We start from the raw sequence: 57,554 nt of genomic DNA, 5'->3' as shown, positions 1-57,554 counted from the left end.
TTATCCGGTAATTTCTTGATAGCCAACCCCCTCATTGATAGTAAAAGAATATGTGACAAGGATTCAAAATATAAGCCTGTTTATTATATCCCAAACAAGTTAAATAACAACATATAAGCCTTCTCTGTTATGACCCTTGAGATAATTTCTTTGACAGACAGTGCCCCATTTCTTATACTTCAATCATGCTCAGGATTGCAGTTATAGACGGACAGGGAGGCGGTATCGGAAGCCTTGTGGTGAAGCGCCTGAAGGAGGAATTTTCAGACAGGGTCGAGGTGATCGCGCTCGGCACCAACGCCGCTGCGACAACAGCCATGATGAAATCGCGGGCGAACAAGGGTGCGACCGGTGAAAACGCAATCATCTGGAACTCTGACAAGGTGGATATGATCATCGGCCCTCTGAGCATTGCCCTGCCCAATGCCATGCTGGGCGAGGTGACCGACAGGATGGCAACCGCTGTTGTTGCATCTGCTGCCCGGAAACTCCTGCTTCCCCTGAACCAGGAGGGGGTCGAGATAGCAGGCGGTGGCCGGGAACCTCTGCCCCATCTTATTGAACATGTAATCTCACAGATAAAGGAGAGCTGCCATGTGTGAAGCAAATGCCTATATCTATAAAGACGGCAAGGAGGAACTCTATCTTGAGAATGTCGATCTTATGAAACCGGAAGACGGGAAGATCTTTATGAAGAACCTCTTTGGCGAGCAGAAAATCTTTGAAGGCGAGATAAAAGAAGTCTCCCTTCTCCGTCACAAGATTATCCTGGAGAAAAAGTAGCCGCTGCTTCCCGGGCAATCCGAACGCATGTCTCATGAATGGCGGCTGATCAATTCAGGGCCCGGCAGTGCCTCCTATAATATGGCACTGGACGAGGCAATTGCCATGTCGGTCCGAAACCGCGAAGCACTTCCGACGCTCCGGTTCTATAGCTGGGACAACCCCTCCGTAAGCATCGGCTGTTTTCAGAAAACAGCCGACCTTGATCTTGCTTACTGCAGACAGAACAGAATCCCGTTGGTACGAAGACCGACAGGAGGCAGGGCTATTCTTCATGGTGATGAGCTGACGTACAGCTTCTCTGTCCGCACAGACAGGGAACCTTTTTCAGAAGGTCTTATGCAAAGCTATCGCAGAATAAGCTGTGCCTTCAATCTTGCCTTTCAGAAGATCGGCGTTTGTGTCGAATCAAAGATGCAACGGGAACAGGGCAGGGTCCTGACCGGAAGCCCCCTCTGTTTCGAGTCAAGCTCGTATGGAGAAATCCTCCTGAATACGCAGAAGATCGTCGGGGCTGCCCAGAAACGCTGGCAGGACGGGCTCCTCCAGCAGGGGTCAATTCCGTATACCTCTGACAAAAAAGAGATCGCTCACGTTTTTGGAAGAAAGGCCTTACAGGCTGAAAACGCGATGAATGGCCTGAAAGAGACCCTTCCGGACTTTGACGATCAGCAATTCAGAAACGCAATTGCCGATGCCTTTGAAGAGACCTTCGGGGTCAGCCTTCCAGCTTCACATCCTGACCCGGCTGAACATCAGCTTGCGCTGGGGCTTGAGCAGCAGAAGTATCTACAGGCCTCGTGGAACTTTCGGCTGTAGGTGCCAGATCAGCCGCCGAATCAGGTGACAAGTCAGTTGCTGGTTCAGCCGTCTCCGGTTTCTTTATCTCAAGTTCATAGTAATAGGTAAAGACAACCGCAATCACAACAAGACCGAGATAGCCCTGCACCATATAAGAGATAAGCTGAAGCGGGAACGATACAATTGTGCCGATGATAGGGATCAGATGAAAGGGATAGCTGATCAGCATTGCAAAAAAACTTACGATAATATAACCGAGGAACAGCAGCGTATAGAGCCAGAAGGCATTCTGCCGTTTCCAGAGAAATATGCAGGCGTCCTTAAAGGACTTCCATGACCCCTCGCGCTTGAAGAAAAGCACTGCAATGCCATAGACCGTTATTGCGAGAATGGCAAGGAGAAGGCTGATCGCTGCCAGCGCAAGTACAAGCGAGAAAAAGATGCCGAGGAAAAGGGCAAGGGTTGAATCCTGACTTCTTGCCGCAGAGACAACGGCTGCAATGCCGCCGCCGAAGAGGCCAAGCATGAAGGCAATAGCCAGAAAAATCAGGCTTATCAGGCAGGTGTACCACATGAGGGGAAAGAAAAACTGTCTCGCCTCCGAAAAGAATCGTTTCATCGAAAACGGTACTGTCGGTTCGAGGATACTTCTTCCCACAATGGCTGCTGATCCGCTGAATACATAAAGCCCCAGTGTAGTAACAAACACAAAATAGAGGAGGATGCTGGTCACTACCATCAACACCAGCCAGAGATACTTTGCAATAAAATCAGAAGGGCTCGAGAACATATTGAAGATGTCTTTTGCCTGGGTAAGTCCGGTAAGGTCAAGACCGAATATCACAAAGGCAATACCGAGCGGGATGCCAACGACAACAAAAAAGCTGAAGCAGTTTATGATCATCAGCACAGCCTGCACGCCGACGAGCTGCATCCGTCTGTTGATGATATGAAATCCTGTCCTGATCGCTTCGGTAAACGTCATAGTTTTATATTATACATCTTCGACCGCCATCTCCTCAAAGCAATCTGAAGGCAGCTCTTTCAGAAACCGGGACTGCTGGGCGATACCCATGGTCTGCCAGTCATCAGCAACTACCGGATAGCAGAGATACAGGGATTCCTTGGCCCTTGTCACGCCAACGTAAAAGAGCCTGCGTTCTTCTTCCTCGTCTTCGTTTTTGAGCGATTTGGCGGACGGGAACTTCCCATCATTCAGGCCGATCAGGAAGACCGTGTTCCACTCTAACCCCTTTGCCTGATGCACGGACGAAAGGATGACCTTGCCTTCTGATGCTTCTGGTCCTTCGGCCGCGTCGGCAAGCCCCTGGAGCGTCATCTCGCTCAGAAAGGTCTCGAGCAGGTCATACCGCTGTGCAAATTTCATCATCTGCATGACATCGTCAACCCGCATGTCTGCATTGGGATAGGTCGCATGGAGATAGTCCTCATACCCGTGCTGCATCACATAATCGATCGCTGCAGACGGCATGCCCAGATACCGCTCATGCTTCAGCACACTCAGCATCTCAAGGAAATTATTGAAGGCATTGGCCGCTTTTTTCGGCGCCAGCGTATACGCATCGAACACTGCCTCAACGGGCTTCTCCTGCTGCTGAATGAAATTCCAGATCTTTGCGGCGGTGATATTGCCGATGCCGGGAATGAGTTTCAGCACCCGCTTCCAGCTGATCTCATCGTGGGGATTGGCAATGATCTTCAGGAACGAAAGCGTGTCCTTGATATGGGCCTGCTCGAAAAATGTAAGACCTGACCTTACGTCAAATGGGATGCCCTTGCGCTGCAGCTCCATCTGGAGCTCCATGGACTGGTAATGGGAACGATAGAGCACGGCGATCTCACTAAATGACCGTCCGTCAGCATTCAGGTCGATCACGACTGACGCCACAAATTCCGCCTGCTCAAATACATCCTTGAGAGCAACCATGTACGGAAGCTCGCCCGGTGCAGAGACTGCATGGAGGTCCTTGCGGAACTGCCTGCGGTTATGGACAATGCTGCTGTTGGCAAGGTGCAGCACCTGGGGGGTGGAGCGGTAGTTCGTGGTGAGCTTGTACACCGCTGTTGCTGCATGCCGTTCAGGGAACTTCAGGATATTCTCAAAATCCGCGCCCCGGAAAGAATAGATCGACTGGGCGTCATCGCCGACAACCATAAGGTTCTCCGCACGGCCGGTCGTGAGGTCTATGATCTCGGACTGAAGCCGGTTCGTGTCCTGATATTCGTCAACCAGTACATGCCTGAATTTTATCGAATAGTATTCCCGGATCTTCGGATGCTCCAGAAAAAGCCTCTGCCAGCCATGGAGCAGATCGTCAAAATCGAGGAGGTTCAGCTGCACCTTCTTTTTGTCATAGAGCTCCGCGATCCTCATGATCTCTTCCAGCAGATGGGAGAAATGCGAAAAACGCTGAAGCACAACATCCTCGACCGGTATGGCAGTGTTTCTCGAGAGGCTGCATATCTCAGCCAGCACACTTCCCTTGGGGAGGATGGTCTCCTTCTTATACACATCTGCAATGCAGGCGTCAAAGAGCTCCTTTGAATCCTCACGGTCAAGGATCGAGAAGCCCTGCCTGTACCCGATCAGCATGCAGTGCTGCCTGAGAAGCAGGTTTGCGATATGGTGGAACGTGCCGCCGAAAAGGCCTGAGATGTTCATGCCGATCAGGAGTTCAACCCTTCTGAGCATCTCCCGTGCTGCCTTGTTCGTGAAGGTAAGGAGCAGGATATTCTCTGCAGGGGTCCCTGTTTCGATCAGGCGTGCAACCCGGTACGTTACGACCCGCGTCTTGCCGGTGCCTGCCCCTGCGAGCACCAGCGCAGGGCCTTCGCCATGCATCACTGCTGCCGACTGCTCCGGGTTAAGGTCTCTGGCATAGTCAACCGAAAACTGGTGAGGTTCTCTGTGGAGAAGATACTTTTTCATTCTGCCGGAAAAAGAGGTAGGGAGGATTTCGGGATTATGTCCTGCTCAGCCGCCCTTCTGAAAAGCTCTTCCACTGCATACAGACCCTCGTCTTTGATATCGAGGGAATACTCATTCACATAGAGCCTGATATGCTGCTCGATAACAGTATCGTCAAGCTCCTGCGCATGGCGCTTGATATAGGTCTTTGCTTCTTCGCTATGGCTGAAGGCATATTCCAGGCTTTTGCGGATCAACGCTTCGATCTTCTGCACCCGCTCTTTGCCGAGTTCTCGTTTGGCGATAATGCAGCCCAGCGGAATAGGAAGCCCTGTCTCCTGCTCCCACCACGCACCGAGATCCATAAGCTGTTTTAATCCTGCCTGCTGATAGGTAAAGCGGCTCTCGTGGATAATGAGACCTGCGTCTGCCTCCCCGTTTTTGACCGCGTCGATAATCTGATGAAAGGGCATAACCTTGATCTTTTTCTTCAGTTCAGGATCAAAGACCTGCAGGAGCAGAAAGGCAGTGGTCAGTTCTCCGGGGATCGCTATGGTCTTTCCCCTGAGGTCCTGCATGGAACACTCATCCTGCGCCACAACAAGCGGGCCGCACCCCTTGCCAAGTGCACCACCCGATCTGAGCAGGCAGTATCTGTCTCTGAGAAAACCAAAGGCATGAAAGGATACCTTCGTGATGTCGAGCTTATCCTGCTGCGCCATCTGGTTGAGGGTCTCGACATCTTCAAGGACCTCCTTGTACGCAATGCCCTCCGTATCGATCTTCCCATGCACCAGGGCATAGAAGATGAACGTGTCATTGGGGCAGGGCGAATAGCCGAGAGAAAGCGTGCTTTTCATGTCAGAGCGTTTTGATGTATTCGAGCGCTGCCTTCTGGCAGTTCTCTGCAGCAAGCGGCACATGCCATGCTGCCCTGTCCCTAACGCCGGCCATGTTGCTGATGCCGCGCATCTCGATCATCGGAACGTCATAAAGCGTGCAGATATGGGCAATGGCAGCTCCTTCCATATTCTCACAAATAGCGCTGAAACGACGCTCAAGTTCCAGTGCCCTCTTCTTTGTGCCGGTGCAGGTGGAGAGCGTCAAAAAAGTCCCTTTTTTGACCGTAATTCGTGATGAGTGATGAGTGATGAGTTGGGCAGCCTTAACAGCCTTAATTGCGAGTTTTCGATCAATGAGGAACTCGTTGAAATAGTTTTTCCTGCCCTTTTTAACGAGCGGTATGCCGATAAGATCTATGCCGTGAAACCCGTCCTTCAGCAGGACTCCCTCGTCTCCGTAGATCTCTTTTTCTGCGATTGCCACATCCCCGGTTTTCATGCCTGATGAAGGATATGCACCGCCAATACCGATATTCATGACCACTGCAGGTGAAAATTCATGGATAAGACTCGTGGCGGCATGGGCAGCATTCACCTTGCCCATGCCGGAAATCATTAAAACGATACGCTTCCCGGACAGGCTGCCCTTAAAATAATGGCCCGTAACCCCTGTTTTTCCCCTCAGATCCCTGCAAAGCATGCCTGCCTCTGCAGAAACCGAGACAATGATCCCGATATCGGTTCTTTTCTTGTTTATCAATCTCATCCTCAACCTGTTATTCTTCTCATTATCATATCAGACACCTTGATAAAAAAGGGTTCCCTATGGTAGAGTTTCTAACCCGATTGCCTGTTTTACAGGCCGGGAAAATCGCACGCCGGCTACCGTTTCTGCCCCTGGTCCCGAAAGGGTAGGCAGAACAGGCGGAGGAAAAACCCAAGGAGGAGTACCAATGGTAGTTTCAATGAAAGAGTTGCTTGAGGCCGGAGTACATTTTGGTCATCAGGTGAAGCGCTGGAATCCCAAGATGAAGAGATACATCTTCGGAGAAAGAAATGGCATCTATATCATCGACCTGCAGAAAACACTGAAAGGTCTTGAAGATGCGTACCGTTTTGTCAGGGAGACAGCAGCAACGGGTGCAAGTGTGTTGTTCGTCGGCACCAAGAAACAGGCACAGGACGCAGTTATGGAAGAGGCGAAGCGCTGCTCTTCCTATTGCGTCAACCAGAGATGGCTTGGCGGTATGCTGACCAATTTCACCACAATCAAGAAGAGCATCGAGCGGCTTAAGAAACTCGAGACTATGAAAGAGGACGGCACACTCGGCCTTCTTACCAAAAAAGAGGCAGCAGCGCTTGAAAAGGAGCGCATAAAGCTCGACAAGAACCTTTCAGGCATCAAGGACATGAAAGGAACTCCTGGCGTTATCTTTATAATCGATCCCAAAAAAGAGAAGATTGCGATTCAGGAGGGAAAGAAGCTCTCGATCCCGATCGTTGCGGTTGTTGATACGAACTGCGACCCTGATGAAGTTGATCATGTTATCCCCGGCAATGACGACGCTATCCGCGCCATCAAGCTCATGGCCTCCAAGATCGCCGATGCAGTGCTCGAAGGCAGGGCCATCCTGAACAAGGAGACGGCCCAGGAAGAAGAAAAGGCCAAGATCGAGGAAGGCGTTGCAGAGGCAGCCGCTGCAGAGGTAACAGAATGACAGAAATTTCAGCGGCAGCGGTAAAAGACCTCAGGGAAAAGACCGGCGCAGGCATGATGGAGTGCAAAAAGGCACTCACCGATGCCGGCGGTGATTTCGAAAAAGCAATAGACATTCTCAGGCAGAAAGGGCTTGCCTCCGCCGCAAAGAAGGCATCCCGCTCGGCTTCACAGGGCCTGATCAGTTCCTTTATCCAGGCAGACAAGGTCGGGGTCATGGCAGAGATTAACTGCGAGACTGACTTTGTGGCAAGGACCGATGATTTCCAGGAACTGATGAAAAACGTGATGGAACAGGTTGCGGCTGCAAAGCCGACCACCGTGTCTTTAGAAGAGTCTCCGTCGGAAAAACCGGAAAACTGCCTGCTCGAGCAGGTTTTTGTGAATGATCCCGGAAAGACAAAGAAGATCAAAGACCTGGTGACCGAAAAGGTCGCAAAGCTCGGCGAAAATATCGTTATCAGGAGGTTCGTCCGTTATCAGGCAGACAACGGACTGGTCGGCGCTTACATCCATATGGACAAGATCGGTGTTATGGTTGCCGCAGACTCTGCTGCAAATGCTGATGAGCTTCGGCCCCTGATAAAAGATGTCGCAATGCATATTGCAGCCGCCAATCCCTCATTCATATCCAGGGACCAGATCCCGCAGGATGTTATCGAGCGGGAAAAGGCGATATACCGGGCACAGGTGACTGGCAAGCCTGCCGATATCACCGAGAAGATCGTCGTCGGCAAGCTGGAGAAGTATTACGGCGATGTCTGTCTTCTGGAACAGATATTTGTGAAAGATCCGGAAGGCAAAAAGAAGGTCAAGGACGTTATCGGCGCTGGCACGACCATTACGAACTTTACCCGTTTTCAGCTTGGCGAAACACAGCCGGCTGAACCGAAGAGCTGTTAGGGAGATACATTATGCCGCGTATCTCTGTTGTTATCGGCGGCGGCAATATATTCAGGGGCGTTCAGGCAAGCCTCGAAGGCATGGAGCGGGCATCTGCAGATTATATGGGGATGCTCGCAACCGTCATCAACGCCCTTGCACTCCAGAACGCTCTCGAAAAACATAAGGTGCCTACACGTGTCCAGTCGGCAATTGAGATGCAGGAGCTCTGCGAGCCCTACATCAGGCGCAAAGCGATCCGTCATCTTGAAAAGGGTCGGGTAGTCATCTTTGCCGCCGGCACCGGCAATCCCTACTTTACGACTGACACAGCAGCAGCCCTTCGGGCAATGGAGATCAATGCAGATATTATCATGAAAGGCACCAAGGTGGATGGTGTCTATTCTGCAGATCCGGTAAAAAACCCGAAGGCAAAAAAATTCACTGAACTCACCTACCTCGATGTGCTCAAAAAGGGGCTCGGTGTCATGGACTCCACCGCCATCTCTCTCTGTATGGACAATAACCTGCCTATCGTGGTCTTCAGCCTGAGTGGCAAAGGCAATATCAGGAAGATTATTGAGGGAAAACGGATAGGCACGATCGTAAGGGGGAACAATGATCCAGGAATTAAGAAAAAAAACAAATGAACGGATGCAGACCTCTATCGAGGCGCTCAAGAAGAAATTTGCTTCCGTAAGAACCGGAAGGGCATCCCTGTCGCTTCTTGACGGCCTCACCGTAGATTACTATGGCACGCCGACGCCAATTCAGCAGGTCGCCAGCCTCAGTATTCCTGACAGCAGACAGATCTCGATCCAGCCGTGGGAACAGAAGATCATTCCGGAGATAGAAAAGGCTATTATGAAGTCTGACCTTGGTCTTACACCCATGAATGATGGCAAACTGATCAGGATCAATATCCCTGCCCTTACGGAGGAGCGGAGAAAACAGCTCGTAAAGGTTGTCAAAAAAGAAGCTGAAGATGCCAAGGTGGCTGTCCGGAATATCAGAAGAGACATCAATGAGGACCTGAAAAAGCTCGAAAAGGAAAAACATGTCAGTGAAGATGAGATAAAAAAAGAACACGATGAAGTTCAGAAGATCACAGACTCCTATGTCAAGAAGGTTGATGAGCTGCTTGAACATAAAGAAAAAGAGATAATGGAGGTATGACATGAACAGCAATTTTATGGTAAAAGTTGAGGATGCAAAGCTCCCCGATGTCCAGAAGGCTCTGCAGGCAGTAGGGATCAAGGTAAGAAGCATCATCGAGATATATAAAGAAGAAATAAAGAAAGAAGAGCCTGCCTGATGGCTGCTGCAAAAAAGAAGGCTCCAGCCAGGAAACAGGCAGCATCAGCAGCAAAAAAAACCGTGAAGGCCAAGGCAGATGTCAGTGCCAAGGCAAAGCCTCAAACACTCAAGGCTTCAGGGAAAAAGGTATCTGTCTCTGCACCTGCTAAGTCCCTGAAAAAGAAGAACGTGGCCCCTAAGAAGGCCGCTGTGGCAAAGTCTTCTTCTCTCAAGGCAAAAAAAAATGTCGCTATACCGTTAAGGGGGAAAACTGTGCCACAGAAAAAGGCTGCTGCCCAAAAGCCTGAAAATAAAGATTCGACATTGACAAAATCGACTGTTCCCAAAAAGGGTGCAGCCGTTGTTGCTCCTTCCAGTGAGCGTTTTCGGGGATTAAAGAGCATGTTGATCGCCAAGCGCGACGCATTACTTAAAGAGGCAAAGCAGGAGATCCAAAAATATGTAAGCGGTGAAAACCGTCAGCTTGTTGATACGGCTATTGACGAGGCAGATTGGGCTGCGGTGGAGATCTCGGAGGATATCAACCTCAAGAGGTTGAGTGCCCAAAGACAGCTCTTAAACGATGTTGAAGAATGCCTGAGAAAGGTCAATGAAGGCACGTATGGCATCTGCGAGGATTGCGGAGAAGAGATCAGCGAGAAGAGGCTGCGTGTTATTCCGACAGCAACGCTCTGCATTGACTGCAAGGAACAAAGAGAGAAGATGGCCATGCTGGATCAGGAATCAGAAATCTGATTACTACGGCAGCATCGGGTTATCCGATGCTGCCTTTTGTTTCCCCGTTTTTCAATCCCCGGTAAAGCTCCATCACCTCATCTCTGGTCACGACCGTATCGACCTTATAGCCGAGGTCTTCGATATTTTCCTTGCCGCCCTCCTGCCTGTCTACAAGCGCAATGACCTTCACGACATCGAGGCCGCCGTCTTTTGCCTTGGTGATTGCCTCGATCGTAGATTTGCCTGTCGTGATTACATCGTCAACGATAATAACCTTATCTCCTGCTGCAATATTTCCTTCAATCCACTGCATTGTGCCGTGGGCTTTGGCAGATTTGCGGCATACAAACGCCTCGATGGGACTTTTCTTCAGATAAGACGTATATGCTACCGCATTGGCAATGGGGTCTGCGCCGAGGGTAAGACCGCCAATGCCTTTAATGCCGGATTCCTTGATCATATCGAAGATGATCTGGCCGATGAGATACATGCCTTCGGGATGGAGCGCCACGGTTTTACAGTTGAAGTAGTAGTTGCTCATGCTGCCCGAAACAAGCTTGAAGGTCGGCTCCTCGCTGTATCTGAAAGCCTTTTCGTAAACAAGCTGAATAAGTCTCTTCTTCATTAGGTTACCCTGCCTCATGTTATTAAATTGAGCGCTATTATACCTGAGTTTGCCCGGTTCTTTCTGCCACCCAGGAACCTAATTGACTTGTAGCAGGAGCAGGCGATATTGTAAAAGATGAAATTCATACTGTTTGATATAGACGGAACGCTTATCGATTCAGGCGGGGCGGGTGTCAAGGCGCTGAACCGGGCGTTTGAAGAGATCTTCTCCGTAGGCGATGCCTTCAGGAGCATAAGCATGGCCGGGAAGACAGACCTTCAGATACTGACAGAGGGATTAAAACTGCACAATGTCGCGAGTTCCAATGGAGCTGTTCCCGCATTTTTCGAAAGCTATATAACCCATCTCAGGAATACTATTGATGCATCAGAAGGCCACGTAAAGGCCGGCATAAGGCAAGCACTTGCCGGGATCGAACAGAGTGGAGATTTCGTGCTCGGCCTCCTTACCGGTAATATCGAAGAAGGCGCCATGATAAAGCTGGAGGCTTTCGATCTGGCCAGATACTTTCAGATAGGCGCGTACGGAGACGATGATGCTGACAGGAACAGACTTCTGCCGATTGCAGTAGAAAAACTGAGGAGGAAAAGATCACTTGATATTGATTACCGAAAATGCGTTGTCATTGGAGATACCCCAAGGGATGTGGACTGCTCCAAGCCATATGGAGCCTGTTCGATTGCCGTTGCAACCGGTCCCTATTCATACGGATCGCTATCCGAAACAGCGGCAGACATGGTTTTTCAGGATCTTTCTGACACCGATACGTTACTTCGCCTGCTGAAGAGCTGGTGATGACCCCATTCAGGATTTCGACACCGTTTGAGCCCGGGGGGGACCAGCCACAGGCGATCAGAAGGCTCACTGAGGGAGTGAACAAGGGCAGGAAGCATCAGGTGCTGCTTGGTGTTACCGGCTCGGGAAAGACCTTTACAATCGCGCAGGTGATCGCAAAATTGGGGCGGCCTGCGCTTATCATGGCCCATAACAAGACGCTTGCTGCCCAGCTGTACGGCGAATTCAAGGAACTTTTTCCGGAGAATGCGGTCGAGTTTTTTGTGAGCTATTATGACTACTACCAGCCCGAGGCATACCTTCCAACTACTGATACCTATATAGAAAAAGACGCGCTCATCAACGACGACATAGACAGGCTGAGACACTCTGCAACGCGCGCTGTGCTCGAAAGAAGGGATGTGATCGTAGTGGCGTCGGTCTCCTGCATCTACGGCATAGGCTCTCCTCAGGATTACATGGATATGCACCTCTATCTTGAGGAGAATATGCAGTCTGAAAGGGACGCAGTCCTTGACAGGCTGGTCGAGATCCAGTACAAGCGGACAGATATCGAGTTCAAGCGGGGCAGTTTCAGAGTGCGGGGTGATGTGGTCGAGATTTACCCTTCTTTTGCACAGGACCGTGCAATTAGACTCGAATTCTTCGGCGATACGCTCGATGCCATCAGCGAGATAGACCCGCTGAGCGGCAACCGGATACGGAAGATGGACAAGATCGCCCTGTTCCCCAACAGCCATTGGCTTACGCCGAGGGACCGGCTCGAAACTGCGCTGAAGAATATCGAACAGGAGATGAAGGAGCAGGTCGAAAGGTTCCTGCAGCAGGGCAAGATCATCGAGGCGCGGAGGATCGAGGAACGGACGCGTTTTGACATGGAGATGCTGAAAGAGTTCAATTACTGCCACGGCATAGAGAACTACTCGCGTCATTTAAGCGGCAGAGCGGCCGGTGCGCCGCCCTATACGCTGATGCATTATTTCCCTGAGGACTTTTTGATGGTGATCGATGAATCACATGCGACCGTGCCCCAGATCCGGGGCATGTACGAAGGGGACCGGTCGAGAAAGCAGACGCTCATCGATTTCGGATTCAGGCTGCCATCGGCGCTTGACAACAGACCTCTGAAGTTCGATGAGTTTGCAGAGAAGGTCGGCCAGACCATTTATGTATCTGCAACACCCGCGCCGTATGAGGTGGAACATTCGGGCAGCAGGATCATTGAACAGATCATCCGGCCGACAGGCCTCCTTGACCCAAGGCCTTCTGTTCGTCCGGTTTCGGGTCAGGTCCAGGACCTGTTGGGCGAGATTCGCAAAAGAGCGGAAAAAGATGAACGGGTACTGGTGACGACGCTCACCAAAAAAATGGCAGAGGATCTGACCGATTATTATCTGGAACTCGGGATCAGGACCAGGTATCTGCACTCAGATATTGATACCCTCGAACGGGTGGAGATCATCAGAGACCTGCGACTGGGTAAATTCGATGTCCTCGTGGGTGTGAACCTGCTGAGGGAAGGGCTTGATCTGCCTGAGGTTTCGCTGGTGGCCATCCTCGATGCGGATAAGGAGGGCTTTCTCAGATCAGAGCGCTCGCTCATACAGACGACAGGGAGGGCAGCCCGAAATGTGAACGGGGAGGTAATATTTTATGCCGATAAGGTTACCGGCTCAATGAAAAAGGCTCTTGATGAAACGAACCGGAGGCGTACGCTGCAGGAGGCGCATAACCGGGAAATGGGTATCACGCCTGAAACGATAAAGAGCAGTATCAAGGACATTGCGGGTTCTATCTATGAGGCAGACTATTGGAATATACCAATTGCTGCAGAGGAAGAGGCTGAATATGGTGTTGACGAGGGAACGCTTAAGCGTCTGGATGCGGAGATGAAGGAAGCGGCCAAAAAACTCGATTTCGAACGCGCAGCAGTTATCCGGGATAAAATAAAAGAAATAAAAAAGAAGATGTTGGAGATAGGGGTGAAGAGTTCATAGCCCATGGTCGAAAACCATGAGCTATGAATGTGACAGAAGCTATTTTTTCCCTTCCAGTTTTGCCTTGAGGAGGTCGCCGAATGTTCCAAAGCTGGACGAAGAACCGGTCGTCTGGCCAGACTCGGTAAGATACTCCTGATATTCCTGTTTCACCACCATATCCATGGCAGCCTTTCTGCTGAGCTTGACCTTGTTGCTGTCCGTATCAACTTCGATGACCGTCACCTTCATCTCAGAGCCTTCAGGAAACATCTTCTTATGGTCAGCACCCTGGGAGGTCGCCATCTCATTGTTTGGAACGAGCCCTGTCAGGCCGCTCTTGAGCTTTACGAAAATGCCAAAGGGCATGATCTTTTCAACCCTGCCCTCAAGGGTTTCGCCAACCTCGGGAAGTGCGATCTTCTGGGGTTCTACTTTGGGATTTATCGAAAGGCTGATCTTTCTGCTTTCTTTATCTACTGCGAGGACATAGACCTCGACAGTCTGGCCGGTCTCGACCACTTCCCGGGGATGGTTGATCCTTCTTCCTGCTCCGAGGTTTGAAATATGAATAAGTCCGTCAATGCCAGGCTCAAGGTTTACGAAAGCGCCAAACGGAGCAAGGCGGACGATCTTCCCGCTGATTCGGCTTCCTTCCTTATAGGTATCTGCAATCTGTGTCCAGGGATCTGCTTCCATTGCCTTGAGGCTCAGGCTCAACTTATTCTTTTCCCAGTCAATAGAGAGAACCTTTGCGGTAACCTGTTGGCCAAGGGATAGAATATCCGAAGGCTTTTCGTTCCTTGCCCAGGACAGCTCACTTGCAGGGATAAGGCCGTCAATGCCGCCGAGGTCAACGAAGGCCCCGAAATTCATGACTGAACGGACCGTGCCGGTCACCTCTGCGCCGACCTGGAGGGTTTCCCTGAGTTTTTCAATTTTCTCAGTTTTTTCTTTTTCGAGAATTGCACGGCGCGAAAGGATGATGTTCCTGCCATTTTCTTCGAACTCAAGGACTTTGAACGGAAATGTGCGGCCAAGATAAACACCGCCTTCTCTGCCACCCTTGAGGTCAATCTGCGAAAAGGGGCAGAAGCATCTCACATCGCCGACAAGAACTTCAAAGCCGCCTTTTACTTCGCGCTTAATCTCACCTTGTACAGGTATTTCAGCTTCAAAGGCGTCGCGGATACTCTTGAGGCTTACCGCTGAGTACCCGTGCACCAGGGTCGTGAACTTCCGCAGGCCGCTCTCAACGGATATGAAAAAAGCGTCAATCACATCTCCTGCCTTTGCCTGTATATTGCCATCCTTGTCTTTGAACTCAATAAGATCGATGGCCCCTTCGCTTTTATCGGCGAGGTCAATAAAGGCCAGGTCGCCGGATATGCTGACGATCTTGGTCTTCAGCTTCTGGCCTGGTGAGAATCTGACAGACTGCTTGCTGCTCTGTGCGAGCAGTTCGGCAAAGCTCTCTTCCCGGGGAGCATTGGGGATATTCGTATCCGGCGAATCAGGTGAAGTGTTTTTTGCAGTTTCGGAATTCATGCGTGCATAACCTCTCAATAGTATTAAAATATATACCCGGACTGAATCACAATGGATTAATTAACAGCATGGCGGGTAATCAGTGTGCCATAAGTTTATAAGATTTGTTCCTTCTGAGTCAAACCGCCGGGCAGCTCAAACCTCAAAGGCGTCCTGAATATATTCAAGATCCGGCTTTCCGTTCTTCATGGAAATGCTGATAACGTCGAAGCGTGCAGGCACTTCTTTTCTGAATCTTTTCAGGTAGCTCATGGCGACTTTTGTGATTTTTGCCCGTTTGCGACTGGTCACTGCCTCGAATGGAGCACCATAGGCATCGCCTGTTCGTGTCTTTACTTCAATAAATACAATGATATTGCCGTCCTTCGCAATGAGGTCAATTTCCCCAAAAGGGGTGCGAAAGTTCTTTTCGATTACGGTCAACCCCTTTTCTTTGCAGAGAGCTGCTGCAAGGTCTTCCCCCTTCCTGCCGAGATTTTTCAACTGCTAATTACTTCCCTCCAGCCTCAGAAGCAGGGCCGGTATACTTTCCACGTCCTTAATGTCCTTCTGGCAGATCATCCTGAGCAATTCTCTGAATGCTGCATATTCTTCCCAATGTCCCGGCAGGTTTTCTCTCAATACCCTGAACAGGTTATCTCCCTTTGTGTCCCAATCAGGGAGCAATACGACTTTTGAGAACCTCTCGGCTAATTCCTCTGAAAAATCATAAAGCCCTTTGCCCCGGTGAAGCGGTATGATATCTCCGGATAGACCCAGCTTTCTCAGGGCCTGCAAGTCCTTCTTCCCTTCTACAACCACAGGGAAGCGTTTGTTGACTTCGCAGAGAGCCTCAATCACCTGATGGAGCCTTTCTGCGCGCTCAAGGTCTTCAGTTGTCGGCATTTTATGATCATGGTCGATGCTCATGGATATTGGCTTATTATAATCAATTGGGTGATTTAGTCACTAATAGCAGGCTGTTTAGGCCCAAGGGGAGGGCAGTGACAGGGCGGCTGACGCGAAAATATTTACGTAAGCATGAAAAAGATATTTTCTTATGGCGTTTTCGATGATGAACAGAAAAATGGGAGGTCTCAGGGCTTAGAAACTACTTGAAGATAAACAAGAAACATTGTAATTTTTATTAACAGTTTGTTTGTTGACAATAGCCCTATTTTCATATATTTTAATCATATGGCGGCCAAACTCGGGCAAATTCTCATTGCCTCAAGCATTATTACTGAGGACCAGTTGAAGCAGGCCCTTAACGCCCAGAAGAGGGAAGGCGGAAGGCTTGGAACCAACCTGGTAAAACTTGGCTTTATTATAGAAGATAAACTCGTTGCATTTCTGAGTAAGCAGTATGGTGTCCCTGCGATAAACCTTTCTGATTACAAGATCGATTCCGCGGTGCTCAAGCTTGTTCCTGCTGACATGGCAAAAAAGTATCTGATCATGCCTGTAGCAAGAGTCGGAGCAACGCTCACCATCGCAATGGCTGATCCTTCTAATGTTTTTGCGATAGACGATGTCAAGTTTATGACCGGCTATAATGTTGAAGTTGTGGTCTCGAGCGAGAGCGCAATTATTAATGGCATCACGACCTACTATCTCGGCAAGGGCGAAAATGTCCTTGCAACTACCGGTTCATCGCAAAAGTCGGCTGCAACAACGAACGCTATTCTTCAGGCAAAAGACTATACCTTCACCGACTCTGACCTGGCGGCGGGAGCCGATTTTGGAAGCACGGACGATGGCCCGCAAGTGAGCGTCGAAGACTTTGATTCGATCGTTGGTAACGCCCTGGATGGTGTCGACGTTCTTGAGGAAAGAGATGATTCAGAAGTAGTAAGGGACGTAGAAGCGCCGATTGTAAAGCTGGTCAATGGCATCTTCGTTAACGCTATTAAATCAGGCGCAAGCGATATCCATGTCGAGCCGTATGAGAACTCCCTGAGAGTGAGATACCGTGTTGACGGCGTCATGTACACGGTCATGAACCTTCCCACGAAGATCAAGGCTGCGCTTACTTCGAGAATCAAGATTATGTCCAAGCTTGATATTGCAGAGCGCAGACTTCCGCAGGACGGTCGAATCAAACTCAAGTTAGGCAAGAAGCGTGAGATCGACTTCCGCGTATCGGTTCTTCCCTGTCTGTTCGGCGAAAAGACGGTTCTCCGACTCCTTGACAAGGCCAATCTGCAGGTCGACCTGACAAAGCTTGGTTTTGAGGTTTCTGCAATGGACGATTTCATGGAGGCCCTCAATAAACCCTATGGCATGATCCTGGTAACCGGTCCTACGGGAAGTGGTAAGACTACGACACTGTATTCTGCATTGAACCACCTTAATAAAGCAGATACGAATATCATGACCGCTGAAGATCCGGTCGAATACAATTTCATGGGCATTAACCAGGTGCAGATGAAAGAGGAGATAGGGCTGACCTTTGCTGCAGCCCTGAGGTCATTCCTCCGGCAGGATCCGGATATAATCATGGTCGGTGAGATCCGGGACTTCGAGACTGCTGAAATCGGCGTCAAAGCCGCTCTGACAGGACATCTCGTGCTGAGCACACTTCATACCAATGATGCTCCGGGCACGATAAGCAGACTTTTGAATATGGGTATTGAGCCGTTTCTTGTTTCATCTGCGGTTATCCTTATTGTTGCCCAGAGGCTTGCTCGGAGGATCTGCTCCGGCTGCAAGGCGGAAGATCCTGTCCCGATGCTGGCCCTGACCAAGATCGGTTATCCCGAGGAAGAAGCTAAGAGTTTGAAGGTCTATAAAGGCAAGGGGTGCCCGACCTGCAACAATACCGGGTACAAAGGCAGAGTTGCTCTCTATGAGGTGATGCTTATCAAGGATGAACTCAAGGAACTGATTCTTGAAGGGGCGTCTTCTGCAGAGATCAAAAAGGCTGCAGTGCGGCTTGGCATGAAGACCTTAAGAATGAGCGGCATGACAAAGATTGCAGAAGGCGTAACGACTATCGAAGAAGTGTTACGCGTCACCTTTGGTGATTAAAGGAGAAGTGAATGGCGACAATTTATGATCTGCTGAAAGTCATGATTGAGAAAGGTGCCTCTGACCTTCATATCACGACTGGAAGCCCCCCGAGACTCAGGATCGATGGTAAGCTTATTCCCCTTGATCATCCACAGCTTACGCCTGTCGAGACAAAAACCCTGTCCTACAGCATCCTGACGGATGCACAGAAACACAAGTTTGAAGAGAATAACGAGCTTGATCTCTCTTTCGGCGTGAAAGGGCTGAGCAGATTCAGAGGAAATATTTTTATGCAGAGGGGTGCTGTGGCCGGAGCGTTCAGAACCATTCCCTTTGAGATCAAAACCTTTCAGGACCTGGGGCTCCCTGAGGTGGTGAATGACCTGGTAAAAAGGCCGCGTGGACTTATTCTCTGCACAGGGCCCACGGGCAGCGGCAAGTCGACGACTCTTGCCGCCATGGTCGACCGGATAAACTCGGAACGTTATGATCATATCATCACGGTTGAAGATCCTATCGAATATCTGCACGGGCACAAAAAATGTCTTATCAACCAGAGAGAAGTCCATGCGGACACTTCCTCGTTCAAGGCAGCGCTCCGGTATGTTCTCAGGCAGGACCCTGATGTTGTACTTATCGGTGAGATGAGAGACCTTGAAACGATCGAAGCAGCGCTGACTGTTTCTGAAACCGGTCACCTGACTCTCGCAACGCTTCATACCAACTCGGCAGTGCAGACCATTAACCGAATCATCGATGTTTTCCCTCCGCACCAGCAGGAGCAGATTCGCGTTCAACTCTCCTTTGTTCTTGAAGGTGTATTGTCTCAGCAGTTGATTGCGAAAAAATCAGGCAAGGGGAGAGCGCTTGCCATCGAACTGCTTGTGCCGAACGCTGCCATCAGAAACCTGATCCGTGAGGACAAGATCCACCAGATTTATTCCATGATGCAGACAGGTCAGGGCAAGTTCGGAATGCAGACGATGAACCAGTCGCTCATTGAGCTGTATACCAAGGGACATATCGCATATGAAGATGCAATCGCCAGGTCGCCGGTACCTGAAGAAATAATCCAGATGTTGCAGAGGCTCAGTTCTTCTCCCTCTGCGCGTGGGAGGTAATAGTTCATGGCAACGATATTTGAATGGTCAGGTAAGACAACCAAGGGATTGATAGAGACCGGTGAGATTGCCGCCAACTCGAAGGACGAGGTGATTGCCCAGCTGAGAAAGAGGAGTATTACCGCTACACTGGTCCGCCCAAAGGAAAAGGCCGCAAGCAGGCTCAGTTTCGGCGGCGGGGTCAAAGACAAGGACATCGTTATTTTTACCCGGCAGTTTGCCACTATGATAGATGCAGGTCTGCCGCTTGTTCAGGCCCTTGATATCCTTTCACAGCAGGTTGAGAGCAAGTCGCTGGCGAAAGCCCTTTCGATTATCAAGAGTGATGTCGAAGGAGGTGCTACCTATGCTGATGCGCTCAGGAAGCATCCCAAGGTCTTTACTGACCTGTATGCGAATATGGTGGCTGCTGGTGAATCAGGAGGTATTCTCGATACCATACTGAACAGGCTTGCAGCCTACATGGAAAAGGCGATGAAACTGAAGAAGAAGGTCAAGGGAGCGATGATCTATCCGATCGTTGTTTCGACGATAGCGATTGCAGTTATTGCGATCATCATGATCTTTGTTGTGCCGACTTTTTCAAAGATGTTTACATCTATGGGCGGCACACTTCCGCTGCCTACGCTGATGGTTATGAAGATCAGCAGTTTTCTTGCAGGTATCGGAGGAGTGATCACCGCGATGCTGATCGCTGCGGCAGTTGTCGGGTTTAAGCAGATCCGCAAGACCGAAAAAGGGACAGCCATGACCGATCGTCTCTTCCTAAAACTGCCCATTTTCGGTATTCTGCTCAGGAAGGTCGCGGTAGCCAAGTTTACCCGGACGCTCGGAACCTTGATCAGCAGCGGTGTCCCGATTCTGGACGGTCTTGAGATCACGGCAAAAACAGCGGGCAACAAGATTATCGAGTATGCAGTCATGGAGGTCAGGCAGGCCGTTACCGAAGGAAAGACGCTTGCTGAGCCGCTTATGAAATCCAAGGTTTTCCCGCCCATGGTCACACATATGATCTCGGTCGGTGAGGCCACCGGCGCACTCGACGCCATGCTTAACAAGATAGCTGATTTTTATGACGATGAAGTTGACGCTGCGGTCGGAAACCTGACCGCTATGATGGAGCCGATGCTCATGGTCTTCCTCGGAGGGTCGGTCGGATTTATTGTTATTGCCATGTATCTGCCCATATTCAAGCTAATCACCCTCATTAAGTAATCTGCATGGCAGATGCCGCCTTGCATCTACGACTCAAGGCCCTGATCGTATTCAGGGCCTTGTTTGTCAGCCTGCTTCTTGGCTCAGCCTTCATCTTTAAAATAGAATTTTTCCCGAACCCGCGCGCAATATCTTTTTTTATTATCTCCCTGTACGCACTGACAATCATCTATGTCCTGTTTATACGGCGGGTAAAAAAGATGATTCTCTTCGCCTACATCCAGCTTGTCCTCGATGTCTTTGCCGAGATTGCGCTGATCTATATAACCGGTGGGCTTGAGAGCTGGTTTTCCTTTACCCTGATCCTTACGGTAATGTCCTCAAGCATTGTGCTGAATCAGAAGGCCGGGTATATTATCGCAAGCATGAGCTGCATCCTGTATGGAGCCCTGCTCGATCTGCAATTTTACGGACTGATCCCGATTCCCTATGAAGGCAGCGTGCTCGAAAAACAGTTTCTCTATAATATTTTCATCCATACGATATCGTTTTATGTAACCGCCTATCTTGCGGGGTATCTCTCGTCACGGCTCGAAGAGACCGTAGAGAAGCTGGCGGAGAAGGACACTCATCTCAGAGACCTGGAACTTTTCAATATGAAGGTCATCGAGAGCTTGCCCAGTGGCCTTGTCACTACCGATATTGAGGGAAAGGTGCTTATCTTCAACAGGGCTGCAGAGCAGATTACCGGCATGGCAAAAAACGAGATTATCGGCAGCACCATAGAGAATGCCCTGCCATTTTTGAAGATTCCGATCCGGGAAGGACGACAGGACGGGATCTTGACCAGACAGAATCACGAGAAGAAGATCATCGGGATACATATTTCGATTCTGAGGGATATCAGCGGCAAGGAAACGGGATTCATCGGCATTTTTCAGGATCTGACTGCGTTGAAAGAACTTGAAAATGAAATGAAAAATAAGGAAAAATGGGCGGCAATCGGCGAACTATCCGCGAATATTGCACATGAGATCAGAAATCCTCTTGCTTCCCTTAGAGGATCCATCGAGATGCTCAGAGAAGGCAAGATTCCGGATAAGCACCGGGACAAGCTGATGGGCATTGCCATTAACGAGACAGAGAGACTGAACACTATCGTGACGGATTTCCTCACCTATTCAAGGCCCAAGCCGCTTGATATTCAGACCGTAGACCTGAATTCGCTTCTGAGGGATACGCTTGAGCTCCTTAGAAACAGAGCACAGAGCATGGGGGATATTATTGTCCGGCAGGAGTGTGAAGGGGAACTGCTGGTTTCTCTGGATCCGCTGAAGATAAGACAGGTTTTCTGGAACCTGGGCATCAACGCACTTGAGGCCATGGAAAAGGGTGGGGAACTTACGGTCTCCACAAAAGAGACCCGGGACAGGGTAGCGGTTATATTTTCTGATACAGGACCGGGAATGTCGAAGGATGATATTGAAAAGATCTTTTATCCCTTCCATACGACAAAAGAGCGGGGAACCGGACTTGGGTTGTCCATTGCCCACAGGATCGTGGAAGAGCATCAGGGGAATATTATGGTGCGGAGCAACCCTGGATCAGGGACAACCTTTGAGATTATACTACCGAGGACCTATGGAAAATAAGGGCAGAATTCTCATAGTCGAAGACGAAAAGAGCATGCGCGAGGTGCTGAAGATCCTTCTGGAGGACGAGGGGTATGAGATCCTTTCTGCCTCAGATGGTCAGGATGGCATCAGGAGGATACAGGAGGATATTTTCGATATCGTGATCACGGATATCAAGATGCCGAAGGCAGATGGTTTTGAAGTCCTCAAAAAAGTGAAGGAAATATCGCCCACCAGTATCGTAATCATGATCACGGCTTTTGGCACCACTGAATCGACGATCGAAGCAATGAAACTGGGGGCGTATGACTATATCCATAAGCCTTTCAAGATCGATGAAATCCGCCTTATCATCAATAAGGCTTTTGAGAAGAAGAGGCTCAGCGAGGAAATCTCTGTTCTCAGGGAGAAGGTACAGACTACCTATCGCATCGAGAACATCATCGGCAAAAGCCCCCGGATGCAGGAACTTTTCCGGCTCATTCCCAAAGTTGCCCAGAGCAGTTCTACGGTGCTGATTACCGGTGAAAGCGGCTGCGGCAAGGAGTTGGTTGCCGCAGCGCTGCATAACCTGAGCACAAGAAAGAACAAGAATTTTGTCACCATTAACTGCGCCACTTTTCCGGAAGGACTTCTTGAGACAGAGCTCTTTGGTCACGTAAAGGGTTCATTCACTGGGGCTGTCCAGAACAAGGAAGGGCTCTTCGAGATTGCGGACCAGGGGACGATCCTCCTTGACGAAATAGCTGAAATGCCGCTCTCCCTGCAGCCAAAGCTGTTGCGTGTCCTGGAAAATGGCACATTCAGGAGAGTAGGAGGTGTAGCTGACATCACCGTCGATGTCAGGGTCATATCCGCAACAAACAGGAATCTGTCAGACGCGATAGCCGCAGGGAGTTTCAGGGAGGACCTCTTCTATCGACTGAATGTTATCCCTCTGCAAATGCCCCCGCTCAGGGAACGGCCGGAGGATATCCCGCTTCTGCTGGATCATTTCTTCCGCAAATTTTCGGGAGGCGCAAAGAGGCTGTCTTCTGAGGCGCTCCGCATTCTCATGAAGTATCCCTGGAAGGGCAATGTGCGCGAACTTGAGAACATGGTCGAGCGGGTTGTCCTGCTGACAGAAGGGAATACGATCTTTCCTGACGACCTGCCCGAAGAATTTTTTACGGTAGCACGCAAAGAATCGGGGGTCCCTGATCTTGATGAGGAAGGCGTTGATCTTGAAAAGATCATCGAGGAGATTGAAAAGGGCTATCTCCTTAAGGCGTTGGCAAAATCCAATGGCAGCAAGACCGATGCGGCCAAGCTTCTCAATCTCACGTTCAGGTCATTCAGACACCGCTTATATAAATACGGGATAAAGTGATACAATAGTCCTGATGAAACTCGGCGAAGCATTAATCAAGAACAGTATCATCACCAGAGATCAGCTGAAAAAGGCTCTCGAACGACAGGTCATCTTCGGCGGCCGGATCGGGTCGAACATCATTGAACTCGGCTTTATCAAAGAAAATGAGATGCTTTCCTTCCTGAGTTCCTTTTTCAAAGTCCCTGCAGTCAAGGTGGCTGATCTGAATGCCATTGACCCAGAGGTAATAGCGACCATCACCGCTGAGTTTGCCGACAAATACAAGATCCTGCCGTTCAGGAAAGACCGCAACAGGCTGCATGCTGCAATGCTTGATCCGCGATCCCTGTCTACCGTTGACGAACTCCGTTTTCTTATTGGCCTTGATATTATCCCCTATGTCATTACAGAGCTGAGGCTTCTTTACTGCCTTGAGAAGTATTACGACCTCAAAAGGGATCTCCGTTACATCAGTGTTTTTGGCGGCGCGGATGCCCAGGAGGACAAGAAACCTGAGGACGCAGCTCAGCAGATCGTAAAGGTTAAAGAGCAGTTTGCTGCAGTTCGGGACAAGGAAGAGGTCATAGGCATACTCCTGAACGACACGAAGCCTGTTGCGTCAAGGGCCGCGGTTTTCCTCGTTAAGGGCAACGCAGTCTCCGGATGGAAGGCACGTGGTGTTGAAGTTGACCATTTTAATGTGCCTGCTGATGGGCAGTCTATATTCTCAGAAGTCCTCAGCAGGAAAACATACTATCGGGGTCCTCTCCTGAAGATACCCGGCAACGAATTGCTCATTGAACGGCTTAATGGAACGCCTCAGGACTGTTGCATGATGCCGGTTACGATCAGAGACAAGATTATCGGACTGCTCTATGTAGATAACGGAAACAGGTCGGTCCTCGATGCGGGGCTTGGGTACATACATAATCTTGTTGCCATGGCGGCAGTCAGTTTCGAGATTGTGATTCTCAGAAAAAAGCTCTTCGATCTATAGTCTTATTCTCTGCCTGCCCGTGTAGATATTCATTCTGTCGCCGCGTGCAAACCCGATAAGGGTTAGGCCGGACGATTCAGCGATATCAACGGAAAGGCTGGTAGGTGCTGCCCTGCTGCTGATAACCCGAATTCCGCAGCGTCCGCACTTCAGAACGATCTCCGAGGAGAGTCTGCCGCTTGCAAGCATGATTTTTCCGGGGAAAGGGATATCTTCAAGAAGAGCATACCCGATTACCTTGTCCACGGCATTATGCCTGCCGATATCTTCAGCAAAAAAGAGCATGCGCTGTCTGTCGGCAAGAGCTGCACTATGGACTCCGCCTGTTGCCTTGTATCCTTCAGATCTTTTTTGAAACTCATGGTACAGTCCCCTGATATCCTGGAGATCAAAGACCGCTGGGTCTGATATCCTTTCTGAGGGGAGCGCCCTGTTCAGGCTTATACCGCCGGCGCAGCCTGATGTGGTAATCTTTTCACCCTCAGCGATCGTGCCGCTTGCCGGTATATCTACATTGATCTCCTCGCCGTAGGTGATCGATATCCTCTCTGCGCACCATCCTCCCGAGATCAGGCCTTCATTGAAGACTACGCCGACGACAAACTCCCTGATCATCTGCGGGCTGCAGTAAAGGCTGAGAGCATGTCTGCCGTTTACCGATATCCTCACTTTTTTTTCAACGGCAACAAAATCCTCTACCTCTTCTACAGAAGCATCCCTGATCTTCACTATGTTGACTCTGCTCGATATGTCCATGTCTTTTTATGCCTTCAGCTATACCGTTGTTATGAGGCTTACTTGACAAGCGCAGGGCTTGCTTTCTATTATGTCATGTTCGGGGCGTAGCGCAGTCCGGTAGCGCACACGGTTCGGGACCGTGGGGTCGAAGGTTCAAATCCTTTCGCCCCGACCATTTTTCCCGTTGATTTTATTGAATTATTCTATCACACCATTGCTGAAAATAGGTGCGTTGGAAAGATAATTCACTTATCGATACACTGACTGGCCCTCATTGCGACAATAAGCAAAAACATTGTATCAGAAGTACCGGCCTCTTCGCCGCTATCTCGGACGCCATTATGTGTGAGCCAAATCGATCGATATCCCATCCGTTGCCTTGACGCCCTTTTGGTGGTATCCTGTGGCTAACCATGTATACGAATATCCTTGCTGCAGTCAATGAACATCTGAACTCCGAAGTTGCTGCGCGCTATGCCCTGCATCTGGCGAAGGCCTGCAACGCAAAGTTTTATATCTGTTTTGTTGCTGAAAAATGCATGTCGCAGCATAACTGCCGCTCAGCCGAGGATGCGGTAAAACGTCTCTTCAATGAGGCCATGGAACTGAATGTCCAGGCAGAGAGCATCGCAGAAATGGGCGACCCTGTTGCAGATATCAGGAAGATCGTTCAGCATGAGAATATCAGCATCGTTTTTGCAGCAACGCGGCGGGAAGACATCAAAAGAAGGTTTTATTCAGGAACCGTTGCGCGAAGCCTTTCCCTGAAACTTCCCTGCTCGGTAGCACTGGTTCGGGTTGTCCATTCGGGCAGGGTGCATCCCAGCAAAATCCTGGTGCCGCTCAAAGCCAAGATTGATCACGTATCTGAGCGCGCCTCTTTTGTCACACAGATGGCTCAGGCATTCAGCTCAAAGGTCATTGTCTTCCATGCGCCAAAGCCCCTGACAAAGTTCTTCCATGGTGAAATACATCTCACGCCTTTGCAATGGGAAGAGCGCACATCACATGACATTGCTCAGTTCATCAAATATCTGAAGCGGCATAATATCGGCCATGAGGGAAAGCTTCGGCCGGGACAGACTGCCCGGAATATTACGATAGAGGCGTTCGCAAAAAGACATGATCTGATAATCATGGGCGCAAGCGAGCGGAGTCTGTTTACTTCCCTGCTCAGGGGCAATCCTGTTGAAGAAGTGCTCAGAGAAACCCCCTGCGACCTGATCATCCTGAAACCACGGCATGAAGATTAACAGCCTTTCCCGGGAGGATGCCCTCAGGCAGCTTGTCAGTTCTGAAGCAGGTCTGTCAGAGGCTGAGGCAGCAAAGCGCCTCGCTGAAAGTGGCTTCAATGAGATCAGGGAGGTGCATAAAAGCCATCTCGCCCTGCGCTTTTTCGGCCAGTTCACGCATTTTCTTGCAATCCTGCTATGGGTCGGTGCCGGCCTGGGGTTCCTTTCCGACTATCTCCATCCGGGTGAGGGCATGGCTATGCTCGGTTTTGCTATTGTCGGTGTTATCGTTATCAATGCCATCTTTACCTTCATCCAGGAATATCGCGCAGAAAAAGCCCTCGAGGCGCTAAAGAAACTTCTTCCTTTCCAGGTAAGGATCATGCGGGAAGGAAAGGAAAAACAGGTCCATTCCAGGGAGGTCGTGCCGGGCGACATTGCCTTTTTTTCCGAAGGAGACAGAATACCGGCTGATGCACGGCTGATCGAAAGCTCCATGCTCAAAGTGAATAACGCCGCCTTAACGGGCGAGTCAGAGGCGAGCCTCAGAGACCATAAGCCTTTTGAGGGAGAACTGCTGGATAGTCCCAATATTGTCTTTGCCGGGACTACCGTAACAAGTGGCTCAGGCAAGGGACTGGTATTTGCAACCGGCATGAGCACAGAGTTCGGAAGAATTGCCCATCTCACCAGCGCCGTCGAATCTGGCCTCAGCCCGCTTCAGAAAGAGATCATCAAGGTCACCCGCTTCATCGCAGTCATGGCAACGGTAATGGGAGGCACACTTTTTCTGATGGGTCATTTGATGGGACGGTCTTTCTGGGAAAACTTTATTTTTACCATAGGACTAATTGTTGCTAACGTGCCTGAGGGGTTGCTTCCAACAGTTACACTTGCCCTGGTCATGGGAAGCAGGCGGTTGGCAAAAAAAAATGCCTTGATAAAAAACCTGACTTCTGTAGAAACCCTCGGATCAGTTACGGTCATCTGCACGGACAAGACCGGAACGCTGACCCAGAACAGGATGACTGCAGCAAAGATATGGACAGATAACAGGGTCATTGAGGCAAAAAACCATAGGCCAAAGACTACAGACGTTCTGCTACAGGCAGCGTTCCTCTGTAATAATGCCCGTTATGCGGACAATGCGTATAAGGGCGATCCTACAGAAACCGCTCTCCTGAGGCTTGCACGAGAGAGCATCGGCGATGTTGACGCAGAACGCATCGCGGAGATACCGTTTGACTCTGACCGCAAGAGGATGACCACACTGAACAGGATCAAAGACAAAGAATACGTGTACACAAAAGGCGCCATGGAAAGCATGCTTCCTTTATGCAACAGCTTCCTGCTCAATGGCGCGAAGCAGAAGATGGACGAGCCGTTTCGCACGCAGGCAATGGAGGCATACCATCAACTCATGGACAGCGGCCTGCGCGTTCTTGCGTTTGCGTATAAGGAGGGCACAGGGCAAATGGCTGAAGGTAAGGGGTCTGTTCCCCAACCCCCAGTCCCTAACCCTCAGTCTCTTGAATCTGATCTCATCTTCCTCGGTCTTATCGGGCTTGAGGACCCGCCGCGTCCCGAAGTGCCTGACGCTTTGAAAAAATGTCATGGTGCAGGGATCAGGGTGATCATGATCACCGGCGATGGCAGCAGAACTGCTGTCGCAATAGCACGGGAAATCGGTCTGGTAACAGGAGAGCCGGTCGTAGTAGAAGGGGCTGAGTTTGTCACGATCAATGACAATGAGCTGCGGGAAAAGCTCTCGGCAAAGGAGATCATCTTTGCGCGTATGACGCCCAAGCACAAGATGCGGGTTGTCTCGATCCTGAAAGAGCAGGGAGAGCGGGTTGCTGTAACCGGCGATGGCGTCAATGATGCGCCGGCGCTCAAGAAGGCTGATATCGGCATCGCTATGGGTATCTCAGGAACAGATGTTGCGAAAGAAGCTGCTGACCTGATACTCCTGGATGACAATTTTGCAACCATTGTTTCTGCCGTCGAGGAAGGAAGGACCGTCTTTGAAAATATCAGAAAATTCATTACCTACATTTTTGCACACGGCACGCCTGAGGCTGTTCCGTATATTCTTTTCGCGCTTTTTAAAATTCCCCTTCCGCTCACCGTTATGCAGATTCTTGCAATTGATCTTGGCACTGAAACAATTCCGGCACTGGCACTTGGCATTGAGCCCCCGGAGTCAAATGTCATGAAAAATCCGCCGAGGCCTCAGGGGGAAAGCCTTATCGATCTGAATGTCCTCTTAAGGGGATACGTATTCCTCGGGCTGATCAGTTCAATCGGCGTACTCTTTGTATATTTTATGGTTCTTCTGCAGGGCGGCTGGCACTGGGGGATGGCACTGCCTATAGACAGCATGTTGACCCGGCAGGCATCTACAGCCACCTTTTTAGGGATTGTGATTATGCAGATAGGCACCGTCTTTGCGTGCAGAACGCAGAGTGAATCCGTATTCAAAAGGGGTATCTTCAGCAACAGAATGATCCTCTGGGGCATTGCAGCAGAGATACTTCTCAGCGCCTTCATCATCTATCATCCCTGGGGCAACAGAATATTTGCCACTGCCCCGCTTGGAGCAGACATATGGCTCATCCTGATACCGTTCATGCTTCTGGTCTTTTTTGCAGACGAGGCAAGGAAAGCAGTCACGCGGCACAGTCATCTGCTTAGTTCATCAAAATCTACCTTTAGCCTGTAACCAATCCCCGGCTCGTTGATGAAAAACCGCGGCCGCGCAGGATCAATCTCCAGCTTATGGCGGAGCTGTGCCATATAGATGCGCAGATAATGGCTCTGGTCCACATATGCAGGGCCCCAGACCTCTTTCATGAGCTGGCTATGGGTCATTACTTTTCCGGCATGCTTTATCAGCGTTGTAAGGAGCCTGTACTCAATAGGTGTCAGATGTATTTCCCTGTCATCGAGCAGGACCTGCCTCTTCAGAAGATCGACCTTGAGGTTGTCGAGAACAAAAACTGATTCTTCTTCACCATGTTGCGTCGCCGTATGACGGAGTGCCACGCGAATTCTGGCCAAAAGTTCGCCTGCGCCAAAGGGCTTGGTCAGATAGTCGTCTGCGCCCGCGTCAAGAGCTTTGATCTTATCTTCTTCCTGTTCCCGCGCAGAAATAACAATGATCGGAATCTGGGTCCATTCCCGAAGCCTCTTTGTGACCTCCAGCCCGTCGATGTCAGGCAGACCGAGGTCCAGCAATATAACATCCGGATTACGCGTTGCTGCCTGCGTCAGACCTTCCTGTCCCGAAGCTGTCTCAATGAGCCGGTACCCGTATCCCTGGAGCGTAATCCGGAGAAAACGGCGCATCTGAGGCTCGTCCTCGATCAGAAGTATTAATCCCTTATCCTCGGCCATCTGGCTTATCTTATTCCTTTTCCGTCAACGGCTGTTCCCCGCCCAACGGAAGAGTGAACCTGAACGCTGCACCGCCACCGATTCGATTTTCAGCCCATATACTGCCGCCGTGGGCAGCTACAATTGCCCGACAGATTGCCAATCCGAGCCCGATGCCGCCGCCAGGGGACGAGCCGCGCACGAACTTTTCAAAGATATGTTCTTCGCCTCCCTGAGGCAGCCCCGGGCCTCTGTCGGCGAGTTCTATTGTAACGTCAGACTCCCCGACAGACGCCGAAATCTCAAGCGGTGTCCCGGAAGGAGTATATTTGAGCACATTGTCGAACAGGTTCATTAGGACCTGTTCGATCAGCAGGGGATCAAAGGGGACCAGCGGCAGGTCCCCCGGAAGCGCGACTGCAACATGGCGATCTTTCAGCCTTTCGGTGAGCCGGTTCAGCACAACCCCCACAATCTCCTCCAGGGACTGCCATTCTTTCTTTATGGTTATCGCCCTGGATTCAAGGCGTGTCATATCCAGCACATTGCGGATGATCTGGTTCAGGTGGTCCGCTTCTTCAGCAATGGTCTGTGTAAGCTCCTGCCGATTGTGCTGGTCCAGGACCGCATCCTGCTGAAGCAGGGTAGTTGCAGCGCCCGTAATCGCTGCAAGCGGCGTCCTGATGTCATGTGAAACCGAGCTGAGCATGGTGTTGCGCAGCGTCTCTTTCTCTGCCCTCAGAAGTGCCTGCTGCGCTTCTTCAGAGAGGAAGGCGCGTTCAATAGCCATTGCTGCCTGATTTGCAAAACTCTCCAGGGCATGAATCTGCTCCTGATCAAAGAAGCTCTGTGGCGAATTGGGAAGAACGCCTATTATCCCTACTGTTTTTGATGCGGCCACAAGCGGCACATACAGTGCGCGAGAGCCGGCCAGCGTGTCTGTTCCGAGGCCTGCATTCTGACGGTGATCAAAAGTCCATTGGGCCACACTCTGTTCTTTATCATCAAGCGCAAACGTGTCAGGACCTGTTACGGGGATGACAAGCTTTCCGCGCTCATCGGGCACAAGTATGATCACGCGGCTCGAGAATACCTCGCTGATATGTTTGATCGCAATGGCGCTCAGCTTTTCAATGCCGCGTTCATGTACGAACTTGCGGCTGAGGCTGTACATTGCGGCTGTCCTCTTTTCCCTCTGCCGGGAGGCATTTGCCTGGTCCCTGATCCGGTGTGTCAGCCGGCTTATAATAAACGCTATCGTAAACATGACGACAAAGGTCACGATATAACGGACATCACCCACCGCAAAGGTGTAGTACGGCGGAATGAAAAAAAAGTCAAAGGCAGCCACACTGAAAAGTGCTGCAATAAGGGACGGGCCGCGGTCTGTCCTCCCTGCTACGATCACAACGCCAAGAAGATAGACCATGGCAAGGTCAACGACTTCGAAATAGGGGGCCATAAGAAAAGACAGGCCTGTGCAGGCCCCGACAACACCAAGGCTGAAGAGCCACTCCTTAGGTTTGGGCTTAGCGCGTCCCGGTTTGGCAGTGACACCCTTTATCGGTTCACCTGAATCGCCGGATATGACATAAACCTCGATATCGCCGCTGCCACGCACCAGTTCGTCGAGCATTGACCCAAACAGCTTGTCCTTCCAGCGCGGATGCGTAGGTTTGCCGGTGATGATCTTGGTGACATTCCGGTAACGGGCGTAGGTCAGGATCTCATCGCTGGCCTTAGGCCCGGAGAGCGTAACGGTTTCTGCCCCGAGGCTTTCAGCCAATTGCATATGCTCTGCAAGCTGTTTCAGGTCGCTTTCAGACGGCCTGACCTTGTGAGGGGCCTCTACATAGACAGCGAGCCATTCAGCACGAAGGCCGGCAGCCATGCGTTTTGCAGCACGAATCAGTCTGATCGACCGGGGGTTCGGTCCGATGCATACAAGCAGTCTTTCCGCAGCAGGCCAGACTTCCTTTACGCCCTTGACTTCCCGATAGCTCTGCATCTGCTCGTCGACACGTTCGGCAGTGCGGCGAAGCGCAAGTTCCCTCAACGCAAGAAGGTTGCCCTTCCTGAAAAAGTTCTGTCGTGCCTGGGCCGCAAGCTCCGGTACATAGACCTTGCCGTCTTTCAGCCGCTGCAGCAGATCGTCAGGCGGAAGATCAACAAGCTCGATTTCATCAGCCCTGTCGAGCAGAAAATCCGGAACGGTTTCGTGTACGTTTATACCTGTGATCTGGGCAACGACGTCATTCAGGCTTTCGAGATGTTGCACATTAATAGTGGTATATACATTGATGCCTGCGCCAAGAAGTTCGTATACGTCCTGCCAACGCTTTTTGTGACGTGAGCCCGGGGCGTTGGTATGGGCCAGCTCATCCATCAGAATTATCTCAGGTTTGCGCTTCAGGGCCGTATCAATGTCGAATTCCGACAACACTGCACCACGGTATTCGACAGGATGGCGGGGGATCAGTTCGAGACCTGCAAGGAGTGCTTCAGTCTCTTTCCGCTTATGGGTCTCGACAACACCAACTGCAATGTCAACACCCTCTGCCAGCTTCTGCTGGGCAGCACTCAGCATGGCATAGGTCTTGCCAACACCAGGGGCAGCGCCAAAGAATATCTTCAGCTGCCCTTCGCGCCGACGCTCCTCTTCCTGCTGGACCTTTGCCAGGAGGAGATCGGGATCAGGTCTTCGTTCTTCCATGCTCAGCTACCATTGCTGTTGTATTGTCGCATTTCTTTCGCAAGCGGGCAACTGTAGCCTTACTTGCATACTCCTGCCGAGATCACGAGGCATGATACTTTGTCCTTTTTGGCGATGTCATCGGGCCTGATCTCCCCTGCAAAGACTTCTCCCTTGATATAGGTATCCCCGACAAAAGAGACCACCCTGATGAGCCCAATCGGCACCACTTCGCAGGACGGCGTTATCCGGCTGACTGCAAGAGTATCATTGATACGGATGGTCTTCTTAACATCCTCAGTGCCGCTATGGAAGAGATACACCACATCTCCTTTCACAAACTTGTCATGCCTGTCCTCGCGGTGATACAGCTGGCCAGGATATGAAACTGCAAACGCAGCAAGAGGCATGGCAACTGACATCAAAAGAAGACATACGGCAATTATTCTGCACCATCCTGCTTTTTCGGCATTTCTATTCATCTGACACCTCATTATTTCTGCCCGAGTTCATCGAGCGCAAGATTCAGTTTGAGCACATTCACCACGGGTTCTCCCATAATTCCGAACAGTCTAGCTTCTGTATTTGCAGCAACAAGTGCCCGCAAGGTGGTCTCATCCATTCCCCGCAGTCTTGCCACCCTCTGCACCTGATATACGGCGGCCGCAGGGCTGATATGCGGATCAAGCCCGCTGCCGGAAGCAGTAACCAGGTCTGCAGGAACCGAGGCAGGGGCCTGAGGATCAGCAGCCTTCAGAAAGGTTATGCGGCCTTTGGCATTAGCCAGCAGGGCCGGGTTGGACTGCGACAGGTTAGAGCCGGAAGAAGCCGCTGCATTATAGGGAAACGGCGCGGTTGCAGAGAGTCTTCCCCAAAAATAGCTTGGGTCGTCAAAGGGCTGGCCGATAAGAGCAGATCCGATCACCCTTCCGTCCTTCTTGATAATACTCCCGTTGGCCTGGGAGGGGAAGAGCAGTTGAGCAATGCCGGTCACTCCAAGGGGATATATCACTCCTGTTATTACCGTAAAGACAAACAGGGAAACTATTGCAGGTCGTATTATATTCATCATAGTATCTCTCCTTACGCCATATGTAAAAAGGTGAGGATTATATCAATCAGTTTGATACCGACAAACGGGACGACCAGACCTCCAAGGCCATAAACAAGAAGGTTGTTGCGCAGCACTACACCGGCCCCCATGGGTCGATAGGCAACACCGCGCAAAGCCAGCGGGATCAGCGCAATAATGATCAAGGCGTTGAAAATGACTGCAGACATGATTGCGCTCTGCGGCGTCGAAAGTCCCATGATGTTGAGCGCTCCTAACTGCGGATATATGGCAAGAAACGCCGCTGGCAGGATCGCAAAATATTTCGCAACATCATTGGCAATACTGAAGGTTGTGAGCGTGCCGCGCGTCATCAACAACTGCTTGCCGATCTCGACAACCTCGATCAGTTTTGTGGGGTTGGAGTCCAGATCAACCATATTGCCCGCCTCTTTTGCTGCCTGGGTTCCGGTATTCATGGCAACAGCCACATCAGCCTGGGCAAGCGCCGGAGCATCATTGGTGCCGTCACCGGTCATGGCCACAAGCCTGCCTCCTGCCTGGTGTTCACGGATGAGCTTCAGTTTGGCCTCTGGTGTCGCCTGTGCCAGAAAGTCATCCACCCCTGCCTCGGCTGCAATGGCAGCAGCGGTAAGCGGATTGTCACCCGTGATCATGATCGTCTTGATACCCATGCGCCGCAGCTCTGCAAAGCGCTCCTTAATACCGCCCTTGACAATGTCATTGAGCCGGATAGTGCCGAGTACTTTTTTGCCTTCAGCAACCACCAGAGGAGTGCCGCCCTTGCGGGCTATTTCATCGACCGTTGACTTGACGTCAGCGGGAAAGGTTCCTCCCTGCTGGCTGACATATTCCTTTATCGCATCTGCTGCACCCTTCCGAATCTCCCTGTCTCCGAGATTTACACCGCTCATTCTGGTATGCGCTGAAAAAGGGATAAGCGTTGCGTTGAGGGCAGTAATGTCACGTTCTCGGAAACCGAACTTTTCCTTTGCCAGTATGACAATGCTCCGGCCCTCAGGAGTTTCATCTGCTAACGATGATAACTGGGCGGCATCTGCTAATGCCTTGCCGTCAACCCCCGATGCAGGGATAAATGCTGTTGCCTGCCTGTTGCCTAACGTGATAGTACCGGTCTTGTCAAGGAGGAGCACGTCCACATCACCTGCCGCTTCAACTGCACGGCCTGACATGGCAATGACATTGGCCTGGATCATCCTGTCCATACCTGCAATGCCGATGGCAGAGAGAAGCCCGCCGATGGTTGTCGGGATAAGACAGACGAGCAGCGATACAAGCACGGTAATCGATGGCGGACTTCCCTGGCCTGCAGCCTTTACGCTGAACAGGGAAAAGGGAAGCAGAGTGACCGTTGCAAGCAAAAAAATTATGGTAAGGCCGGCAAGCAGTATATCAAGTGCAATCTCATTCGGTGTCTTCTGTCGCTTTGCTCCTTCGACCATCGAGATCATCCTGTCGAGGAAGGTCTCTCCGGGGTTTGCGGTGATCCTGATCACGAGCCAGTCTGACAGCACCTGGGTGCCGCCGGTAACAGCTGATCTGTCACCGCCACTCTCCCTGATGACCGGAGCGCTCTCTCCGGTTATGGCGCTTTCGTTTACTGAAGCCACACCCGCCACAACCTCACCGTCACCCGGGATGATGTCTCCCGCCTCAGCAAGGACATGGTCGCCTTTTTTCAGCTGAGGAGACGGGATAGTTTCGATTGACGCCTCCCTTTCGGGCTTTAAAAGCCTCTTCGCCTGAATATCTTTTCGCGAACCTCTAAGCGCATCTGCCTGGGCCTTGCCCCTGCCTTCTGCTACAGACTCGGCAAAATTTGCAAAGAGAACGGTGGCCCAAAGCCATAGGGAGATCGAGAGGATAAACCACGGAGACTCGGGCCCAGGCACAAAGAGGGCATGTACAAAAAGAAGCGTTGTCAGGACGCTTCCCGCCTCGACCACAAACATGACCGGGTTTCGGAACTGGTTTTTCGGATTTAGTTTTAGAAGTGAATCTTTCAGCGCACGCTGTATGATCTTTGCTTCAAAAAGCGCATGCTGTTTCTTATTATGGGTCGTCATTGCAGCCCTCCTTATTACTTATAGAGCGTCAGGTGCTCGGCTATCGGGCCCAGCGCAAGACCGGGAAGAAACGTCAGAGCACCAACGATAATAATTATGCCTGCAAGGAAAAAGACAAAAAGCGGCGTATGTGTCGGCAGAGTGCCTGCGCTCGGGGCCACATGTTTTTTTGAGGCCAGAGACCCAGCGATTGCAATTATCGGGACCATAACCCAAAACCTCCCGAAAAGCATCGCGATGCCTAACAATGTGTTATAAAACGGCGCATTTGCCGAGAGTCCTCCGAAGGCGCTGCCGTTGTTGTTACCTGCAGAGGAAAAGGCATACAAAATCTGTGAAAATCCATGCGGCCCAGGGTTCGAAACTCCGGCAACTCCCGCAGCTGTTATGGATGCTGCAGCTGTCCCGATTAAAACAGAGGCAGCAGGGATCAGGATCACAATGGCGGACATCTTCATTTCAAAGGCCTCGATCTTCTTGCCGAGGTATTCCGGAGTACGACCTACCATGAGGCCTGAAATAAAGACTGCTACCATTGCAAAGGCCAGCATCCCGTACAACCCTGAGCCCACACCCCCAAAAACAACCTCGCCCAACTGGATCAATATCATAGGCATCATTCCGCCGATTGGGCTGAAGGAGTCATGCATGGCATTAACCGAGCCGTTTGACGCGGCAGTCGTAGCTGTGGCCCAGAGCGCTGAATTCGCTATGCCAAAACGCACCTCTTTGCCTTCCATGTTGCCGCCTGACTGGAGAGTGCCCGTTGTCTGATCTACGCCTGCTTCTGTCAACAGAGGATTTCCCCTCTGCTCACTGGCGTACGTCAGCATCAGAAATGGGATAAGCAGCAACACCATGACAGCAAGCAAAGCCCACCCCTGTCTCTTGTCCCCGACCATTTCTCCAAAGGTAAAACAGAGGGCTGACGGGATTATAAGAATAGCGAGCATCTCCAGAAAATTCGAAAGAGGTGTCGGGTTTTCAAAAGGGTGGGCAGAGTTGACATTATAAAACCCGCCGCCGTTGGTACCTAACTGTTTGATCGCTATCTGGGATGCTGCAGGACCGAGCGGCAGTGTCTGCTCTGAGGCCTTTGCAGGCTCGGTTACCGGCTTCCCGTCTGCGCCTGTGACCGGCTTGCCGTCAGCATCCATCTTGGGATTGTCATAGATAATGGACTGAAGAAGCGGCACATTTTTATAGGGGCTGAAGTTCTGCACCACTCCCTGCGATACGAGCAGCACGGCTATGATAAGGCTTAGCGGCAGCAGTATGTAAAGTATAGAGCGCGTCATGTCGACCCAATAATTGCCTATCGTCCTGGCGCTTCTTCTCGTAAAGCTCCGGAGCAGGGCAACGAGTATCGCCATGCCCTGGGCAGCCGAAACAAAGTTCTGGACGGTCAGGCCTGTCATCTGCGTCAGGTAGCTCATGGTAGATTCTCCGCCATAAGACTGCCAGTTGGTGTTCGTAATAAAGCTGACCGCTGTATTAAAGGCAAGGTCCGGTGAAACCCCTGCAAAGCCCTGAGGGTTCAGCGGCAGTATCCCCTGTATACGCAGAATAAAATATAAAAGGAAGAAACAACCGATCTTAAAGACGATCGCTGCTCCTGCATAGGTCTTCCAGGGCATCTCATCCTCGGAACTTATGCCGAACATGCGATAGAGCAGCCGCTCGACAGGACCGAGGATGCGACTGGCCCAGAAAGACTCGCCCTGATACACCTTTGCCATGTACCTGCCGAGCGGTTTCACAAGGGCCCAAAGAACAATAAAGTATAGTCCGATCTGTATGATGCCATTTGCTGTCATGAGAATATCTCCGGCTTCATAAGCGCAACAGTAAGGTAAACAAGAAGCCCGAAGGCCACCATACCGCCTATCCAGTAAAAGATTTCCATAATATTGTCTCCTACACCTTTTCGAAGAGTTTCACCAGCAGACCGGTGAGAGCAAAAAAGACGATGATGATAACAAGATATAAACCATCCATGGTTTCACCTCCACTGGTTTCAGCCTATCACGAAAGAAAGCAAAACAGGCGTAAAGAAACTGACCGTCGGTGTAAAAATGTTGTAAAAAATTCCAGGACAAGCGTTGTTACCATTGACAGGTATGCGCATGCAGAGTTAGCATGCAATTAATACATGCAGCCGAAATTCATTGCTCATCGCTTCGATGGGCATGGATACGGGGGACCCAGAATTTGGGGCGTATTCCTGAACAAGGATAGGGCACTTCCAGGCCCGAGCCCGTCAGCTAACCTCGCAGGCATTTGGAAGGGCAACAGGCAGAAACACGGACCGCTGCTTTGCCGGCGGTTTTTTATTTTCTTCTTAGTTCGCCCGCTAAAAAAGGAGATAGGTTATGTCCATAAAAAGCTTTCTCATCGGCAGTCCGATCGAGACTATCAAGGAAAAGCACGAAAGACTGAGCAAGACAACGGGACTTGCAGTATTTTCCTCTGATGCGCTTTCATCAGTAGCGTACGGCCCCGAAGAAATCCTCATGGCTCTTGTCGTGGGTGGCTCTGCAATGGTGCATCTATCAATGCCTATTGCCACCGGGATTGTGATACTTATCGCAATCGTTGCCACATCATACTACCAGACTATCCATGCCTATCCCTCCGGCGGAGGAGCATACATAGTGGCCAAAGAGAACCTTGGCACCTATCCGGGCCTTGTAGCAGGTTCAGCACTTCTCATAGATTACGTTCTGACCGTTGCTGTTAGTATTTCGTCAGGTATAGCTGCCATCACCTCGGCATTTCCAGCGACACGGCAATATACGGTCACGATGTGCCTTGTTTCGATATTGCTCATCATGGTCATTAACCTTCGTGGGGTAAAGGAATCGGGAAAGGTGTTCGCGGTTCCGGTGTATCTTTTTGTGGGCGGGCTGTTGCTGCTGATAATCGCAAGCTTTACAAAGGCATTATCCTTCCCTCGTCCCCCTATGCCGGACATTGCAGCAGCAACAAATATAATTCCACTTTTTATAATCCTCAAGGCATTTGCGTCCGGTTGCGCAACACTGACCGGTATCGAAGCGGTCTCAAACGGCGTCAGGGCGTTTAAAGAACCAGAGGCAAAGAATGCAGGGATAACGCTTATCTGGATGGCGGTGATACTTGGAGTGCTTACCACAGGAATTGCTTACTATGCCGATTATTATAAGATAATCCCAAACGAGTCTGAGACCGTGCTTTCACAGCTTAGCCGCGCCATATTTACCAAAGGAGCAATTTATTATTTCATCCAATTTGCGACCTCAATAATTCTGATACTTGCCGCAAACACATCCTTTGCAGATTTTCCCAGGCTCTCATCAATTATGGCCGCAGACCGTTACCTGCCCCGTCAACTGAGCAATCGTGGTGACAAACTGGTTTTTTCAAACGGTATCCTTATCCTTGGGGCTTTTTCAGTCCTGCTCATTGTCCTGTTTGGCGGCGACACCCATGCCCTGATCCCTCTCTATGCTGTAGGGGTTTTCACAGCCTTCACCCTTTCACAGGCCGGCATGGTCATGCACTGGCTCAGAGAAAAAGGCGCAGGATGGATAAAAGGAATAATAATTAACGGACTGGGAACTGTAACAACGGGCGTCGTTCTGTTAGTCATTGCCGTTGAGAAGTTCGAGCACGGGGCCTGGATTGTTTTGGTGGCAATTCCGGCGCTGGTCTATTTGACCCGGAAGATACACGAGCATTATGTTGCAGTGGCTGAGCAGCTTTCTGTGACCGCCTGTCTGACGTCAGAAAATGTCTACAGCCACCATACGGTTATTATTCCTATCTCCGGAATTCAACAGGCTGTCATTAACGCCATTAAATATGGCAAGGTTTTATCTGATGATGTCACTGCCGTGTATGTGTACATAGACCCTATTGAGACACAGAAGGTGAGGGAGAAATGGGACACTCTCTGCATGGGAGTAAATCTCCAGATCCTGCATTCACCATACAGGTCTGTGACAGAACCGATCATAGACTACATCGAAAGCATACGCGAAAAATACCCTGAGGGTGTAATCACGGTGGTTCTGCCGGAATTTGTGCCAACGAGATGGTGGCACCACCTTCTGCACAACCAGACAGCGCTTTTTCTCAAGGGGATACTGCTCTTTAAAAAGGGAGTGGTCTCCACAAGTGTGCCGGTTCATTTAAGGAAATAACTATCGCTTGCAACAGGGGAAGGGAAAGAGGATCAACAGGGCTTATTCGAAACAGTCCATACTGCGCATCTTATGTATCTCGGTCTTCTTTCTGTCGCACCAGACATTGCCAAGCTGGAGCGCGCCGCCTGAGGGCAGAGTTATCTTGGCCCGCTTGCAGTCAACGCAGTGATGGATCTTCATACCGGGCATAGGCATGAAACAGTCCATCTGACGGTGTTTAGCCATCTGAATCTTGCGTTTACCGCACCAGATCGTGCCTGCTGAAGGCTTTTCTCCGGCCGGCTTGGTGTCATACCCGTATTTGCATATGCCGCAGGTATTTGTCATGCCTGAAGTATAAAAAGGAACCGGACTGCATAGCAAGCGACAGCACTCAAAGATTAGGGGATCGGGAGATTGTTATCCTGACGGGGACATTCGGAACGGTCCAGAGGTATGTCGTCCCAGGAGACAGGGTCATGTATTGATTCAAGATGCGTAAATACCGTCACATTCGGCAAGGCACTGCGGAGATCAGTCTCCATCTGTTCCAGAAGGTTGTGTCCCTTATCGACGGTCCAGTCACCCGGCACTAGCACATGAAAGGATACGAATTTTCGTGAACCGCCCTGCCGTGTCCGCAGCGCATGGCACTGGATATCCTCCCCGCAATACCGGTCCAGCACGCCCTGCACTATGCCGAGGTCTTCGATTGGCAGCGAAGCATCCATCAGCCCGAATACGGATTCACGGACAATGCGGACACCTGACCAGACAATATTGGCGGCGACAATAATGGCAACGATGGGGTCCAGGCGCTGCCATCCGGTAATGGCCACCAGACCAACGCCGACCAAAACACCGGCTGAGGTCCAGACGTCTGTCAGCAGGTGATGGGCATTGGCCTTCAGGGTGATTGAGTTATAGCTTTTTGCTGCCTTAAGCAGGATAAGTGCAACGAACAGGTTGACCAGTGAGGCAGCAACTGAGACGATGAGCCCCAGTCCGATCTGTTCAAGGGGTTTCGGCGTGATTAGGCGCTGCACGGCAGCAACGGCAATGCTGATTGCCGCTATCAGGATAAGAGCGCCTTCAACGCCGCTTGAAAAATACTCGGCCTTGCTATGGCCGTACGCGTGGTCTTCATCGGCGGGACGAGCCGCTACGGTGAGCATGGCAAGAGCCATAAGAGCGCCGGCCAGATTTACCAGCGATTCCATGGCATCTGACAGCAGTCCTACTGAGCCGGTCAACAGATATGCGGCAGTCTTCAGCGCCATCGTTAAGATGGCGGCGGCTATCGAAAGCCATGCAAACCGTGCAAGTGTCCCCCCCGGTTCGATCATCTTGTCTCCATTGTTTTCACCATGATACCTTACCGTAATTTCGTGAATAAATAAATATGGTACCCCTCTGCGATCAGACCGTGGTTCCGCTGCTCTGATTCCCCGCAGGAGGCGACTTGAAAAGAAGAAGTCTTGCTATAATAAGGCAAATAAATCAGACTTCGTGGTATGTTGTGATAGTACGGACTTGCGGTATTGATAAAGTGAAAAAAACGAGAAAGTCAGCAGATACTGAGATAAGGCGCTTTTGCGCTCCCGAAGACGAGGCGCGCTTTGCATGGCTTCCGATGCTCCTGGACGCCTACGAGATCATCGACAGAGGCATAGACATCGCCATAAAACGGGAAAAAAGAAAAACACTGAGAAGGACTGCATGCCGTGAAGGCTGTGGAGCCTGCTGTAAGACGCATACTGACATTCCGGTCTATCCGCTTGAACTCGCCGGCATATACTGGTATGCAATCGAAAAGATGACGGGGCAGATCAGGAACGTTCTTATTGAGCAGCTTGCAGGCCATGCGGGAAGACCTCCCTGCCCGTTTCTCATTGAGAATGCCTGTTCGATCTACCCTGTGCGTCCCGTTGCCTGCAGGCAGTTCATTGTTTTTACGAAACCGTGCGGCCAGGGCGAAGACCCTTTTCATACCAGGAGAGCAGATGTCCTGACGCCCCTGCCTGACTTTATTGACCGGGCATTTTTTGTCATGCTTCCGTTTTACGGTATCATAAAGGATTCAGAACGAACCCAGGCTGTCAGGAATAAGGTCCTCAACGCGAGGGCCGTGAACCTGCAGGAATATGACTGGAAGGCACTATCCGGAAAGATGGAGGACGTAAATGGTCCCTCAAGCCGGGGGAATAGAGACCGGATCCAGAGGGTATAATCAGGACTATGCAGACGATATTTGTCATTGAAGATGACAGGAAGATTTCAACGGTCGTGAAGGTCTATCTCGAGGAGGCCGGATTCAGAGTCCTGCAGTTCGAGAAGGGGAAGGAGGCAACGGCAGCGCTGCTGAAGCAGAAACCACTGCTGGTGATTCTTGATCTCATGCTCCCTGACACCAGCGGTGAGGAAGTCTGTCAGGAAATCAAGGAGAGCGGAGATATCCCGATCATCATGCTTACCTCAAAATCTTCCGAGGAGGAGCGCGTAGCAGGTTTTGCGCTCGGTGCCGATGATTACGTGGTGAAGCCCTTCAGCCCAAGGGAACTGGTCTACCGCGTTAAGGCGCTTCTGAAAAGGGCAAAGAAGGAAGACCTCAGTTCAGCAGAACCGATGAGTTTCAGCAATGGAAGCCTTTTGATCGACGGCCAGAGCTATGTGGTGAAGAAACACGGCACGTCGGTTGATATCACGCCGACCGAGTTTAAGGTTCTCTTCAGCCTTGCCTCAGCACCAGGAAAGGTTTTTACGCGCGAGGAGCTTGTTGATAGGGCCCTCGGATATCAGTTCGAGGGGTATGAGCGAAGCATTGACGCGCATATCAAAAACATCAGGCGCAAGATCGAGGATGATCCCAAAAACCCTGCCGTCATTCTTACCATTTATGGCGTGGGCTATCGCTTTTCGATCAAAAAAGATGTATAGACAGCTCTGGTTCAGGGTATTTCTTATCCTCATTTCCGTCTCCGCAATCGCCCTTTCATCTGCGCTTATTGTGCGGGAACTTATGGTGAGGGATTTCAGGGGCTATCTTGAGGGGGAGGTAGAGGACAGGGCATCGTGGATCACTACGTCACTTGAAAGCACGTTTGAAAAGTATGGCGTCTGGCCGAACGCCGAGATTATTGAAAACACGGTCTGGGCTCTTATGTTAGGCTTTGAGATGAAACTCTATGATGCAGACGGCTCCTTCGTGATCGATACGGACAGCGCAGTCAATATCCTTTCTCCCTATGTAAAAAAGCGGATCGTAGCCATATCAATCCTCAGATATAAAGATGAAGCGAGCAGTTTCCAGCCCCATGCACTTTTTCTTTCCGGCAAGGAGATCGGAAGGGTAGATCTGAGATTCCTGCGCAGCCAGAAGGAACTTTATTTTGTCAAACGTTCAAACAGGCTGCTCATTATCTCACTCCTTGGGATGGGCGGCGCAGCGGTGCTCTTAAGTATTATTTTTTCCAAAAGACTGACGACCCCCGTTGAGCAGCTTACCAGAGCGGTTGCTGCTATTGCGGAGGGTAATCTGAGCAGCAGGGTGGCAGCATCAAGCATTGACGAAATCAGCAGGCTTTCCGAGGCGTTCAATAAAATGGCCCATGCGCTTGAGGTCCAGGAGTCGCTCAGGAAAAAAATGACTTCAAACATTGCGCACGAACTCAGGACGCCGGTAAGCGCGATACGCGGCGAACTTGAAGGCATGATGGACGGTCTGATACCCCTTGATCAGGACCATATCCAGTCTCTTTATGGAGAGATCGGACGGTTCAAGGCCATTATCGAGGGGCTCGAAGAACTCTCTCTCGCAGAAGCCAGCAGTCTCAATCTTGACAGGCGGTCAATCAGTCTTGATATATTCCTTCGGAATATTATCGAGCGGTACCGTAAAATGTTCAGCGACAAGGGTGTGGAGCTGGTTCTTGACTGCAGGGAGGGGACCACGCTGTATGCCGATCCTGACCGACTGAGTCAGATCGTGATTAATCTCCTGAGCAATGCGCTCAAGGCAACTCAGCGGGGGGGAGTGGTGAAGGTCGGGGTGGAGTCCTGGATCGGGAATGAAACAAAAATGATTGCAGTCAAGGTCGAAGATACCGGCGAGGGGATAAAAAAAGAGGACCTGCCGTTTATCTTCGAACGGTTCTACAAGGCCAGTAGGGGAGGCCTCGGACTGGGGCTTGCAATTACGAAGGAACTGGTCCTGGCCCATGAAGGCACCATAACCGCATCGAGCGAATACGGCAATGGATCGACATTTACCGTAACACTGCCGGACAGACCTGCATTACTGAATTCATAATCCTTCATAATGCGGTCGCAGCTTATTCATAATTGCGTGGTATGGTATGGGCAGGAACAGACAAAGGCATGAGTAGACACAGGCGGCTTGGCCGCCCAATATTCCATAAGGAGGATCAGGAAAGATGAAGAAGACCGTATTGGCAGTAGTAGTTCTGGTGATCGTGGCATTTGTGGGGAGCGCACTTGCAGTGCCTCCGGGAAAGACCGTTGATTATGCGGGCGGCAGCGCAGGCAAGGTCGTGTTCGACGGCAAGACCCATGCTGACAAGGGCCTTAAGTGTAATGACTGCCACACCAAGATCTTTCAGATGAAGAAGGGTTCTGCAAAGATCACGATGGCAGAGATGAATGCAGCAAAGTTCTGCGGCGAGTGCCATAACGGCACCAAGGCCTTCAAGAGCAGCGATGCAGCAAACTGCGCAAAGTGCCATAAGAAGTAACCTCTCGGGAACACGGGAAAGGGCGGTCGTACATGCCGCCCTTTCCCGGTGTATACTCCTGGTGCGGTGCATTTTCATGAAGAGCAGGGTGCGGTTTTGACACGCGGGCGAATCCTGCTTCTGTCCGGACTTATCCTTTTCCTGCTTCTCCTCATCTCCGGAATCCGGCCGTTTGACCGTGCCACATGGCTTATGGAGGTCGCCCCTATTCTGATCGTGTGGCCTGTGCTTGCGGCGACCTATCGCCGCCTCCCGCTTACGTCATTGCTGTATGGCCTCATATTCGTCCATGCGATAATCCTGATGGCTGGCGGAGCATATACATACGCACGCGTACCCTTCGGCTTCTGGCTGCAGGACCTGCTGTCACTCAGCCGCAATCCTTACGACAAGATCGGCCACTTTGCACAGGGCCTTGTGCCGGCTCTTATTGCGCGGGAGATTTTTCTTCGTGGTTCTTACGTTTCGGGCCGAAAGATGGCAGCTTTTCTCTCAATATGTGTGGCCATGGCGATAAGCGCATGGTATGAACTGATCGAATGGTGGGCCGCTCTTGCACTTGGCCAGGGGGCAGAGGAATTCCTCGGCACCCAGGGAGATATGTGGGACACCCAGTCTGACATGTTTTTTGCGTTCCTCGGGGCATCGGCAGCCATTGCCCTATTAGCCCGTTTTCATGACCGACAGATAAAAAACGTGCAGAGAATGCGGATTAATACGTAACTATACCGGGATCTTGAAGACCACCTTTTTTACTCTTTCCCGCTGATCGGAACAGGAGAGCTGCGGCATATGGGCATCCTGCGGAAAGAATATCGCAAAATTGTTTGTATCCATCAGGATGAAATCTGCTGTGCCATCCACTTTGCCCAGATCTTTCTCTTCCTGATATCCCTGATCGTTGCAACGGTCCTTCCGGGCAATGCCGATCGTTTCCCTTCCCATAATGACGACCTGGATGTCTATGAATTTCCTGTGATACTCCAGAAATCCTTCACTCTCGGGCTTTGATGTATATTCACTGACCGAGGCAAAGGAGCCGCTGCCATTAATGTCATATGTCCCCGGCGGCAAAGCCGGCAGGGTGGTTTCATGGGTTTTCAGAAAGGCGAGAACGTCGGCAAAGTGAGGATGGAGGCAAAGGTATGCAGCGAAGTTATTCAGAGCATCACAGATCATCAGGATCCCTGCCTTCCCATAAGCCGTTCTTTCAGCTTTGTATATCTCTCCGACGGTTTGTTGTTTCTGATCGCGATGTTGACCGCCTTTTTCGTGCCGATCAGGATAACGAGCTTCTTGCCGCGGGTGACCGCAGTATAGAGGAGGTTCCTCTGGAGCAGCATGTAGTGCTGCGTCAGGACCGGCATGATCACCACAGGGTATTCGCTCCCCTGCGATTTATGCACGGAGATGGCATAGGCCAGTATCAGCTCGTCAAGTTCAGAGAAGTCGTACGCCACTGCCTTCCCGTCATAATCGACCATCACCTCCTGGTCTTCCCTGTTAATGGCAGCGATCCTGCCGATGTCGCCGTTAAACACATCCTTGTCATAGTTGTTCCGTATCTGCATCACCTTGTCCCTGACCTTGAAGACCCTTCCGCCCCGATGCAGTTCGTCAGCAGAATGATTAAGATGCTTCTGGAGCTCTGCATTGAGGTTCGATGCGCCAACAACACCCCGGTGCATGGGAGTGAGCACCTGTATGTCGTTTGCCGCGTCAAAACCGAATTTCTCCGGGACCTTCGTTGCGCAGAGTTCGATGATCTTTTCGAGCACCTTCTCAGGCTCCTCTATCTGGATAAAATAGAAGTCCTGATCTGCGTCCTGCTCAGCCTGCGTGAGCGGCATATCGCCCCGGTTGATGTGGTGGGCATTTACAATGATAAGGCTCTTCTGTGCCTGCCTGAAGATCTGGTTCAGCCTGATGCAGGGCACCTGTCTTGAATCAATGATATCCCTCAGAACGTTGCCCGCGCCGACTGAGGGCAGCTGGTCAATATCGCCCACAAGGATAAGTGTTGCCTGCTTCGGCACTGCCTTCAGCAGATGATACATAAGCACGGTGTCGACCATGGAAGTCTCATCGATCACGATCAGGTCTGCATTAAGCGGGTTCTGCTCGGTCCTCTTGAACCCGCCCTCATTTTTCGGGCTGTACTCGAGCAGGCGGTGAATGGTCTTTGCCTCATGGCCTGTTGCCTCTGACATTCGCTTGGCTGCCCTTCCGGTAGGGGCTGCAAGCAGGATGCTCATGCCCGAGAGCGCATGCAGCGTGATGATCGCCTTGATAATGGTCGTCTTACCTGTGCCCGGTCCGCCGGTGATCACCATCACCTTTGCATCAAGGGATTCGATGATCGCCTTTGCCTGGTTTTCGGCAAGCCTTATATGCAGGCTCTTCTGCACGGTCTCAAGGGCCTTGTCACGATCTGCCATAAAGAGTCTGCGCTGGGTCCTGTTCAGTTCCCTGAGGTTTTCGGCAATGCCTTTTTCAGCGACATGGAACTCTGCCAGGTACACAGCCCCGTCTTCAATGACGATCCTCTTTTCTGCGGCAATGGATGCAATCGCTTCTTTTATGATCTCGGTCCTGATGTTCAGGATCTCACGGCATTCTTCAACAAGCCCGTCATGCGGATAGTAGACATGGCCGTTCAGCGCAAACTGCTGGAGCACGTACAGGATGCCGGCCTCTGCGCGCATCGGAGAGTCTTTTGGAATGCCCAGTTTCGTCGCAATGACGTCCGCTGTCCTGAAACCGATGCCGAAGATGTCTGTTGCAAGCCGGTAAGGGTTCTCTTTTACGACTGCTATGGAGGTCTTGCCGTATTGGCGGTAGATCTTTGAGGCGTACGCAGAACTGACATCATGGCTCTGAAGAAAAAGCATTACGTCGCGGACCTCTCTCTGCTCCTGCCATGCTGCCCTGATCATATCGAGCTTCTTTTCTCCGATGCCTTCGACCTCTCTTAACCGCTGGGGCTGATGCTCGATAATGTCGAGGGTTTCGATGCCGAACTTTTCGATAAGCCGTTTAGCCATGACCGGCCCTACTCCCTTGATCAGGCCGGAACCGAGATATTTTTCGATGCCATGCAGGGTGGCAGGGGCAACGACCTCGCAGGAGGTGAACTTGAACTGCTCGCCGAATTTCGGGTGCCTGTCCCAAGCTCCGATGACCTTGACGACTTCCCCCGGAGATACAGAGAAAAGACTGCCGACGATCGTGACCAGGTCCCGCTGTCCTTTGACCTTTATCTTTGCGATGGTGAAGTGGTTTTCCTCGCTATGGAAGGTGATGCGCTCAAGCTGGCCCTGGAGTTCAATCGGCATGGTCTATTCTACAATAAAAATCCTGCTGAGCATTATAGGCGTTTTCATGCTGCTGCGGCTGAAACATGTTTCGGAAAAAGGATATTCTGTGAATAAGTGGGGGCGGGGGGAAAAAAGAGGGGAAGACAGGCTTCCCCTCTTCTCAGAATGCTACATTTCTTTTACTTCGATGCACTTGTCAGGGCAGACTTCTACGCAGCTCATGCAGCCGACGCATTCCCCTGCCTGAAAAGGGTCAGTCTTGCCGTTAGAACCCATCTGATAGACCTGAACAGGGCAGATGTTTACACATTCTCCGCAGCCGGTGCAGCAATCCATGTTGACATTAACTAAATACATTACAGCCTCCTTAAAAAAGTGGTTTAATCGACAGGTGTTACCACTGCCATAACTACAAGCCTGCTCCCCTTGTCAGCCTTAAACCCGTGCGGTATCATGGGATCGCAGAGAAGACAGGTCTTTTCGTCCGCGTCAACTTCTTCTTCTCCTATGATAAACGTTCCCCTGCCTTCAACGCAATACATTAGCAGCCTCATTGGTGCCTTATGCGGTTTCAATTCCTGCCCCGGCTCCAGGCACATGAGTGCAACGCGCATTTCAGGCTTTTCAGCCAGCATTTCCCTGCCGATCTTGTCCGGATAAAACGTAATGAGTTTTTTGAGATCAAGTATTTCCATGGTATCCTCCTTTTCTGATATTATTGCATGGCACAGGCCGAAAGGCTATGACTCAAATCATACGGGACTGAATAATAAAGAATGAAACACTTTCACCTAATAGAGACGACCCCAAACGGGCTCAGGACCGTCAAGACCTTTTTTGAGGATATGAATGCCGACTACAAGGTCTTCAGTTCAGTCAATGAGGCGCTCAATGCCGCTGAAGTGCCTGACATGGTGGTTCTTCTTGCCCAGAAGGACGAGGAGGATTACCGGAGGGATATTGCTGCCCTGTTGTCAGACCGTGTCTATGGAAAGGTCCCGAGGGTTGCGGTCCTTCCGATAAGTCTTTCCATGAAAAGGAAGTCGGCATCCGTAATCAACGGCGAGGTTGAGTTCCCTCTGCCTGTGGACAAGGTCAAATTCCTCTCCGAGGTCGCTTCGTGTCTGGACATTCCGCAGCGCAGGGCTTTTCAGATCATCATTACAATCGTGACCCCTGAGAGCAATCTTCAATACTCCGGCATGTCGATAGATTTCAGTGAGACGGGCATGGGGTTTGAGAGCAGGGCTGATTTTTCTCTTGGACAATCTGTCAAAACGTCGTTTGTGACTCCCGGGACAAAGACCAGACTCTCGCTGCAGGGAGAGGTGGCAAGAAAGGTGCCGGCAGGCTTGACACGCTGACTGTTTTCCCCTATATTTTTTCTATTCTGAAAGATATTGGGGGGATTTCGATGGTGCATGGGAAGCAGCGGGGTGACTGTCCCGCAGGCTCAGGAGCTGCAGCCGCTAAAATCAGAAGGCCTCATCCCGGACGGCAGACCGCTTAAGAAGTTCCTCTCAAAAGACGACGCCCTCTCTCTCCTTGAAATCATGGATGCAAGCATTATGTGTAAAGAGGAGGGCGACCTCAAAGACCTGCTCACCTATTTCGGGAAACTCTTTGGGGCTGAATTTTCCTGCTGTCTGCTTGCTGCCCTTGATCAGGATGACCGTATCGCATCCGTTGATATGTTAAATGCAAACTTCCCTTCCGGCTGGCTTGACCGCTATGTCTCCAGGGGCTATCTCCATACTGATCCTGTGGCAACAGAACATTTCAGGAATTATGCGGTGCAGTTCTGGGAAAGAACCTACAGAACATATCCTCCGTCTTCTGCGCTGCTCCGCCATTCAGCCGAATTTGGCCTGAGCAGGGGATATGCATGCGGTGCACGATGCTATAACGGAGAAAAGGCCGGAAGTCTCTTTTATTTTTCGGGTGACTCGATCGAAGAGCACAGCCGCACAGAGGCCATACTGCAATACTCGGTAACGTTCCTGCATGAGGCGCTTGCGAAAATAGTCCGTGCTTCCTCTTTGAAATCGAAAAATATCCTTACGCTGAGGGAGCGGGAAATATTAGGCTGCATGCGGGAAGGCAAGACCGACAGGGAAGTCGCCTCAAGCCTCGTGATCTCGGTGCATACCGTAAAATTCCATATGAAGAACATCCTCTATAAACTCAACGCCTCAAGCAGATGTCACGCCTTGTCAATCGCTCTTCAGAAGAATTATCTATAAACCTCTTTACCTGCCCTTTTGAGTAGGTCACATTCCCTATCTCAATATGGTAAAAAATAATGCCGGTTAAAAATAAAGAGCTATTCCGGCGAATCTTATACCATTCATCTACGTCAACAGCAGGGAGAGGGCTGAGGCATGGGGTTTACCTGGGACGGCGAGCGCATTGTACAGGACACTGCAATTGAGAAAAAAAGGTTTATCATCGGCGAAAAGAAATCTATTACTGCCGACATAAGAGAATGGATATCCTTCGAAGACAACATCATCATGAAGGAGATCCTGAAAGACCTCAGGGCAGACTGCGGACTCCCCTCCACTAAAAACCCCGGTGACTTTGACAAGCGGGCCAGGGTCATCTGGCAATTCGCTGCCGAAAGCATTACCTATGTCTACGACACCACGAAATACAAAAAGGCCGACTTCTGGCTCTTTCCTCCTGAGACCTATCAGATAAGGAAGGGCGATTGCGAAGACGGGAGCTTCCTTCTGGCAAGCCTGCTGATCGCAGCCGGCATAAGCCCTTTTTGTGTGCGGGTCGTGCTTGGAGAGGTCTTTGACGAAAAGAGCAAATCTCTTGGCGGCCACTGCTGGCCTCTGTACAAAAATGAGCTTGGCAGATGGTGCATCCTCGAAAGCACCCTCGATGCAATTCCTGCTTTGATGCCTGAGGCTGATATGCTCGCTGAATTGGGCCGGTCTTTCCGCTACGTTCCTTACTACTGCTTTAACAACTACCACCTCTGGGAGATCCAGCCCACTGATATAGACGATCAGAAGGGCGCAAACATCGGTAAATATTTCAGGGCAAGAAAGAACCGGGTGAATATGAAAATGTTTAAAGGGAGGGGACATGGCTGAGAAAAAGGCGGACTGGACGGTTATGGTATATCTTGCAGGGGACAACAACCTGGACGGCGCCGGCGTTGGGGACCTCCTGGAGATGAAGAAGGTCGGATCGAAAAACGGGCTGAATATCATTGCCCAGTTCGACAGGATAGGGAAAAAGGGGACAACGAAACGATACGCTATAAAGCCGGCAGGAGAGCTTGGGGCAGATGTTGTTCAGGATCTGGGTGAGACCAACACAGGTGACCCGAAGGTGCTGACCGACTTTATTCTCTGGGCCGCAGAGAAGTATCCTGCCGAGCATTATCTGGTTGTGATATGGAACCACGGAGCAGGCTGGGACGATGAAAACATTTACCGCCTGGCCCGCAGCATAAAGATGGAAATCAGCCGCAAGGGTAAATCGATATCAGATACTAACTTTGGCGCAAAAGGCACGATCCCTTTTGGGCTGATGCGTTCAGTCTCAAGCCGTCGCATGCGCAGGGCGGTCTTCAGCACGTCCATTGAAAAAGCGCTGACTACCAGGGCGATTGCCTTTGACGATGACGCAAGGGATTTTCTGGACAATATCGAACTGAAGAAGGTCTTCAGCTCAGTCATTGCAAAGCTCGGCAGGAAGATCGATATCATAGGCATGGACGCCTGCCTTATGAACATGGTTGAGGTCCAGTATCAGCTGAAAGATACGGCCCTCTATTGCGTTGGCTCTGAAGAGGTCGAACCCGGAGACGGCTGGCCCTATGACACAGTGCTTGCAGCCCTTGCTGCAAAACCCTCGATGACGCCTGAGGCAGTCTCGAAGATGATCGTCGATAAATACCTCAAATCCTATAAGGCCTCAGACAGTGTGACCCAGTCAGCCTGTGACATCACAAAGTCTCCGCAGGTGGCAGCAGCAATCGACGGGCTTGCAAAGGCGCTTATAAAGGGATGCGCCTCAGCTGCGGTCAAGATGGCAGTTATCCTGGCCCGCTCACAAGCACAGGCATATTACACACCCGAATACGTAGACCTCGTTGATTTTTGCGGCTTATTAAAACAGGGTTATGCCAACAAAGAGATCAAGGCAGCCTGCGCTACGGTTGTCGATGCCCTCACGAATAACGGCATGATCGTAACGTCAGGCTTTAAGGGCGTAGCCGTAAAAAACTCCCACGGCCTGTCGATCTATTTCCCGACAAAGAAGATCTCGCCTCTTTATGCAAAGCTCGATTTTGTGAGAAAGACGAAATGGGGAGAGTTTTTGAAGGTATATGTCGGGATGATGGGGAAGAGATGAGAGGGGATGACTCCTCATATGTGTGAAGAATACAGAGTAACTGAATGCTGACCAAGCTGACTATTTGAAGCCTGCCAGTAGTTATTCTATTAATCAGGAGGATTGTGATTGGAAAGCGGTTAATCAGATTGTTTTGTCTATTGACGATTGCTATTGGCACATTTATATGTGCTCAGTCCTCTATCTCCTGGGCGGCTTCTGCTATTTCATGGGAAATCCAAAATCGGTTTCGCATTATTGACGGTTATTATGATGAAGATGCATTTGTGAGGCAGTTGAGGCGGTTTATTAGAGATGCAGAGGGGCGAAGCCGGTATCCTTCATTCGGAGAACAAATGCCAAGATCGAAGTGGTCCTCCAAAGATACCAGTTATCAGTCTGGCTATTCACACATACCGGAATCGTGGCTAATTAAGATATCACTATCTGGCAAGTTGAGTGAGCGCTCTCGGTTTTGTGAGTGGAGATTGGATGGAGATCTCTTGTCAAATTCTTCTTGTGAGACATGGACATCTTCCTTTACATCGAAACCAACTACCGTGGCTGTAATTGTAAGAGATAAGTCCAATAATATTATTGCTAATGATTCTATAATAATCCAACCATCAGATTTATTGGTCGTGTCCCTTGGAGATTCTTTTGCCTCTGGTGAAGGTGCTCCTGAGGTCAGCGTTGGTTATGAACCTAACCTGGACATAATGTCTGCTCCCTCGTATAGGCCTGCCAGATGGACGGACCATTTGTGCCACCGTTCCCTATTGTCAGGTCATTCTTTAACTGCGCTTGCATTGGCCCGACAGAATAAACATCAGTCCGTGACATTTCTTTCTTTTGCCTGCTCTGGTGCCGAAATAGCAGGTCAAGGTAAAGGTGTAAACGGCGATTTGGATCCAACAGACCCCGGTGACGGCGGCCTGCTTTCTCCATATATTGGCAGAGAGACTCCGAGACAAGTCAGGGTTTCTTTTGAATCTGCTAACGCAACAGAGGAAGCGCCCTTGTTGCCTGAAACTGCGCACTTATTATCGGCACAGATAGAAGCAGCTCACAATGCTCTTTGTATGCAGCAGACTGCTGATACCAGGTCTTGTAGCGGAGAGCATAGGCAGCCTGATATCGTGCTCTTGTCGATCGGAGGAAATGATGTCCTCTTTGGCCCTGTAATAAAGGATTTAATCGTGAGAAGGTGCGATGCAGGCTCTTCGTGTATCAAGGATGTGCAAAACAATCTTAAAAAAAGGTTTTCTTTGTTGCCATTACATTACGAGCAGCTGAAAAATCACTTGCAGAAACTCAATGCGAGGCGGGTCTTGATTACTACGTATCCAGACCCGACTCAGGATGAAAACGGACAGCTTTGTGATGACAAGAAAACTGGGTTAGGTCGAACTGCCGTCGGACTTAGCATACCATTCCTACCGTATCTGGTGGGTCTTGATAAAGCAGAGTATTTATTTGCACGCGATTCCTTATTGAAGCCGCTTAATCAGGCAATAAGAGACATAAAGGACGATAAGTGGTCAGTTGTTGATGTGAGCAAAACATTTCATGGCAAGGGAATATGCAGTTCCAGATCATGGTTTAATACCGTATGGGGGTCATACAAAAGACAAGGTCTTACAGGTAATGTGGAGGATACAATTGATGGCAGAGTAAGTAAGGGCTCAGTGCCAGCTGGCGCTGCTCACCCTAATATATTTGGTTATTGTGGGTATGCAAGAGAATTAACTAGAGCGATTCAGGGTAAGTCTGTTTTTGTGCCTGGCTGTGATGGTATATAGATACCAAAGCACATGGAACGCTATGGTCCGGTCTACGCATATGACATTTAAGACGAGGTTTATATTATATTGCTCAATGTGTACCGACTCTACATGTTTCTTGTGAACAGAAAATGATTATAAAGGAGAAGGCATAATGGATAAGCCGACTTTAACGTCTGTGTTTGACTATAGGGCGCTGAGGCTGCTGATGGGTTTGATCGCATTTTCGCTTCCGATCGTGGTCAGCCTGATCGCGCCAGAGCGTCTCACATCCATCAGTGCATCGTACTATTCAAATGCGCGGGACGTCTTTGTCGGATTGCTTTTTGTGGTTGGCTCGTTCCTCTTTGCCTATAACGGCCATACCGAGAGCGAGTCGGCCTCAAGCAAGGTTGCTTCGATTGCAGCGGTGTTCGTGGCGATCTGTCCCACATCCTGCGATGGGTGCCCCCGCTCTTTCAATTCGTTGATCCATTATGTAGCTGCCGCGGTGCTTTTTTCGATCCTTGCGTACTTCTGCTTCATCCCATTCAGGCAGGACATCAAGGGGCTTGGCGGGAAAAAGGCACGGAGAAGCGGCATATACCTGATCTCCGGGGTGACCATGATAGGATGCATGGTTGTCATATCCACTGCTCACTTTCTGCTCTCGCCAGAGACGATGGACAGGTTCCGGATTACCTACTATGGGGAGGCGATTGCACTTATGGCATTCGGGGTTGCCTGGATCGCATCGGGGAAATTCTTCCGGTTGATTGCGGATGATGATGAGTTGTATTATCTGTTCGGGGGAAAGTAACTCTGATATGGGGTAGATATGCAATTAGCACTGCGGAGCGCGGGAAAACCATTAGGGACAGGGCTACACATATGGCAGTCAAGGCAAAATATATATTAGGTTGTGTAAGGTGTTGTCCTGACCATACATGTTTCTTATCGAAAATTGGCGATGATATGCATATGCCTGTAAGGTTCGGCTTTACTGAGAAGGTGCTGATGAAGATTGTGAGGATGACTAAAGGCAAATGAAAATCGGATATGAAGTTGCGGTTTCTTACTTATCGAAATATCAGGGAACTGCTCTGGAATAGCATAGATTATTAGATGCTTGTATTTGATATTGAATACCTAAGATAAATGCAAGATGTATTAAATGAATAACGAATTTCTGAAACAGACCCTCAAGGCATTAGAACATACAGATATGGCAATACATTTCCCTGAAATACGTGAAGTTATCATTGAAAAAGATAAAAGAGAGATCCATATTGCTCTAATAGCAAGCTCCGGGGGCTTTCGTCTTAAGGACAACATCTTGCTACAGATAATGGTTTTTTTTACTTTGCTGGACGCCTATGTGGATTTGCATTCTCCCCACTTGGAAGGAAAAGGCTTTGCAACAAAGTATAAGTCATTACCAATCGCCGATGACTTAAATATAATGACAAAGGAAATCTACAGGCTTCTACGAATATTAAGGAATGCTTCTATTCACTCAAGAACTGCAATAACCCATAATAATACTAAAATTGAAGCTGTTTCTTCAGATTCACGACTAGAGCTGGAAATCAAGGGACTCGATCTCATTTACACATTTGTCCTTCTTTTGCTGGAGGGTGATCATACAATAGCGGCATACAAGACTGCTCTTCTACGAACATATTACGACGACATCGGACAGGCGTTAATATCAGTACAAGACACGTTTGGCGATCGGTTGACTTCTGTTTCTGCTGGACCACGCTTGAAACGAGGCGTTAGGTATAGACTCCAAAATGCATCTTTTCAAATGAAAGAAAGTGGAAGATATATTACAATAAAAAAGGAAGATATAAAAGGTGCAGAAGCTAGTTGGGCTGATTATGATTACGTATTCACAATTTCTGATGTAGTCTTCATGATACCAAATGAAATACTTACAGAACCAAGTGAAATACTTGTTGCTGACTTAAGTAAGTGGCGCTACAATCCTGCATATCCCCCATCGAACTAATTGAATGTCAGAATCACAACCAATTAAGAACCCAAATTGTTTATCCTATGGCTCTCGGCAGGCGAAGTAGCCCCCGTTTAAACTAGACACAGGTGCCCCTAAGATATCAGCCAAAAAGGTTCCTGAAGTCTCTTTACCCCTGTTTGAGTTAATCCTCTGTCCGATCCCGCCCAAATATTCCATTCCATTTCCTCTTAAACTCCCCAAATCTCCCCTGCTCGATCGAGGCCCGCATCTGCCTGAAGAAATCCTGATAAAAATAGAGATTATGGAGCGAGTTCAGTCTCATCGAAAGGATCTCGCGCGAAAGGAAGAGATGGCGGAGATATCCCCGTGAATAGTTCCTGCAGGTGTAGCAGCCGCATTCAGGGTCAAGGGGGCCGTTATCGAATTTGAACTCCTGCCGCTTGATGCTGAGCCTGCCCTGACTGGTAAAAAGCGAACCGTTTCTGGCATTGCGTGTGGGCATAACGCAGTCAAACATATCAAAGCCCGCATCGACCGCTGCAAGCATATCTACAAAATCACCGATGCCCATGAGATAGCGCGGCCTGTCCGCCGGAAGCAGGGGGGCGTTGAAATAGATGATCTCATGCATCTCTTCCTTTGGCTCGCCCACGCTGACGCCGCCGACTGCGTATCCGTCAAATCCGATAGTGAGCATATCTTCGGTGCTTCTTTTTCTTAAGTCCTTGTACATGCCGCCCTGAATAATGCCGAAAAGGGCCTGGCCTTCATTTTGATGGTCTTTGCATTCACGGGCCCATCTGCTGGTCACCCCGATTGACTTGGCAGCGTATTCATGTGTGGCCGGATAGGGGATGCATTCATCAAATGCCATTGCAATATCAGAACCGAGTACGCCCTGTATCGTCATCGCCTCAACAGGGCCGATGAAATGGAGAGACCCGTCAATATGCGACCTAAACTGCACGCCGTGCTCTTCTATCTTTCTGAACGATGACAGACTGAAGACCTGAAATCCTCCGCTGTCAGTAAGGATCGGGCGGTCCCAGTTCATGAATTTGTGCAGCCTTCCCAAAGCGGTGATCACATCAAGGCCAGGCCGCAGATAAAGGTGATAGGTATTGCCAAGAATGATTTCTGCCCCCAGCTCTTTCAGTTCATCAGAGGACATTGCCTTTACCGTGCCGATCGTGCCGACAGGCATAAATGCAGGCGTATGAATGATGCCTCTCCCTGTTTTGAGCTCTGCCCTGCGCCTTATTCCGTCCCCTGCAATGATCCTGAATTCCATGACTTTACTTTTCTCCTGCGAATCTGTTTTAATAGCAACGTATTATACGGGAAACGCAGTAGCAGCGATAGCAACCAACTGCATTAAAAATTTCCTCGTTAGTCTCTTGACAAAATTAAATTGATTTGTCTAAGATACTCACTCGCTCTTTGAGAACTGAAAAAGGTGCGTAGCGTACCGTTGATTGAAAAATTGAGTTTAAGAGAAACCAGCATCAAATGAGAGTTTGATCCTGGCTCAGAACGAACGCTGGCGGCGTGCCTAACACATGCAAGTCGAACGGAGTTAACAAGCAGCACTAAGCGTTTAGCATTAAGCTATTGGCTTATGGCTGTAAGGTAATGAAGCGTTTTTTTGCTTTATGGCTGAAAGCTTATCGCTGAGAGCTTAGTGCTGTTTGTTAACTTAGTGGCGGACGGGTGAGTAACACGTAGGTAACCAACCCTGAAGCGGGGGACAACATCGGGAAACCGGTGCTAATACCGCATAAGACCACGAACTGGGATGTTAGTGGTAAAAGCAGCAATGCACTTCAGGCTGGGCCTGCGGCCT

At 50.3% G+C, this 57,554-nt stretch carries 56 protein-coding genes, 1 tRNA gene and 1 rRNA gene (1 of these 58 running past the window's edge); 34 read left to right on the top strand and 24 right to left on the bottom strand.

The features are described from left to right. A protein-coding gene (trpB, locus tag HZB31_00290; GenBank protein MBI5846392.1) for a tryptophan synthase subunit beta crosses the window boundary here: on the bottom strand, positions 1-35 show its 5' portion. 1,171 nt of this gene lie to the left of the window's left edge; only the first 35 of its 1,206 coding nucleotides appear in the window; it begins with the start codon at positions 33-35; the stop codon falls past the left edge of the window. A gap of 150 nt (positions 36-185) precedes the next feature. Here trpB and HZB31_00285 point away from each other — a divergent pair, with 150 nt between their 5' ends. The 3 genes from HZB31_00285 to HZB31_00275 are packed head-to-tail and all read left to right on the top strand — an operon-like array spanning position 186 to position 1,602. Continuing rightward, positions 186-602, top strand: a complete 417-nt coding sequence (locus tag HZB31_00285) for a DUF3842 family protein (GenBank protein ID MBI5846391.1) — start codon at positions 186-188, stop codon at positions 600-602. Continuing rightward, entirely contained in the window at positions 595-783 is a 189-nt protein-coding gene (locus HZB31_00280; protein MBI5846390.1) for a CooT family nickel-binding protein, read from the top strand. Before HZB31_00285 ends, HZB31_00280 begins: the two co-directional genes overlap by 8 nt. Positions 784-810: 27 nt before the next feature. Then, positions 811-1,602, top strand: a complete 792-nt coding sequence (locus HZB31_00275) for a lipoate--protein ligase family protein (GenBank protein ID MBI5846389.1) — start codon at positions 811-813, stop codon at positions 1,600-1,602. Here HZB31_00275 and HZB31_00270 read toward each other — a convergent pair. From HZB31_00270 to mqnB, 4 genes are read right to left on the bottom strand one after another with little or no spacing between them, the layout of a single operon-like run. Next, on the bottom strand, positions 1,502-2,569 hold the full coding sequence (locus tag HZB31_00270) for a hypothetical protein (GenBank protein MBI5846388.1): 1,068 nt from the start codon (positions 2,567-2,569) through the stop codon (positions 1,502-1,504). The two genes, HZB31_00275 and HZB31_00270, sit on opposite strands and share 101 nt — an antisense overlap. Before the next feature lie 9 nt (positions 2,570-2,578). Continuing rightward, complete coding sequence (locus HZB31_00265) at positions 2,579-4,534, bottom strand: ATP-dependent helicase (protein ID MBI5846387.1); 1,956 nt, start codon at positions 4,532-4,534, stop codon at positions 2,579-2,581. Continuing rightward, positions 4,531-5,373 carry a 1,4-dihydroxy-6-naphthoate synthase gene (locus tag HZB31_00260; protein ID MBI5846386.1) on the bottom strand — a complete coding sequence of 281 codons (843 nt, stop codon included), beginning with the start codon at positions 5,371-5,373 and terminating at the stop codon, positions 4,531-4,533. Before HZB31_00260 ends, HZB31_00265 begins: the two co-directional genes overlap by 4 nt. Before the next feature lies 1 nt (position 5,374). Beyond that, positions 5,375-6,121 (bottom strand): futalosine hydrolase, encoded by a 747-nt coding sequence (gene mqnB, locus HZB31_00255; GenBank protein ID MBI5846385.1) that lies wholly within the window; start codon positions 6,119-6,121, stop codon positions 5,375-5,377. A 187-nt stretch (positions 6,122-6,308) separates the two neighbouring features. Between mqnB and rpsB the strand changes: the two genes are divergently transcribed. Genes rpsB through HZB31_00225 form a run of 6 tightly spaced genes read left to right on the top strand, consistent with a single transcriptional unit; the run spans position 6,309 to position 10,006 of the window. After that, the gene (gene rpsB / locus HZB31_00250; GenBank protein MBI5846384.1) at positions 6,309-7,073 is read left to right on the top strand and encodes a 30S ribosomal protein S2; all 765 of its coding nucleotides are present in this window, start codon (positions 6,309-6,311) and stop codon (positions 7,071-7,073) included. Beyond that, on the top strand, positions 7,070-7,975 hold the full coding sequence (locus tag HZB31_00245) for an elongation factor Ts (GenBank protein ID MBI5846383.1): 906 nt from the start codon (positions 7,070-7,072) through the stop codon (positions 7,973-7,975). The genes rpsB and HZB31_00245 overlap by 4 nt, the downstream gene beginning before the upstream one ends. Positions 7,976-7,986: 11 nt before the next feature. Beyond that, positions 7,987-8,604, top strand: a complete 618-nt coding sequence (locus HZB31_00240) for a UMP kinase (protein ID MBI5846382.1) — start codon at positions 7,987-7,989, stop codon at positions 8,602-8,604. After that, a complete protein-coding gene (gene frr, locus HZB31_00235) occupies positions 8,573-9,130 on the top strand; it encodes a ribosome recycling factor (GenBank protein ID MBI5846381.1) in 558 nt (185 codons plus the stop codon). Before HZB31_00240 ends, frr begins: the two co-directional genes overlap by 32 nt. 1 nt (position 9,131) lies before the next feature. After that, complete coding sequence (locus HZB31_00230; GenBank protein ID MBI5846380.1) at positions 9,132-9,269, top strand: hypothetical protein; 138 nt, start codon at positions 9,132-9,134, stop codon at positions 9,267-9,269. Next, positions 9,269-10,006 carry a TraR/DksA C4-type zinc finger protein gene (locus HZB31_00225; protein MBI5846379.1) on the top strand — a complete coding sequence of 246 codons (738 nt, stop codon included), beginning with the start codon at positions 9,269-9,271 and terminating at the stop codon, positions 10,004-10,006. Before HZB31_00230 ends, HZB31_00225 begins: the two co-directional genes overlap by 1 nt. A gap of 19 nt (positions 10,007-10,025) precedes the next feature. Here the strand turns inward: HZB31_00225 and pyrE are convergent, their stop codons facing one another. After that, on the bottom strand, positions 10,026-10,613 hold the full coding sequence (gene pyrE, locus HZB31_00220) for an orotate phosphoribosyltransferase (GenBank protein ID MBI5846378.1): 588 nt from the start codon (positions 10,611-10,613) through the stop codon (positions 10,026-10,028). A gap of 117 nt (positions 10,614-10,730) precedes the next feature. On the opposite strand from pyrE, the gene HZB31_00215 reads away from it, so the two are divergent. Both HZB31_00215 and uvrB read left to right on the top strand, forming a co-directional pair. Beyond that, a complete protein-coding gene (locus HZB31_00215; protein MBI5846377.1) occupies positions 10,731-11,411 on the top strand; it encodes an HAD hydrolase-like protein in 681 nt (226 codons plus the stop codon). Next, on the top strand, positions 11,411-13,408 hold the full coding sequence (gene uvrB / locus HZB31_00210; protein MBI5846376.1) for an excinuclease ABC subunit UvrB: 1,998 nt from the start codon (positions 11,411-11,413) through the stop codon (positions 13,406-13,408). The genes HZB31_00215 and uvrB overlap by 1 nt, the downstream gene beginning before the upstream one ends. A gap of 39 nt (positions 13,409-13,447) precedes the next feature. On the opposite strand, the gene rpsA is transcribed toward uvrB, so the two are convergent. From rpsA to HZB31_00195, 3 genes are all read right to left on the bottom strand, one after another. Continuing rightward, a complete protein-coding gene (gene rpsA, locus HZB31_00205) occupies positions 13,448-14,935 on the bottom strand; it encodes a 30S ribosomal protein S1 (GenBank protein ID MBI5846375.1) in 1,488 nt (495 codons plus the stop codon). A gap of 135 nt (positions 14,936-15,070) precedes the next feature. Next, positions 15,071-15,418 (bottom strand): YraN family protein, encoded by a 348-nt coding sequence (locus HZB31_00200; protein MBI5846374.1) that lies wholly within the window; start codon positions 15,416-15,418, stop codon positions 15,071-15,073. A gap of 3 nt (positions 15,419-15,421) precedes the next feature. After that, positions 15,422-15,844 carry a hypothetical protein gene (locus HZB31_00195; GenBank protein MBI5846373.1) on the bottom strand — a complete coding sequence of 141 codons (423 nt, stop codon included), beginning with the start codon at positions 15,842-15,844 and terminating at the stop codon, positions 15,422-15,424. A gap of 267 nt (positions 15,845-16,111) precedes the next feature. Between HZB31_00195 and pilB the strand changes: the two genes are divergently transcribed. Genes pilB through HZB31_00165 form a run of 6 tightly spaced genes read left to right on the top strand, consistent with a single transcriptional unit; the run spans position 16,112 to position 24,184 of the window. Then, positions 16,112-17,944 carry a type IV-A pilus assembly ATPase PilB gene (gene pilB / locus HZB31_00190; protein ID MBI5846372.1) on the top strand — a complete coding sequence of 611 codons (1,833 nt, stop codon included), beginning with the start codon at positions 16,112-16,114 and terminating at the stop codon, positions 17,942-17,944. Positions 17,945-17,955: 11 nt separating this feature from the next. After that, positions 17,956-19,047, top strand: coding sequence for a type IV pilus twitching motility protein PilT (locus HZB31_00185; GenBank protein MBI5846371.1), 1,092 nt, complete (start codon positions 17,956-17,958; stop codon positions 19,045-19,047). A 6-nt stretch (positions 19,048-19,053) separates the two neighbouring features. Further along, positions 19,054-20,262, top strand: coding sequence for a type II secretion system F family protein (locus tag HZB31_00180; protein MBI5846370.1), 1,209 nt, complete (start codon positions 19,054-19,056; stop codon positions 20,260-20,262). Positions 20,263-20,282: 20 nt separating this feature from the next. Then, complete coding sequence (locus tag HZB31_00175; GenBank protein MBI5846369.1) at positions 20,283-21,854, top strand: PAS domain S-box protein; 1,572 nt, start codon at positions 20,283-20,285, stop codon at positions 21,852-21,854. Beyond that, positions 21,844-23,205: a sigma-54-dependent Fis family transcriptional regulator gene (locus HZB31_00170; protein MBI5846368.1), complete on the top strand. Its 1,362-nt coding sequence runs from the start codon at positions 21,844-21,846 to the stop codon at positions 23,203-23,205. The genes HZB31_00175 and HZB31_00170 overlap by 11 nt, the downstream gene beginning before the upstream one ends. Before the next feature lie 13 nt (positions 23,206-23,218). Next, positions 23,219-24,184 carry a hypothetical protein gene (locus tag HZB31_00165; GenBank protein ID MBI5846367.1) on the top strand — a complete coding sequence of 322 codons (966 nt, stop codon included), beginning with the start codon at positions 23,219-23,221 and terminating at the stop codon, positions 24,182-24,184. Here HZB31_00165 and fdhD read toward each other — a convergent pair. Continuing rightward, positions 24,179-24,940, bottom strand: a complete 762-nt coding sequence (gene fdhD, locus HZB31_00160) for a formate dehydrogenase accessory sulfurtransferase FdhD (protein MBI5846366.1) — start codon at positions 24,938-24,940, stop codon at positions 24,179-24,181. The two genes, HZB31_00165 and fdhD, sit on opposite strands and share 6 nt — an antisense overlap. Positions 24,941-25,020: 80 nt before the next feature. Between fdhD and HZB31_00155 the strand changes: the two genes are divergently transcribed. The 3 genes from HZB31_00155 (at position 25,021) to HZB31_00145 (ending at position 28,876) form a co-directional block, all read left to right on the top strand. Beyond that, positions 25,021-25,097 (top strand) — tRNA-Pro (locus tag HZB31_00155). A 238-nt stretch (positions 25,098-25,335) separates the two neighbouring features. Further along, complete coding sequence (locus HZB31_00150; GenBank protein MBI5846365.1) at positions 25,336-26,175, top strand: universal stress protein; 840 nt, start codon at positions 25,336-25,338, stop codon at positions 26,173-26,175. Continuing rightward, positions 26,165-28,876 carry a cation-transporting P-type ATPase gene (locus HZB31_00145; protein MBI5846364.1) on the top strand — a complete coding sequence of 904 codons (2,712 nt, stop codon included), beginning with the start codon at positions 26,165-26,167 and terminating at the stop codon, positions 28,874-28,876. The genes HZB31_00150 and HZB31_00145 overlap by 11 nt, the downstream gene beginning before the upstream one ends. On the opposite strand, the gene HZB31_00140 is transcribed toward HZB31_00145, so the two are convergent. Genes HZB31_00140 through kdpF form a run of 7 tightly spaced genes read right to left on the bottom strand, consistent with a single transcriptional unit; the run spans position 28,837 to position 37,286 of the window. Beyond that, positions 28,837-29,550: a response regulator gene (locus tag HZB31_00140; protein ID MBI5846363.1), complete on the bottom strand. Its 714-nt coding sequence runs from the start codon at positions 29,548-29,550 to the stop codon at positions 28,837-28,839. The genes HZB31_00145 and HZB31_00140 overlap by 40 nt on opposite strands. Positions 29,551-29,560: 10 nt before the next feature. Beyond that, positions 29,561-32,242: a sensor histidine kinase KdpD gene (locus tag HZB31_00135; GenBank protein MBI5846362.1), complete on the bottom strand. Its 2,682-nt coding sequence runs from the start codon at positions 32,240-32,242 to the stop codon at positions 29,561-29,563. Positions 32,243-32,301: 59 nt separating this feature from the next. Beyond that, complete coding sequence (locus tag HZB31_00130; protein ID MBI5846361.1) at positions 32,302-32,703, bottom strand: hypothetical protein; 402 nt, start codon at positions 32,701-32,703, stop codon at positions 32,302-32,304. A gap of 11 nt (positions 32,704-32,714) precedes the next feature. Further along, on the bottom strand, positions 32,715-33,293 hold the full coding sequence (gene kdpC, locus HZB31_00125) for a potassium-transporting ATPase subunit KdpC (protein ID MBI5846360.1): 579 nt from the start codon (positions 33,291-33,293) through the stop codon (positions 32,715-32,717). A gap of 11 nt (positions 33,294-33,304) precedes the next feature. Then, positions 33,305-35,380, bottom strand: coding sequence for a potassium-transporting ATPase subunit KdpB (gene kdpB / locus HZB31_00120; protein MBI5846359.1), 2,076 nt, complete (start codon positions 35,378-35,380; stop codon positions 33,305-33,307). A 14-nt stretch (positions 35,381-35,394) separates the two neighbouring features. After that, positions 35,395-37,197 (bottom strand): potassium-transporting ATPase subunit KdpA, encoded by a 1,803-nt coding sequence (gene kdpA, locus HZB31_00115; GenBank protein MBI5846358.1) that lies wholly within the window; start codon positions 37,195-37,197, stop codon positions 35,395-35,397. Beyond that, positions 37,194-37,286, bottom strand: a complete 93-nt coding sequence (gene kdpF, locus HZB31_00110; protein ID MBI5846357.1) for a K(+)-transporting ATPase subunit F — start codon at positions 37,284-37,286, stop codon at positions 37,194-37,196. Before kdpF ends, kdpA begins: the two co-directional genes overlap by 4 nt. A 466-nt stretch (positions 37,287-37,752) precedes the next feature. On the opposite strand from kdpF, the gene HZB31_00105 reads away from it, so the two are divergent. Further along, positions 37,753-39,564 (top strand): APC family permease, encoded by a 1,812-nt coding sequence (locus tag HZB31_00105; protein MBI5846356.1) that lies wholly within the window; start codon positions 37,753-37,755, stop codon positions 39,562-39,564. A 42-nt stretch (positions 39,565-39,606) separates the two neighbouring features. Here HZB31_00105 and HZB31_00100 read toward each other — a convergent pair whose 3' ends face one another. Together HZB31_00100 and HZB31_00095 are read right to left on the bottom strand one after the other, a co-directional pair. Next, the gene (locus HZB31_00100; protein MBI5846355.1) at positions 39,607-39,894 is read right to left on the bottom strand and encodes a hypothetical protein; all 288 of its coding nucleotides are present in this window, start codon (positions 39,892-39,894) and stop codon (positions 39,607-39,609) included. A 53-nt stretch (positions 39,895-39,947) separates the two neighbouring features. Then, a complete protein-coding gene (locus tag HZB31_00095; protein ID MBI5846354.1) occupies positions 39,948-40,892 on the bottom strand; it encodes a cation transporter in 945 nt (314 codons plus the stop codon). Between the two features lie 203 nt (positions 40,893-41,095). Between HZB31_00095 and HZB31_00090 the strand changes: the two genes are divergently transcribed. From HZB31_00090 to HZB31_00070, 5 genes are all read left to right on the top strand, one after another. Continuing rightward, positions 41,096-41,776, top strand: coding sequence for a YkgJ family cysteine cluster protein (locus HZB31_00090; protein MBI5846353.1), 681 nt, complete (start codon positions 41,096-41,098; stop codon positions 41,774-41,776). Between the two features lie 8 nt (positions 41,777-41,784). Continuing rightward, positions 41,785-42,483 (top strand): response regulator transcription factor, encoded by a 699-nt coding sequence (locus tag HZB31_00085; protein ID MBI5846352.1) that lies wholly within the window; start codon positions 41,785-41,787, stop codon positions 42,481-42,483. Next, entirely contained in the window at positions 42,476-43,855 is a 1,380-nt protein-coding gene (locus tag HZB31_00080) for a HAMP domain-containing protein (protein MBI5846351.1), read from the top strand. Before HZB31_00085 ends, HZB31_00080 begins: the two co-directional genes overlap by 8 nt. Before the next feature lie 124 nt (positions 43,856-43,979). Next, positions 43,980-44,297, top strand: a complete 318-nt coding sequence (locus tag HZB31_00075) for a cytochrome c3 family protein (protein ID MBI5846350.1) — start codon at positions 43,980-43,982, stop codon at positions 44,295-44,297. Between the two features lie 192 nt (positions 44,298-44,489). After that, positions 44,490-45,020 (top strand): DUF2238 domain-containing protein, encoded by a 531-nt coding sequence (locus HZB31_00070; protein ID MBI5846349.1) that lies wholly within the window; start codon positions 44,490-44,492, stop codon positions 45,018-45,020. Here HZB31_00070 and HZB31_00065 read toward each other — a convergent pair whose 3' ends face one another. The 4 genes from HZB31_00065 to HZB31_00050 form a co-directional block, all read right to left on the bottom strand. Further along, positions 45,021-45,476, bottom strand: coding sequence for a YhcH/YjgK/YiaL family protein (locus HZB31_00065; GenBank protein ID MBI5846348.1), 456 nt, complete (start codon positions 45,474-45,476; stop codon positions 45,021-45,023). Then, positions 45,476-47,632, bottom strand: coding sequence for an ATP-dependent RecD-like DNA helicase (locus HZB31_00060; GenBank protein MBI5846347.1), 2,157 nt, complete (start codon positions 47,630-47,632; stop codon positions 45,476-45,478). Before HZB31_00060 ends, HZB31_00065 begins: the two co-directional genes overlap by 1 nt. Positions 47,633-47,782: 150 nt before the next feature. Next, positions 47,783-47,971, bottom strand: a complete 189-nt coding sequence (locus HZB31_00055; protein MBI5846346.1) for a 4Fe-4S binding protein — start codon at positions 47,969-47,971, stop codon at positions 47,783-47,785. 23 nt (positions 47,972-47,994) lie between these two features. Then, positions 47,995-48,309 (bottom strand): cupin domain-containing protein, encoded by a 315-nt coding sequence (locus tag HZB31_00050; GenBank protein MBI5846345.1) that lies wholly within the window; start codon positions 48,307-48,309, stop codon positions 47,995-47,997. Between the two features lie 81 nt (positions 48,310-48,390). Here HZB31_00050 and HZB31_00045 point away from each other — a divergent pair, with 81 nt between their 5' ends. The 7 genes from HZB31_00045 (at position 48,391) to HZB31_00015 (ending at position 55,744) form a co-directional block, all read left to right on the top strand. After that, the gene (locus tag HZB31_00045; protein MBI5846344.1) at positions 48,391-48,978 is read left to right on the top strand and encodes a PilZ domain-containing protein; all 588 of its coding nucleotides are present in this window, start codon (positions 48,391-48,393) and stop codon (positions 48,976-48,978) included. A 57-nt stretch (positions 48,979-49,035) separates the two neighbouring features. Then, positions 49,036-49,857 (top strand): LuxR family transcriptional regulator, encoded by an 822-nt coding sequence (locus HZB31_00040; GenBank protein MBI5846343.1) that lies wholly within the window; start codon positions 49,036-49,038, stop codon positions 49,855-49,857. 138 nt (positions 49,858-49,995) lie between these two features. Further along, complete coding sequence (locus tag HZB31_00035; protein ID MBI5846342.1) at positions 49,996-50,718, top strand: transglutaminase domain-containing protein; 723 nt, start codon at positions 49,996-49,998, stop codon at positions 50,716-50,718. After that, entirely contained in the window at positions 50,711-51,988 is a 1,278-nt protein-coding gene (locus tag HZB31_00030) for a peptidase C11 (protein MBI5846341.1), read from the top strand. The genes HZB31_00035 and HZB31_00030 overlap by 8 nt, the downstream gene beginning before the upstream one ends. Positions 51,989-52,092: 104 nt before the next feature. Then, complete coding sequence (locus HZB31_00025) at positions 52,093-53,769, top strand: hypothetical protein (GenBank protein MBI5846340.1); 1,677 nt, start codon at positions 52,093-52,095, stop codon at positions 53,767-53,769. 136 nt (positions 53,770-53,905) lie between these two features. Then, the gene (locus HZB31_00020; GenBank protein ID MBI5846339.1) at positions 53,906-54,550 is read left to right on the top strand and encodes a hypothetical protein; all 645 of its coding nucleotides are present in this window, start codon (positions 53,906-53,908) and stop codon (positions 54,548-54,550) included. A 354-nt stretch (positions 54,551-54,904) separates the two neighbouring features. Next, positions 54,905-55,744, top strand: a complete 840-nt coding sequence (locus tag HZB31_00015; GenBank protein MBI5846338.1) for a hypothetical protein — start codon at positions 54,905-54,907, stop codon at positions 55,742-55,744. A gap of 148 nt (positions 55,745-55,892) precedes the next feature. Here the strand turns inward: HZB31_00015 and tgt are convergent, their stop codons facing one another. Further along, a complete protein-coding gene (gene tgt / locus HZB31_00010) occupies positions 55,893-57,002 on the bottom strand; it encodes a tRNA guanosine(34) transglycosylase Tgt (protein ID MBI5846337.1) in 1,110 nt (369 codons plus the stop codon). Positions 57,003-57,215: 213 nt separating this feature from the next. Here tgt and HZB31_00005 point away from each other — a divergent pair. Next, positions 57,216-57,554: ribosomal RNA gene (locus HZB31_00005) — 16S ribosomal RNA — on the top strand; the annotation flags it as partial.

The organism is Nitrospirota bacterium (genome assembly GCA_016235245.1).
Taxonomy (GTDB): domain Bacteria; phylum Nitrospirota; class Thermodesulfovibrionia; order Thermodesulfovibrionales; family UBA6898; genus UBA6898.
This window is presented reverse-complemented; position numbering and strand designations above follow the sequence as displayed.

Bases quoted from the DNA above. Each gene is read 5' to 3' on its own strand.
- HZB31_00285 (MBI5846391.1), top strand. From the start codon at position 186: ATGCTCAGGATTGCAGTTATAGACGGACAGGGAGGCGGTATCGGAAGC.
- HZB31_00280 (MBI5846390.1), top strand. From the start codon at position 595: ATGTGTGAAGCAAATGCCTATATCTATAAAGACGGCAAGGAGGAACTC.
- HZB31_00275 (MBI5846389.1), top strand. From the start codon at position 811: ATGTCTCATGAATGGCGGCTGATCAATTCAGGGCCCGGCAGTGCCTCC.
- HZB31_00270 (MBI5846388.1), bottom strand. From the start codon at position 2,569: ATGACGTTTACCGAAGCGATCAGGACAGGATTTCATATCATCAACAGA.
- HZB31_00265 (MBI5846387.1), bottom strand. From the start codon at position 4,534: ATGAAAAAGTATCTTCTCCACAGAGAACCTCACCAGTTTTCGGTTGAC.
- HZB31_00260 (MBI5846386.1), bottom strand. From the start codon at position 5,373: ATGAAAAGCACGCTTTCTCTCGGCTATTCGCCCTGCCCCAATGACACG.
- mqnB (MBI5846385.1), bottom strand. From the start codon at position 6,121: ATGAGATTGATAAACAAGAAAAGAACCGATATCGGGATCATTGTCTCG.
- rpsB (MBI5846384.1), top strand. From the start codon at position 6,309: ATGGTAGTTTCAATGAAAGAGTTGCTTGAGGCCGGAGTACATTTTGGT.
- HZB31_00245 (MBI5846383.1), top strand. From the start codon at position 7,070: ATGACAGAAATTTCAGCGGCAGCGGTAAAAGACCTCAGGGAAAAGACC.
- HZB31_00240 (MBI5846382.1), top strand. From the start codon at position 7,987: ATGCCGCGTATCTCTGTTGTTATCGGCGGCGGCAATATATTCAGGGGC.
- frr (MBI5846381.1), top strand. From the start codon at position 8,573: ATGATCCAGGAATTAAGAAAAAAAACAAATGAACGGATGCAGACCTCT.
- HZB31_00230 (MBI5846380.1), top strand. From the start codon at position 9,132: ATGAACAGCAATTTTATGGTAAAAGTTGAGGATGCAAAGCTCCCCGAT.
- HZB31_00225 (MBI5846379.1), top strand. From the start codon at position 9,269: ATGGCTGCTGCAAAAAAGAAGGCTCCAGCCAGGAAACAGGCAGCATCA.
- pyrE (MBI5846378.1), bottom strand. From the start codon at position 10,613: ATGAAGAAGAGACTTATTCAGCTTGTTTACGAAAAGGCTTTCAGATAC.
- HZB31_00215 (MBI5846377.1), top strand. From the start codon at position 10,731: ATGAAATTCATACTGTTTGATATAGACGGAACGCTTATCGATTCAGGC.
- uvrB (MBI5846376.1), top strand. From the start codon at position 11,411: ATGACCCCATTCAGGATTTCGACACCGTTTGAGCCCGGGGGGGACCAG.
- rpsA (MBI5846375.1), bottom strand. From the start codon at position 14,935: ATGAATTCCGAAACTGCAAAAAACACTTCACCTGATTCGCCGGATACG.
- HZB31_00195 (MBI5846373.1), bottom strand. From the start codon at position 15,844: ATGAGCATCGACCATGATCATAAAATGCCGACAACTGAAGACCTTGAG.
- pilB (MBI5846372.1), top strand. From the start codon at position 16,112: ATGGCGGCCAAACTCGGGCAAATTCTCATTGCCTCAAGCATTATTACT.
- HZB31_00185 (MBI5846371.1), top strand. From the start codon at position 17,956: ATGGCGACAATTTATGATCTGCTGAAAGTCATGATTGAGAAAGGTGCC.
- HZB31_00180 (MBI5846370.1), top strand. From the start codon at position 19,054: ATGGCAACGATATTTGAATGGTCAGGTAAGACAACCAAGGGATTGATA.
- HZB31_00170 (MBI5846368.1), top strand. From the start codon at position 21,844: ATGGAAAATAAGGGCAGAATTCTCATAGTCGAAGACGAAAAGAGCATG.
- HZB31_00165 (MBI5846367.1), top strand. From the start codon at position 23,219: ATGAAACTCGGCGAAGCATTAATCAAGAACAGTATCATCACCAGAGAT.
- fdhD (MBI5846366.1), bottom strand. From the start codon at position 24,940: ATGGACATATCGAGCAGAGTCAACATAGTGAAGATCAGGGATGCTTCT.
- HZB31_00150 (MBI5846365.1), top strand. From the start codon at position 25,336: ATGTATACGAATATCCTTGCTGCAGTCAATGAACATCTGAACTCCGAA.
- HZB31_00145 (MBI5846364.1), top strand. From the start codon at position 26,165: ATGAAGATTAACAGCCTTTCCCGGGAGGATGCCCTCAGGCAGCTTGTC.
- HZB31_00140 (MBI5846363.1), bottom strand. From the start codon at position 29,550: ATGGCCGAGGATAAGGGATTAATACTTCTGATCGAGGACGAGCCTCAG.
- HZB31_00135 (MBI5846362.1), bottom strand. From the start codon at position 32,242: ATGGAAGAACGAAGACCTGATCCCGATCTCCTCCTGGCAAAGGTCCAG.
- HZB31_00130 (MBI5846361.1), bottom strand. From the start codon at position 32,703: ATGAATAGAAATGCCGAAAAAGCAGGATGGTGCAGAATAATTGCCGTA.
- kdpC (MBI5846360.1), bottom strand. From the start codon at position 33,293: ATGATGAATATAATACGACCTGCAATAGTTTCCCTGTTTGTCTTTACG.
- kdpB (MBI5846359.1), bottom strand. From the start codon at position 35,380: ATGACGACCCATAATAAGAAACAGCATGCGCTTTTTGAAGCAAAGATC.
- kdpA (MBI5846358.1), bottom strand. From the start codon at position 37,197: ATGACAGCAAATGGCATCATACAGATCGGACTATACTTTATTGTTCTT.
- kdpF (MBI5846357.1), bottom strand. From the start codon at position 37,286: ATGGAAATCTTTTACTGGATAGGCGGTATGGTGGCCTTCGGGCTTCTT.
- HZB31_00105 (MBI5846356.1), top strand. From the start codon at position 37,753: ATGTCCATAAAAAGCTTTCTCATCGGCAGTCCGATCGAGACTATCAAG.
- HZB31_00100 (MBI5846355.1), bottom strand. From the start codon at position 39,894: ATGACAAATACCTGCGGCATATGCAAATACGGGTATGACACCAAGCCG.
- HZB31_00095 (MBI5846354.1), bottom strand. From the start codon at position 40,892: ATGATCGAACCGGGGGGGACACTTGCACGGTTTGCATGGCTTTCGATA.
- HZB31_00085 (MBI5846352.1), top strand. From the start codon at position 41,785: ATGCAGACGATATTTGTCATTGAAGATGACAGGAAGATTTCAACGGTC.
- HZB31_00080 (MBI5846351.1), top strand. From the start codon at position 42,476: ATGTATAGACAGCTCTGGTTCAGGGTATTTCTTATCCTCATTTCCGTC.
- HZB31_00075 (MBI5846350.1), top strand. From the start codon at position 43,980: ATGAAGAAGACCGTATTGGCAGTAGTAGTTCTGGTGATCGTGGCATTT.
- HZB31_00070 (MBI5846349.1), top strand. From the start codon at position 44,490: ATGGAGGTCGCCCCTATTCTGATCGTGTGGCCTGTGCTTGCGGCGACC.
- HZB31_00065 (MBI5846348.1), bottom strand. From the start codon at position 45,476: ATGATCTGTGATGCTCTGAATAACTTCGCTGCATACCTTTGCCTCCAT.
- HZB31_00060 (MBI5846347.1), bottom strand. From the start codon at position 47,632: ATGCCGATTGAACTCCAGGGCCAGCTTGAGCGCATCACCTTCCATAGC.
- HZB31_00055 (MBI5846346.1), bottom strand. From the start codon at position 47,971: ATGTATTTAGTTAATGTCAACATGGATTGCTGCACCGGCTGCGGAGAA.
- HZB31_00050 (MBI5846345.1), bottom strand. From the start codon at position 48,309: ATGGAAATACTTGATCTCAAAAAACTCATTACGTTTTATCCGGACAAG.
- HZB31_00045 (MBI5846344.1), top strand. From the start codon at position 48,391: ATGAAACACTTTCACCTAATAGAGACGACCCCAAACGGGCTCAGGACC.
- HZB31_00040 (MBI5846343.1), top strand. From the start codon at position 49,036: ATGGGAAGCAGCGGGGTGACTGTCCCGCAGGCTCAGGAGCTGCAGCCG.
- HZB31_00035 (MBI5846342.1), top strand. From the start codon at position 49,996: ATGGGGTTTACCTGGGACGGCGAGCGCATTGTACAGGACACTGCAATT.
- HZB31_00030 (MBI5846341.1), top strand. From the start codon at position 50,711: ATGGCTGAGAAAAAGGCGGACTGGACGGTTATGGTATATCTTGCAGGG.
- HZB31_00020 (MBI5846339.1), top strand. From the start codon at position 53,906: ATGGATAAGCCGACTTTAACGTCTGTGTTTGACTATAGGGCGCTGAGG.
- HZB31_00015 (MBI5846338.1), top strand. From the start codon at position 54,905: ATGAATAACGAATTTCTGAAACAGACCCTCAAGGCATTAGAACATACA.
- tgt (MBI5846337.1), bottom strand. From the start codon at position 57,002: ATGGAATTCAGGATCATTGCAGGGGACGGAATAAGGCGCAGGGCAGAG.